57 protein-coding genes and 2 pseudogenes (1 of these 59 cut by a window edge) are annotated in these 55,870 nt (G+C 69.3%); 19 read left to right on the top strand and 40 right to left on the bottom strand.

Annotated elements, in window-relative coordinates; translation table 11 throughout:
* The first annotated feature begins 214 nt into the window (after positions 1-214).
* Positions 215-637, top strand: coding sequence for an aspartate 1-decarboxylase (gene panD, locus KIP79_RS08885; RefSeq protein ID WP_214104267.1), 423 nt, complete (start codon positions 215-217; stop codon positions 635-637).
* 164 nt (positions 638-801) lie between these two features.
* Here the strand turns inward: panD and KIP79_RS08880 are convergent, their stop codons facing one another.
* Positions 802-1,263, bottom strand: a complete 462-nt coding sequence (locus KIP79_RS08880; protein WP_214104210.1) for a hypothetical protein — start codon at positions 1,261-1,263, stop codon at positions 802-804.
* A 5-nt stretch (positions 1,264-1,268) separates the two neighbouring features.
* Positions 1,269-1,724, bottom strand: coding sequence for a hypothetical protein (locus tag KIP79_RS08875; protein WP_214104209.1), 456 nt, complete (start codon positions 1,722-1,724; stop codon positions 1,269-1,271).
* A 93-nt stretch (positions 1,725-1,817) separates the two neighbouring features.
* Between KIP79_RS08875 and KIP79_RS08870 the strand changes: the two genes are divergently transcribed.
* The gene (locus tag KIP79_RS08870) at positions 1,818-3,458 is read left to right on the top strand and encodes a glycoside hydrolase family 43 protein (RefSeq protein ID WP_214104208.1); all 1,641 of its coding nucleotides are present in this window, start codon (positions 1,818-1,820) and stop codon (positions 3,456-3,458) included.
* Between the two features lie 312 nt (positions 3,459-3,770).
* Here KIP79_RS08870 and KIP79_RS08865 read toward each other — a convergent pair whose 3' ends face one another.
* From KIP79_RS08865 to KIP79_RS08855, 3 genes are all read right to left on the bottom strand, one after another.
* Complete coding sequence (locus tag KIP79_RS08865) at positions 3,771-4,352, bottom strand: dihydrofolate reductase family protein (protein ID WP_214104207.1); 582 nt, start codon at positions 4,350-4,352, stop codon at positions 3,771-3,773.
* Between the two features lie 67 nt (positions 4,353-4,419).
* Positions 4,420-4,959, bottom strand: a complete 540-nt coding sequence (locus KIP79_RS08860; protein ID WP_214104206.1) for an AraC family transcriptional regulator — start codon at positions 4,957-4,959, stop codon at positions 4,420-4,422.
* 21 nt (positions 4,960-4,980) lie between these two features.
* A complete protein-coding gene (locus KIP79_RS08855; protein WP_214104205.1) occupies positions 4,981-5,259 on the bottom strand; it encodes a hypothetical protein in 279 nt (92 codons plus the stop codon).
* A 276-nt stretch (positions 5,260-5,535) separates the two neighbouring features.
* Between KIP79_RS08855 and KIP79_RS08850 the strand changes: the two genes are divergently transcribed.
* A complete protein-coding gene (locus tag KIP79_RS08850; RefSeq protein ID WP_214104204.1) occupies positions 5,536-5,715 on the top strand; it encodes a hypothetical protein in 180 nt (59 codons plus the stop codon).
* 5 nt (positions 5,716-5,720) lie between these two features.
* Positions 5,721-6,728 carry an RNA polymerase subunit sigma-70 gene (locus KIP79_RS08845; protein WP_214104203.1) on the top strand — a complete coding sequence of 336 codons (1,008 nt, stop codon included), beginning with the start codon at positions 5,721-5,723 and terminating at the stop codon, positions 6,726-6,728.
* A gap of 325 nt (positions 6,729-7,053) precedes the next feature.
* Here KIP79_RS08845 and KIP79_RS08840 read toward each other — a convergent pair whose 3' ends face one another.
* From KIP79_RS08840 to KIP79_RS08830, 3 genes are read right to left on the bottom strand one after another with little or no spacing between them, the layout of a single operon-like run.
* Complete coding sequence (locus KIP79_RS08840) at positions 7,054-7,638, bottom strand: dihydrofolate reductase family protein (protein WP_214104202.1); 585 nt, start codon at positions 7,636-7,638, stop codon at positions 7,054-7,056.
* 56 nt (positions 7,639-7,694) lie between these two features.
* Positions 7,695-7,877 (bottom strand): hypothetical protein, encoded by a 183-nt coding sequence (locus KIP79_RS08835; protein WP_214104201.1) that lies wholly within the window; start codon positions 7,875-7,877, stop codon positions 7,695-7,697.
* A 30-nt stretch (positions 7,878-7,907) separates the two neighbouring features.
* Entirely contained in the window at positions 7,908-8,855 is a 948-nt protein-coding gene (locus tag KIP79_RS08830; RefSeq protein ID WP_214104200.1) for an SDR family NAD(P)-dependent oxidoreductase, read from the bottom strand.
* 101 nt (positions 8,856-8,956) lie between these two features.
* Here KIP79_RS08830 and KIP79_RS08825 point away from each other — a divergent pair, with 101 nt between their 5' ends.
* The 3 genes from KIP79_RS08825 to KIP79_RS08815 all read left to right on the top strand — a co-directional run bounded on the left by KIP79_RS08825 (position 8,957) and on the right by KIP79_RS08815 (position 10,602).
* A complete protein-coding gene (locus tag KIP79_RS08825) occupies positions 8,957-9,622 on the top strand; it encodes a TetR/AcrR family transcriptional regulator (protein ID WP_214104199.1) in 666 nt (221 codons plus the stop codon).
* 332 nt (positions 9,623-9,954) lie between these two features.
* The gene (locus tag KIP79_RS08820; RefSeq protein ID WP_214104198.1) at positions 9,955-10,374 is read left to right on the top strand and encodes a hypothetical protein; all 420 of its coding nucleotides are present in this window, start codon (positions 9,955-9,957) and stop codon (positions 10,372-10,374) included.
* 3 nt (positions 10,375-10,377) lie between these two features.
* Complete coding sequence (locus KIP79_RS08815; RefSeq protein ID WP_214104197.1) at positions 10,378-10,602, top strand: helix-turn-helix transcriptional regulator; 225 nt, start codon at positions 10,378-10,380, stop codon at positions 10,600-10,602.
* Positions 10,603-10,871: 269 nt separating this feature from the next.
* Here the strand turns inward: KIP79_RS08815 and KIP79_RS08810 are convergent, their stop codons facing one another.
* Positions 10,872-11,612, bottom strand: a complete 741-nt coding sequence (locus KIP79_RS08810) for a VOC family protein (protein ID WP_214104196.1) — start codon at positions 11,610-11,612, stop codon at positions 10,872-10,874.
* A 286-nt stretch (positions 11,613-11,898) separates the two neighbouring features.
* On the opposite strand from KIP79_RS08810, the gene KIP79_RS08805 reads away from it, so the two are divergent.
* The 6 genes from KIP79_RS08805 (at position 11,899) to KIP79_RS08780 (ending at position 18,611) form a co-directional block, all read left to right on the top strand.
* Positions 11,899-13,881: a hypothetical protein gene (locus KIP79_RS08805; protein ID WP_214104195.1), complete on the top strand. Its 1,983-nt coding sequence runs from the start codon at positions 11,899-11,901 to the stop codon at positions 13,879-13,881.
* 207 nt (positions 13,882-14,088) lie between these two features.
* Positions 14,089-14,574 carry a GntR family transcriptional regulator gene (locus KIP79_RS08800; RefSeq protein WP_250212882.1) on the top strand — a complete coding sequence of 162 codons (486 nt, stop codon included), beginning with the start codon at positions 14,089-14,091 and terminating at the stop codon, positions 14,572-14,574.
* Positions 14,575-14,604: 30 nt separating this feature from the next.
* On the top strand, positions 14,605-15,399 hold the full coding sequence (locus KIP79_RS49295) for an IclR family transcriptional regulator (RefSeq protein WP_214104194.1): 795 nt from the start codon (positions 14,605-14,607) through the stop codon (positions 15,397-15,399).
* Between the two features lie 275 nt (positions 15,400-15,674).
* On the top strand, positions 15,675-16,613 hold the full coding sequence (locus KIP79_RS08790; protein ID WP_214104193.1) for a zinc-binding dehydrogenase: 939 nt from the start codon (positions 15,675-15,677) through the stop codon (positions 16,611-16,613).
* 175 nt (positions 16,614-16,788) lie between these two features.
* Positions 16,789-17,700 carry a hypothetical protein gene (locus KIP79_RS08785; protein WP_214104192.1) on the top strand — a complete coding sequence of 304 codons (912 nt, stop codon included), beginning with the start codon at positions 16,789-16,791 and terminating at the stop codon, positions 17,698-17,700.
* A 5-nt stretch (positions 17,701-17,705) separates the two neighbouring features.
* A complete protein-coding gene (locus KIP79_RS08780) occupies positions 17,706-18,611 on the top strand; it encodes an MBL fold metallo-hydrolase (protein WP_214104191.1) in 906 nt (301 codons plus the stop codon).
* A 46-nt stretch (positions 18,612-18,657) separates the two neighbouring features.
* On the opposite strand, the gene KIP79_RS08775 is transcribed toward KIP79_RS08780, so the two are convergent.
* Entirely contained in the window at positions 18,658-19,896 is a 1,239-nt protein-coding gene (locus KIP79_RS08775) for a glycosyltransferase (protein WP_214104190.1), read from the bottom strand.
* 215 nt (positions 19,897-20,111) lie between these two features.
* On the opposite strand from KIP79_RS08775, the gene KIP79_RS08770 reads away from it, so the two are divergent.
* Together KIP79_RS08770 and KIP79_RS08765 are read left to right on the top strand one after the other, a co-directional pair.
* The gene (locus KIP79_RS08770) at positions 20,112-20,849 is read left to right on the top strand and encodes a VOC family protein (protein ID WP_250212881.1); all 738 of its coding nucleotides are present in this window, start codon (positions 20,112-20,114) and stop codon (positions 20,847-20,849) included.
* Between the two features lie 16 nt (positions 20,850-20,865).
* Complete coding sequence (locus KIP79_RS08765) at positions 20,866-21,093, top strand: DUF1062 domain-containing protein (RefSeq protein WP_372453542.1); 228 nt, start codon at positions 20,866-20,868, stop codon at positions 21,091-21,093.
* 235 nt (positions 21,094-21,328) lie between these two features.
* Here KIP79_RS08765 and KIP79_RS08760 read toward each other — a convergent pair whose 3' ends face one another.
* Positions 21,329-22,366, bottom strand: a complete 1,038-nt coding sequence (locus tag KIP79_RS08760; protein ID WP_214104189.1) for a DNRLRE domain-containing protein — start codon at positions 22,364-22,366, stop codon at positions 21,329-21,331.
* A gap of 360 nt (positions 22,367-22,726) precedes the next feature.
* Here KIP79_RS08760 and KIP79_RS08755 point away from each other — a divergent pair, with 360 nt between their 5' ends.
* Positions 22,727-23,488, top strand: coding sequence for a sulfite exporter TauE/SafE family protein (locus tag KIP79_RS08755; RefSeq protein WP_214104188.1), 762 nt, complete (start codon positions 22,727-22,729; stop codon positions 23,486-23,488).
* Positions 23,489-23,554: 66 nt separating this feature from the next.
* Here KIP79_RS08755 and KIP79_RS08750 read toward each other — a convergent pair whose 3' ends face one another.
* From KIP79_RS08750 to KIP79_RS46620, 7 genes and pseudogenes are all read right to left on the bottom strand, one after another.
* Positions 23,555-24,499, bottom strand: a complete 945-nt coding sequence (locus tag KIP79_RS08750; RefSeq protein ID WP_214104187.1) for an acyltransferase domain-containing protein — start codon at positions 24,497-24,499, stop codon at positions 23,555-23,557.
* 620 nt (positions 24,500-25,119) lie between these two features.
* Positions 25,120-25,263 (bottom strand): hypothetical protein, encoded by a 144-nt coding sequence (locus KIP79_RS08745; RefSeq protein ID WP_214104186.1) that lies wholly within the window; start codon positions 25,261-25,263, stop codon positions 25,120-25,122.
* 97 nt (positions 25,264-25,360) lie between these two features.
* Positions 25,361-25,489, bottom strand: a pseudogene (locus tag KIP79_RS50015) (IS5/IS1182 family transposase); the annotation flags it as partial.
* Between the two features lie 56 nt (positions 25,490-25,545).
* Positions 25,546-25,851 carry a transcriptional regulator gene (locus KIP79_RS08740; RefSeq protein ID WP_214104185.1) on the bottom strand — a complete coding sequence of 102 codons (306 nt, stop codon included), beginning with the start codon at positions 25,849-25,851 and terminating at the stop codon, positions 25,546-25,548.
* A complete protein-coding gene (locus tag KIP79_RS08735; protein ID WP_214104184.1) occupies positions 25,848-26,495 on the bottom strand; it encodes a hypothetical protein in 648 nt (215 codons plus the stop codon). The genes KIP79_RS08740 and KIP79_RS08735 overlap by 4 nt, the downstream gene beginning before the upstream one ends.
* Before the next feature lie 153 nt (positions 26,496-26,648).
* Positions 26,649-27,713 (bottom strand): protein kinase family protein, encoded by a 1,065-nt coding sequence (locus KIP79_RS08730; protein ID WP_214104183.1) that lies wholly within the window; start codon positions 27,711-27,713, stop codon positions 26,649-26,651.
* 97 nt (positions 27,714-27,810) lie between these two features.
* A pseudogene (locus KIP79_RS46620) lies at positions 27,811-27,995 on the bottom strand (S1 RNA-binding domain-containing protein); the annotation flags it as partial.
* Between the two features lie 215 nt (positions 27,996-28,210).
* Between KIP79_RS46620 and KIP79_RS08725 the strand changes: the two are divergent.
* Entirely contained in the window at positions 28,211-28,636 is a 426-nt protein-coding gene (locus KIP79_RS08725) for a VOC family protein (RefSeq protein ID WP_214104265.1), read from the top strand.
* A 250-nt stretch (positions 28,637-28,886) separates the two neighbouring features.
* Here the strand turns inward: KIP79_RS08725 and KIP79_RS08720 are convergent, their stop codons facing one another.
* The 20 genes from KIP79_RS08720 to KIP79_RS49290 form a co-directional block, all read right to left on the bottom strand.
* Positions 28,887-29,363, bottom strand: a complete 477-nt coding sequence (locus KIP79_RS08720; RefSeq protein WP_214104182.1) for a MarR family winged helix-turn-helix transcriptional regulator — start codon at positions 29,361-29,363, stop codon at positions 28,887-28,889.
* Positions 29,364-29,410: 47 nt separating this feature from the next.
* Positions 29,411-30,271: an ABC transporter substrate-binding protein gene (locus KIP79_RS08715; protein ID WP_214104181.1), complete on the bottom strand. Its 861-nt coding sequence runs from the start codon at positions 30,269-30,271 to the stop codon at positions 29,411-29,413.
* Positions 30,268-31,281 carry an ABC transporter substrate-binding protein gene (locus KIP79_RS08710; RefSeq protein ID WP_214104180.1) on the bottom strand — a complete coding sequence of 338 codons (1,014 nt, stop codon included), beginning with the start codon at positions 31,279-31,281 and terminating at the stop codon, positions 30,268-30,270. Before KIP79_RS08710 ends, KIP79_RS08715 begins: the two co-directional genes overlap by 4 nt.
* On the bottom strand, positions 31,281-32,072 hold the full coding sequence (locus KIP79_RS08705) for an amino acid ABC transporter ATP-binding protein (protein ID WP_308169624.1): 792 nt from the start codon (positions 32,070-32,072) through the stop codon (positions 31,281-31,283). Before KIP79_RS08705 ends, KIP79_RS08710 begins: the two co-directional genes overlap by 1 nt.
* Positions 32,069-32,968 (bottom strand): amino acid ABC transporter permease, encoded by a 900-nt coding sequence (locus KIP79_RS08700; RefSeq protein ID WP_214104179.1) that lies wholly within the window; start codon positions 32,966-32,968, stop codon positions 32,069-32,071. Before KIP79_RS08700 ends, KIP79_RS08705 begins: the two co-directional genes overlap by 4 nt.
* Positions 32,965-33,366, bottom strand: a complete 402-nt coding sequence (locus KIP79_RS08695; RefSeq protein ID WP_214104178.1) for a PaaI family thioesterase — start codon at positions 33,364-33,366, stop codon at positions 32,965-32,967. Before KIP79_RS08695 ends, KIP79_RS08700 begins: the two co-directional genes overlap by 4 nt.
* Positions 33,363-34,436, bottom strand: coding sequence for an aminotransferase class V-fold PLP-dependent enzyme (locus KIP79_RS08690; RefSeq protein ID WP_214104177.1), 1,074 nt, complete (start codon positions 34,434-34,436; stop codon positions 33,363-33,365). Before KIP79_RS08690 ends, KIP79_RS08695 begins: the two co-directional genes overlap by 4 nt.
* Positions 34,429-35,169, bottom strand: a complete 741-nt coding sequence (locus KIP79_RS08685; protein WP_214104176.1) for an enoyl-CoA hydratase/isomerase family protein — start codon at positions 35,167-35,169, stop codon at positions 34,429-34,431. Before KIP79_RS08685 ends, KIP79_RS08690 begins: the two co-directional genes overlap by 8 nt.
* Entirely contained in the window at positions 35,166-36,320 is a 1,155-nt protein-coding gene (locus KIP79_RS08680) for a CaiB/BaiF CoA transferase family protein (protein WP_214104175.1), read from the bottom strand. The genes KIP79_RS08685 and KIP79_RS08680 overlap by 4 nt, the downstream gene beginning before the upstream one ends.
* Positions 36,317-37,312, bottom strand: coding sequence for a transporter substrate-binding domain-containing protein (locus tag KIP79_RS08675; RefSeq protein ID WP_214104174.1), 996 nt, complete (start codon positions 37,310-37,312; stop codon positions 36,317-36,319). The genes KIP79_RS08680 and KIP79_RS08675 overlap by 4 nt, the downstream gene beginning before the upstream one ends.
* A gap of 225 nt (positions 37,313-37,537) precedes the next feature.
* Positions 37,538-40,672, bottom strand: coding sequence for an FG-GAP-like repeat-containing protein (locus KIP79_RS08670; protein WP_214104173.1), 3,135 nt, complete (start codon positions 40,670-40,672; stop codon positions 37,538-37,540).
* Positions 40,673-40,929: 257 nt separating this feature from the next.
* Positions 40,930-41,430, bottom strand: a complete 501-nt coding sequence (locus tag KIP79_RS08665) for a ricin-type beta-trefoil lectin domain protein (RefSeq protein WP_214104172.1) — start codon at positions 41,428-41,430, stop codon at positions 40,930-40,932.
* A 611-nt stretch (positions 41,431-42,041) separates the two neighbouring features.
* Positions 42,042-43,127, bottom strand: coding sequence for a glycoside hydrolase family 43 protein (locus tag KIP79_RS08660; protein WP_214104171.1), 1,086 nt, complete (start codon positions 43,125-43,127; stop codon positions 42,042-42,044).
* 114 nt (positions 43,128-43,241) lie between these two features.
* Positions 43,242-43,751 carry a MaoC family dehydratase gene (locus tag KIP79_RS08655; RefSeq protein ID WP_214104170.1) on the bottom strand — a complete coding sequence of 170 codons (510 nt, stop codon included), beginning with the start codon at positions 43,749-43,751 and terminating at the stop codon, positions 43,242-43,244.
* A 1-nt stretch (position 43,752) separates the two neighbouring features.
* Complete coding sequence (locus KIP79_RS08650) at positions 43,753-44,739, bottom strand: HpcH/HpaI aldolase/citrate lyase family protein (RefSeq protein ID WP_372453538.1); 987 nt, start codon at positions 44,737-44,739, stop codon at positions 43,753-43,755.
* A 25-nt stretch (positions 44,740-44,764) separates the two neighbouring features.
* Positions 44,765-45,985 carry an acetyl-CoA C-acetyltransferase gene (locus tag KIP79_RS08645; RefSeq protein WP_214104169.1) on the bottom strand — a complete coding sequence of 407 codons (1,221 nt, stop codon included), beginning with the start codon at positions 45,983-45,985 and terminating at the stop codon, positions 44,765-44,767.
* Positions 45,982-47,643 carry an AMP-binding protein gene (locus KIP79_RS08640; RefSeq protein ID WP_214104168.1) on the bottom strand — a complete coding sequence of 554 codons (1,662 nt, stop codon included), beginning with the start codon at positions 47,641-47,643 and terminating at the stop codon, positions 45,982-45,984. The genes KIP79_RS08645 and KIP79_RS08640 overlap by 4 nt, the downstream gene beginning before the upstream one ends.
* Positions 47,640-48,461 (bottom strand): alpha/beta fold hydrolase, encoded by an 822-nt coding sequence (locus tag KIP79_RS08635; protein WP_214104167.1) that lies wholly within the window; start codon positions 48,459-48,461, stop codon positions 47,640-47,642. The genes KIP79_RS08640 and KIP79_RS08635 overlap by 4 nt, the downstream gene beginning before the upstream one ends.
* Positions 48,443-49,306 carry a hotdog family protein gene (locus KIP79_RS08630; protein WP_214104166.1) on the bottom strand — a complete coding sequence of 288 codons (864 nt, stop codon included), beginning with the start codon at positions 49,304-49,306 and terminating at the stop codon, positions 48,443-48,445. The genes KIP79_RS08635 and KIP79_RS08630 overlap by 19 nt, the downstream gene beginning before the upstream one ends.
* A complete protein-coding gene (locus KIP79_RS49290) occupies positions 49,303-50,487 on the bottom strand; it encodes an acyl-CoA dehydrogenase family protein (protein ID WP_214104165.1) in 1,185 nt (394 codons plus the stop codon). Before KIP79_RS49290 ends, KIP79_RS08630 begins: the two co-directional genes overlap by 4 nt.
* 117 nt (positions 50,488-50,604) lie before the next feature.
* Between KIP79_RS49290 and KIP79_RS08620 the strand changes: the two genes are divergently transcribed.
* Together KIP79_RS08620 and KIP79_RS08615 are read left to right on the top strand one after the other, a co-directional pair.
* Entirely contained in the window at positions 50,605-51,225 is a 621-nt protein-coding gene (locus KIP79_RS08620; RefSeq protein WP_214104164.1) for a TetR/AcrR family transcriptional regulator, read from the top strand.
* A 199-nt stretch (positions 51,226-51,424) separates the two neighbouring features.
* Positions 51,425-52,720, top strand: a complete 1,296-nt coding sequence (locus tag KIP79_RS08615; protein WP_214104163.1) for an MFS transporter — start codon at positions 51,425-51,427, stop codon at positions 52,718-52,720.
* A gap of 168 nt (positions 52,721-52,888) precedes the next feature.
* On the opposite strand, the gene KIP79_RS08610 is transcribed toward KIP79_RS08615, so the two are convergent.
* Both KIP79_RS08610 and KIP79_RS08605 read right to left on the bottom strand, forming a co-directional pair.
* On the bottom strand, positions 52,889-54,967 hold the full coding sequence (locus KIP79_RS08610) for a hypothetical protein (protein WP_214104162.1): 2,079 nt from the start codon (positions 54,965-54,967) through the stop codon (positions 52,889-52,891).
* A gap of 266 nt (positions 54,968-55,233) precedes the next feature.
* Positions 55,234-55,870 carry the 3' portion of a LacI family DNA-binding transcriptional regulator gene (locus KIP79_RS08605; protein WP_214104161.1) on the bottom strand. The gene runs 404 nt beyond the window's last position, so 637 of the gene's 1,041 nt are visible here — the last part of the coding sequence; its start codon lies beyond the right edge, outside the window — the gene reads right to left on this strand; the stop codon is at positions 55,234-55,236.

Here is a 55,870-nt window from a genome sequence, read left to right as displayed (position 1 = left end):
CCCGCCCCCGCACCGTCCCGGCCCTCGTCGGCACACACCACACCCACGACACCGTCCTGCGAGCACAACGCCTGCCATAGTCCCGGTACGCAGGTCAGCGGCGCCCCGCGTTACCTTAGTGATCCCCGGATGGCGGTGGCCCCTCGGTGGTGACATACCATCAAGGCGCCTTGGGGGCCCACTACGAGGGACCGCGCAGACCCTGTGGGGGATGATGTTCCGTACGCTGATGAAGTCGAAGATCCACCGCGCCACCGTCACGCAGGCGGACCTGCACTACGTCGGGTCGGTGACGATCAGCGCGGACCTGATGGCCGCGGCCAACCTGGTTGAGGGCGAGAAGGTCGACATCGTCGACATCGACAACGGCAACCGCCTGTCCACGTACGTGATCGAGGGCCCGGCGGGCTCCGGAGTGATCGGGATCAACGGGGCCGCGGCCCGGCTCATCGACGTGGGCGACCTCGTGATCATCATCGCGTACGCGCTGGTGGCCGAGGCGGAGATCGATGCGCTGAAGCCGAGCGTCGTCTTCGTCGACCAGCACAACCGGCCGGTCCACCTCGGCAGCGACCCGGCGGCCGTGCCGGACGGCACGGGCCTGGTCCGGGGCGACCTGGCTCCCGGGATGCGCTGAACCGCCGCCTGTTGATGATGGTTCCGGGGGTAGCGCAGAGCGAAAAGGGTGGGCACGTACAGCGGGCCATCGACGCCGAGCTGGTTGATCCAGACGACTGGCGCCATCGTTGTCTGTCGGCGTGGACCTGCTTCGCCGGGCGCCGACAGTCGCGTCAGTTACACCTAGGGCGTCCTGTCGGGCAAGGCCGCATACCATGTGCCGTCATGTTCCGGTCCGGGCAGCCAGGCCGGAGGATCGGCCAAGCCGAGCGCCTCTTCAGCCCACGCCAGCATGTACGCGTCCGTGGCCGCGGGCGGCCGGGGCGCCCGCACGACCCCGCCTAGCAGGATCCAGTCGCGGTCGGGGAAGAGCGCGTACTGCTGGATGAGCAGGTCACTGGTGGTGTGCCAGCCGTCCTCTTCGATTTCCTTCCAGGGCAGCAGCCGCGTCCGCAGCAGGCTGGTGGCCCAGGCCTTCGCATGGTGAGAGCTCAGCGTGCCTGGAGCACGGCCGAGGAGAATGCCCGCGATCATGGTTTCTCGGCCATACCGTACGGCCGGGCGACCCGTACCCGGCGGAACGGTCTGCCCGCTGACAGGCGAGAACCCGGAGATCTGCGTGTCGGCATGTCGAATGTCAGCCACGGGAGTCAAACCCTGCGCGCCAACTGCCGAGATGATGGAGACTTGGGTGTCGGTCGTGCGGGGATCATCACCTGAGACCACGCCCCCAGGATAACGCCGCACCGTTTCTCGGGGTTGAGGAACTGGCAGGCAGCGCCACCCAGGACGCGCTCGCCGGGGCCGTCCCCGACGCCGACTCCGCCCACCAGGTCCTGCACGATCCGGGCCTGCATGATCGGGCCGCGGTGCGTCGCGGCGAGTACGGCGAGGCCTTGCCCGACGAAACCTCGCGCACCACCAGCTGCGGCGCGCCGGGGAAGGCCACGGTGGGCGGCGACGAAGGTGCGGGTGGCGGAGTCGACGGCGCGGCGTTCACCAGCTGTAGTGGCGACGGAGGCGTCGGCGACGGCTGTGACCGCGTTGCCGGTGCTGTGGCTGTCGTGGGTGTCGTTCATGGTGTGCTGGTCCTTGCCGTGCAGCACCGCGCGGCATTCGGCGCGGGCCCGGCCGACTGCCGCTGAACTCCTCTGGTGCCCCTTCCCGATGGGCGGGGGCGGGTGGTCGGAAAGGACCGCATGACACAACCGTCGGCACCGGCCATACGCAACCCGGTACTGCCTGGATCGCACCCCGACCCGTCGGCCGTGGTCGTTGACGGCTGGGTCTACGTGGCGACCTCGACCTTCGAGTGGAGTCCGGGCGTCCGCATCCACCGCTCCCGCGACCTCGTGCGCTGGGACCCGCTCGGCGGCGCGCTCGGCGCGGACCGGCTGCTGCGACTGGAGGGCACACCGGACTCCGGCGGCGTCTGGGCTCCCAGCCTGACCTGGGCGGACGGCCTGTTCCACCTCGTCTACAGCAACGTGTCCACCTACGCGGGCGGCTTCACCGACTGCCCCAACCTGCTGACCACCGCGGCCGCCCCCATCGGTCCCTGGTCGGACCCCGTCCCCCTGCATTCGCGCGGGTTCGACCCGTCGCTCTTCCACGACGGGCCGGACAGCTGGCTGCTCAACCTCGTCCACGACTGGCGCCCCGGCCATGGCGGCAGCGCCGGCCTGGAAGCCGTCCGCTACGACCGTACCGCCCGCCGCCTGACCGGCGACCCGGTCCGCATCCAGCTCCCACCCAGGGCAGGCTGGATCGAGGGACCGAACCTGCTGCGCCGCGGCCCCTGGTACTACCTGACCACCGCCGACGGCGGCACCGGATGGGAACACCGGGTCACCGTCGCCCGCTCCCGCCACCTGACCGGCCCGTACGTCACCGACCCCGCCGGGCCGCTGCTCACCTCGCTCCACGACCCCGACCTTCCGCTCCAGAAAGCCGGGCACGGCAGCCTGTTCACCATGCCGGACGGCCGTACCTGGATCGCCTATCTCGCCGCCCGCCCCGTCGGCCGGCGCGGCCCGTGCATCCTCGGCCGCGAGACCGCCATCGCCCCGGTGGAATGGACCGACGACGGCTGGCCCCGCGTTCCCGGCGGGCGTCCGGCCATCACCGTGCCCGTCGGCCACGACCAGGTCCGCTCCACAGCGGAGGACACCGCCCTCACCCCCGCCCTGCCGCCCGCCGAGGACGACGACTTCGACGCCCCGAACCTCGGCCCACAGTGGTCCACGCTCCGGCGCCACGCCGCCCCCGACTGGCTCTCGCTGACCGAACGCCCCTCCCACCTGCGCATCCGGGGCGGCCGCTCACCCCAGAGCCTCATCGGCCCCAGCCTCGTCGCCCGCCGCGTCCCCGCCCCGTGGTCCACCTTCGAAGCCGACATCGAGTTCCGCCCCCTCGGCTTCCAGCACCTGGCCGGCGTGACCCTCTACTACAACACCCGCAACTGGCACTTCCTCCACATCACCGCAGACGACACCGGGCAGGCCGTGCTCCACCGCGCCACCTGCGACCGCGGCGTCACCACCGTCGATGAGGACGGCGGCCTGCCCCTGCCCGATACCGACACCGCCCCGATCAGCCTCGCCCTGGATCTCCAAGGCCCGCTGCTGCGCACCCGCGTCCGGCTGGAGGGCACCTGGCAGGAGTTCGGACAGCCCTTGGACGCCACCGTGGTCTCCGACGAGCACGCCGAAGACATCGACGCAGGTGGCCTACGCACCCTGGGCTTCACCGGAGCCTTCTTCGGCCTATGGGTCTGGGACCTGACCGGCAGCGCCCTCCCCGCAGACTTCCACCGCGCCCGAACCCTCGTCACGGTATGACATAGGAGATCCCTATCCGTCGGGGTGTTCCTGGCCGAGGACCCGCTGGCAGTCCCACCCGGCGCGGTGGCCTTGGTTGCGGAGCAGTTGGACCTGGATCCGGCCATGCTCAGGCCAAGTCCGTTCGGGGGTCGGCCAAGATACGACGGAAACCGGCAACCAGTGATCTTGAGTTGAACTGGCCGCAGGTGAGCTGCTGGGGCGGATCGGCGTCGGCTGCCCGACCAGGGACAGCGATGCGCAAACGCAGCCGGAGGCCCGATCTTGTGTCACCGTTCGCAGTGGACTTCTTCGCGTACCCGCTCAGATCGGTCAACGGCGCACCTGATAGCGCAGGTGAAGGACCCGGTTGCCCTGAATCATCACGTCAGGATCCTCCAGCAGGTGCTGCGCGTGGACCGACCCGAAGTAGCGCTTGCCGGACCCGAACACGACGGGTACGACGTCCATGCGCACCTCGTCGACCAGGCCCGCGGCAAGCACCTGGCCACCGACGTCGCCGGCGGCGACCTCGACCATGCGGTCACCCGCGAGCTCCTGCGCCTTGGCCACGGCTGCCTCGACACCGTCGACGAAGTGGAACGGCGCCTCGGGGTCCCAGCCCTCGGGCTCCGGCCGGTGCGTCACGACGACCACGTGGTCGATCCCGCTGGGAGGCTTCCCGTCCCAGCCGTCCGTCAGGTCGAAGACGTGGCGGCCGACGATCGTGACTCCGATCTGGTCCCAGTACGCCCGGGTGTAGTCGTAGGACGTCTGCGACACCTTCAGCGCGCCGCTCTCGTCCAACGGGACGTCACCGCTGGACAACCAGTCGAACAGCGGTCCGGGCTGGTCATTCTCGTCCGCGACGAAGCCGTCCACCGACACCGAGCTGTACATGACCACCTTGCCCACGGAGCTCTCCTCTGCTTTGGGGTGCCCCCAAAATTAGCGTGTCGTGAGCTGGCACTCTTGTAAGAAATCAATCGGCCGGCAGCGGCCAGCCGTCCAGCGCGTGGCCGGGATGTTCGCGCAGGAACCGCCGCCGGACTTCGACGTACCGGGTCGGCGTGAGCCCGGTGAACGCCCGGAACTCGTGGCCGAAGTGGGCCTGGTCGAAGTAGCCTGCGCCACCGGCGAGGTCGCCCCAGTCGATCGGTCCGGCGGGGTTGATCGCGAATACGGTGGCGGTGAAGCGGTAGGTGCGGGCCAGTCGCTTCGGCGTGACGCCGATGAGCTCCTTGAACCGCTGCGCCAGATGAGTGCTGCTGACACCGGCTGCCACGCTCAGGTCGCCGATCGCCACCGCCCCGCTGGTCGCCGCGATGACGCTGCTCGTATGGCGGACCAGCCCCAGACCGGCGGTCTCGCACAGCCGTCGCATCAGCTCCTCCTCGAGCAGCGTCAGCATCTCGTACGGCCCGGCCGCCGTGGCCAGCCGGTCCCGCAGCTCGGCAATGGCGGGCCGGCCCCAAACCTGCTCCACCGTCACTGGCCGGTCACACAGCTCGGCCGCGGGCATCGGCAGGAACGGCGCCAGCCCTCACGGCTTGAAGTGCACGCCGACTGACCGGGTCCCCGGCGGATAGCCGAACTCGAAGGCGCGGGTGGGCATGGTGACCACGCAGCCATCGGCGTACTCGGCCGTCTCGATGTCGGTGCCGGCGCGGATGCGGAACGGCGCCCCGAGGTTGACGATGAGCAACGCCGCCGGCATCGGCGGCAGCATCAGCCGGGCGTACGGCGGCGCACCCTCCAGGTAGTAAAGGTCGTCGATCAGCCCGTCCAGCGGCGGCCGCGGCACTCTGGACACGTACTCCACGCCCACAGTATCGCCGACGCCCCGCCGGCGAAGACGGTGCGCTGGGCGCGGCCGACCTGCTTCGCGGGGGCGGAGAGGGTGGCCGTTCACGAAAGTCCGGATCTGGTGACTGGTAAAGTGAGGGTTGGCCACCGTGCTGGCCCGACTCCGAGTCGATCGTGTCCACGTCACGACGACGGTGAGGACAAGCGGCTCCGACGCAGCACGACCCGAGAGCCCGCTGGACACAGATCATTGTCGGCGGAGTGACGTGGGGACTTCGCTGGAAGGATTCGTATGTCCAGCCAGAATCGCAAGCGTCGGGGCGAGATCCGCATGTTGATGGCCGAGACCGGCCTCATCTACACCCAGGCGGTCCGCGAGTTGGACCGCCTCGGTGTCAGCGGCTTCACCGCTCAGAAATCCTCCGCCACGTCGTCAGTTCTGGTAGCCCCTCGCCACCCGCGGAAGGATTGACGACCATGACCGACGCCAGACTGCCAGGCGACGACGAGGCCGCGTTCATCGCGGCGGCCCGCTCAACTGACGCAGCACAGTTCGCGCTCATCACGGAGCGCTACCGGCGTGAGCTGCAGGTGCACTGCTACCGGATGCTCGCGAACTACGAGGACGCCCAGGACATGACGCAGGAGACGTTCCTGCGGGTGTGGAGCAAGCGGGAGTCGTTCAAGGGCCACGCTGCGCTGCGGACCTGGCTTTACCGGATTGCGACGAACGCCTGCCTCGACTTCCTGGAGAAGCGCAACGACCGCACACCCGTGCCTGCCGAGCTGCCGGGCGCGGGCTCGGAAGTGCACTACCTGCAGCCCTACCCGGACCGGATGCTCCCGGAGGACCCGCAGGAATCGGTGGTGGCGCGGGAGACGATCGAGCTGGCGTTCATCGTCGCCGTCCAGCACCTGCCGCCGCGGCAGCGGGCGGTGTTCATCCTGCGCGACGTCCTCGGCTGGCCGGCGTCGAAGGCCGCCGACGCCCTCGAGCTGACCGTCGCGTCGGTGACCAGCGCACTGCAGCGGGCGCGCGTGACGATGCGCGAGCAGCTGCCCGACCGCCGCCTCGACTGGCGGAGCCCTGCCGCGCACGAGCTGTCGGATGACGAGCGCGGCGTGGTGAAGTCGTATATCGACGCCCATGAGCGCAACGACCTCGACGGGCTGATGGCCCTGCTGCGCGACGACCTGCGCTTCGCGATGCTGCCCGATCCGGGCACCTTGATCGTCACGGCCAAGGACGCGGTGGACGGCTGGGTCTCCAATGGGCTCTTCCAGCGCGGCTACGACGACTGGCGCTGCATCGCCACGACGGTCAACCGCATGCCTGCCGCCGCGCTGTACCTCCGCACCCCCGACGACCCGGAATACCGTCTGTTCACCATCGCGGTCCTGCACATCGTCGACGGGAAGATCGCCGAGCTCACCGGATTCGACGCCACCGACAAACCATGGCTGAGCCTGCCCGCGACGCTGTGATCAGGCAAGTCCCCATCGTCGACGAGTCCAGCGCACGGGCCGGCGTCACCGAAGTCACATCGGAATGAGCACCCCGACCAGCTGAACACCAACGCGGCAACGCGAGCACCACCGCCCCGCCGGCAACGCCGGCGGGGCATCCCTATGCCCGAAGAACATCGTCACGATCAACGACGCCGTCGTCCTCATCTTCAGCGAGCCGGTCAACAGCTCACACGGAAAGCAAGGAAGGGCCCGGGGAAGGTTCCCTCATCGCCGAGGGTCACGGTGAGCACGCCAGGAAGGAACTCGGCCTGGCCTTACGAGCCGAGCATTCGACCCGTGCTCATCGCCTCGTCTCGTATCGGGTCAGCACCACGCCGCCGGGAAATGTCCGCGTCTCGACCAGCTTCAGGTTCACCCAGCTGTCCAGCGCGGTGAAGAACGGCGTGCCGCCGCCCACCAGGACCGGATAGGTGACGATCGCGTACTCGTCGATCAGCCCGGCCCGCATGGCCGCCCCGGCGAGCGTCGCGCCGACGATGTCCATCGGGCCGCCGTCCTCGGCCCTGAGCCGGGTGATCTCGGCGACCGCGTCGCCGGTGACCAGGCGGGTGTTCCAGTCGACCTTGTCGATCGTCGAGGAGAACACCACCTTCGGCATGTCCCGCCAGCGGCGCGCGAACTCGATCTCCGCCGGTGTGGCGCCGGGCCGCTGGTCGGCGGTCGGCCAGTGGGAGCTCATCGTCTCCCACAGCTTGCGCCCGTACAGCGCCAGGCCCGTCGCGTCCACCCGGTCGGACCACCACTGGAACAGCTCGGCGCTTGACGAGGAGTCCGGTCCCTCTCCCCCGCTCCAGCCGAGGTCGTCGCCGGGCGCGGCGATGTAGCCGTCCAGGGTCACGTTCATGGCGAAGATCAGTTTCCGCATCGTGCCAGCCTCTCGTGAGTCGATCTCACACGTACAGACGGGGGCGGCGCGGAAACCTAATCGGTGCGCGATCTGCGTCCGCAGGTAGTCCTCGCGTTCCGGACGTCGACCAGCGCCACCGAGGGGCGCGCCTTGTGGTCGGTGAGAAACACCGGGCCGGTCTTGCGCCCGGCCGGCAGCCGGGCGGTGCCGGTCTGCCACACGATCACATCGCGGGCGCCGCCCTTTCGGGTCACCACCGCCCGCCGGTTCGCGGTATCCAGGGCCGGCTACATCGTGATGGCCGATCCGGAGGGAAACGAGTTCTGCTTGGACTGAACGATGGGGAACTTCACCCCGGTGAGGTCTTCGGAGACGGCCCACAGCCGTTGCTGGACGCCCATCTCGTACGACTCCGGGCTGGAGGTGACCAGCCGGGGGTGGCCCATGACCTCGTTGCGTCCGCCGGGACCGTAGTACTGGCCGCCGAGCGCGGCGGGATCGGTCGCGGCGCGCAGGGTAGGCAGCGCGCCCATCGCCGGCGTCTGGGTGATCAGCGGCGCGAGCCAGGTGAGCGGAAGCCGGAGGGCCGCGGGGGTGTTGCGGGCGAGCTCCGTGCTGGACAGGCCGGGGTGCGCGGCCACCGCTACGGTGGTGCCGTGCGTGGCGAGCCGACGCTGCAGCTCGTACGTGAACATCAGGTTGGCCAGCTTGGACTGACCATAGGCGGCGGCCCGGCTGTACGACCGCTCCCACTGCAGGTCGTCGAAGTGGATCGCAGCCCGGATGCGGTGGCCGGTGCTGCTGACCGTCACCACGCGCGAGCCGGGCACCGGCAGCATCAGATCCAGCAGCAGCCCGGTGAGCGCGAAGTGGCCGAGGTGGTTGGTGCCGAACTGCATCTCGAAGCCGTCCCGGGTGGTCTGCTTCGGGGTGTACATCACGCCGGCGTTGTTGATCAGCAGGTCGATCCTGTCGAGCCGGGACCGCAGCGCCGCCGCTGCGGTCCGGACGGAGTCGAGCGAGGTCAGGTCCAGCGCCTGCACGGTCACGTCGCCGGTCATGCGGGCCCCGGCCTGCTCGCCCTTCTCGACGTTGCGCACGGCGAGCACCACGGACGCCCCGCGCTCGGCGAGCGCCTTGGCTGTCTCGTACCCCAGTCCGGTGTTGGCCCCGGTCACCACGGCCACCCTCCCGCGCTGGTCCGGAATGTTCGCCGTCGTCCACTTCTCGCTCATGCCAGACTCCCAAAGTACCGAAGGTATCTTGTGCCGACAACGTTAAGGTACCTTCGGTACGTTGTCAAAGTACCGCAGGTACCTAAGTTAGGCTGGCGATCGTGACTTTCCAGCGGGCGCGGACCAAAGAGCAGCGGGAGATCCGCCGACGGGCGATCCTCGACATGGCGTCGGCGATGCTCGACGAGATGCCTGTGGCCGCGGTCACCCTGAACGAGCTCAGCCGCCGGGTAGGCCTGGCGAAGCCGAACGTGCTGCGCTACTTCGAGTCTCGCGAGGCGGTGCTGCTGGAACTGCTGGACCGCTTCCTGCAGGAGTGGCTGACGGAACTGGCAGGCGAGTTGGCCGCCGGCATCGACGAAAATCTATCCATGGCCGAGCGAGCCGCAGCGGTGGCCGAGATCCTCAGTCGCTCACTGTCCGGCCGAGTGGTGCTGTGCGAACTCTTCGGCGCACAGGGCAGCGTCCTGGAACACAACGTCTCCGTCGAGGTCGTGGCAGGCTACAAGCGCGCCTCCCTGGACCGCCTGACAACCATGAGCGCCCTGATCCGGAAGTACCTGCCGGAGTTGGGCGAGAACGCAACACTGTTCAGCCTGCAAACCATGGTCATGGCCGGCGCGCTGTCGGCGTACAGCACACCTCCACCCAGCCTGCAGGCGGCCTACCAGGCTGAGCCCGACCTGGCCCGCTTCCATTTGGAGCTGAACGACTACTTGAAGCTGGCCCTGACCGCAACCCTCCTGGGCGTGCTACCCCGCCGCTGACCTGCGTTGCACTGGAGACCCAGCGTTGCGGTGCGTGATCTTGGGCTGGTCTGCCACGATGATGCCCTGTGCGGCCGACCCTTTGTATCGGCGCAGGTCAGGCAAATCCGTTGGAAATTTCCCCGGGACTACAGCGAGGCCGTCCAGCGCCTGCCGACATCGGAACGGTGGTTGGCGGTAACTCCGCTCGCGCCGGCTCGCTAACGCCACTGACCGTTCCGTTGTCGATCAAGGCCCCACTCGCGCCGCGGGGCGGCGTAAAGATTTGTTGACATCACGTCTGCGCTGCTTTACTTTTGACTATGTCAAGTTTGTTGTACATGGGAGCGCGCATGTCCTCCGAAGAGAAGCGCACGTGGATCTACGTCGTGGTCGCGGTCGGCGTAGCCGTGGTCTACTTCGCGACCGTCCTGTCAAAGGTGCCGGGAACGGACGTGGCGACGATCGCCTACGTGTGGCCGATGCTCACCGCGATCGGTGTCGGGATCGCCGCGAACATCGTCCTGAACATCGTGGCCGCGATCCTCTCACCGAGGGAGGCCGACAAGACCGACGAGCGCGACAAGCAGATCAACCGGCTGGGCGAGTACGTCGGGTTCTACGTGATGAGCGTCGCCGCGATCGTCCCGCTCGGCCTGGCGATGGCGAACATCGAGCAGTTCTGGATCGCCAATACGCTCTACCTGGCGTTCGTCCTGGCCGCCCTCGCCTCCTCAATCGTGAAGATCGTCGCGTACCGGCGGGGCTTCTAGCCCATGGCCAAGCCCACCAGGGTCACCAACGCGATCCGAGCCCTGCGGTTCGCCCACGGAGAGATGACGCAGGCCGAGCTGGCCGACCGTGTCGGTGTAACCCGCCAGACCATCATCGCCATCGAGCAGGGCCGCTACTCGCCGTCACTGGAGATGGCCTTCCAGATCGCCCAAGTGTTCCGGGTGCCGCTCGACGACGTCTTCCAGTACCCCGACACCGAGGACTAACCGCCACATCAATACCACCAGGGTGCGGGGACACCGCCCCGCGGCCTTCCTCCTTCACGCCCAAAGCAAGGGAGAATCATGTACTCCCCTCAACGCCTCGCCGGGATCGTTGCCCTCTGCGCCAAGGTCGACAGGCCTGTGGCGCGCTCCAGGAAGCACCGCGTGACGACGCCCACATCGCTGCGGCGACGTGACCGTCGTACGGGTTCACGCAGCGTCACACATCGACCCTCCCTCGGCGCCGCCCAGGCTGTCGTTAAGGCTTCGCGTCAGGACAGGGCGAGGACGCAGAACTCGTGGCCCTCGGGGTCGGCCAGGCACGTCCACGGGACGTCGCCCTGGCCGAGGTCGAGGTCGGTGGCACCGAGGGTTCGCAGCCGGGCCACCTCCGCTGCTTTGTCGTCACCGGGGTACGGCAGCAGGTCAAGATGGACGCGGTCTGGCACGGTCTTCACGCCGGGCGTGCGGAGAAACTCGAGATACGGGCCGACACCCTTGGCGGAACGCAACACCGCATAATCGTCAGTTACCTCGTGCAGGGTCCAGTCCATCGCCTCGCCCCAGAACCGGGCCATGGCCCGCGGATCGGCGCAGTCGACCACCACCGCCGCGATCGGACCGGTGTCCCGGTAGACCTCCCGAGGCTCCAGCACACAGAACTCGTTGCCCTCCGGGTCGGCCAGGACCGTCCACGGCACCTCGCCCTGACCCACGTCGGAAGGCGTCGCACCCAGAGCCTTCAGACGCGCGACCAACTCCGCCTGATGAGCCGCGGAGGCGGTGGCGAGATCGAGGTGCACACGGTTCTTTGTTGTTGTCTTGGGTCCCGGGACGGGAACGACGTCGACGCCGACGGCGACCGGGTCCGGCCAAACGAGGCCGCCGACGGGTCCCACGTAGGTGGTGACGCCGGGGCTGTAAGCACTCCAGCCGAGCGCCTCCGCCCAGAACCGGCCGACCGCCGAGGCATCAAGAGCCTTGATGTTCACCTGAACAGGTCGCAGTGCCATGCCGGCGATCCTATGCGCCCGCTCTGCAACGACATCCGTGTCCTGACGGCCGGCGTGGATCGCAGGGAGCATTCTGAGAACGATGTTTTGCGAGAGGTTCTGAGAACGAAGATCGAGGATAAACCGGACATGCGCCGGACGGTGATCGGCTCTCGCAGAACTGGTCATTTCTGCGAATCGCGCACTTTGCGATCCAAGGGATGGGCCGGGCATGAAGGTTGCTAATACAGGTGGTGATCTTGGAGGCTCTCCTTAACGCCGCGTACGACTCTTCCAGGAGTGCCCTGTGATCATCGAGGATCTGTCCGAGCCGGAACTCGCCCTCTGGGAGGCGTTTCCCGCAGCGCGTCCTGTGGATCTTCCCGGCGCCCCCGTTCGGGCTGCGATCATCGCCAGGATGTTGCTCGGCGCCCGGGAACGCCTTGCAGGGCAGACGCCCGGCATGCACCTGTCCGGCGCCCGGATCGTGGGCCGATTGGACCTGTCGTACGCCGAGGTACAACACCCTCTGATCTTGACCAAGTGCGAGTTCGAGGAAACGCCGGTCTTCACCGGGGCCCGCACCGGCCTGGTGGACCTCGCGGCCTCCCGGGCACCCGGACTGCAGGCCGTAGACGCTGTGATCGGCGGGGCACTGCGCCTGGAAGGCTGCGAGATGGCCGGCCCGATCCAGCTCGCCGGGGCCCACGTGTCCGGGACACTGAATCTCAGCGGCGCAGCGATCCACGCACTTCAGGCCGTCCATGCCGACGGCCTGATTGTCGACCGTGATCTTCTGTGCGCGAACGCCGTCATCGACGGTGAGTTACGCGTTGTTGGCGCCAGGATCGGCGGGACGATGACCCTCGATGGCGCACGGGTCGGGCGGTCAGGCGGCTTCAGCCTCACCGCCGAGGGGGTCGTCATCGACGGCGGGTTGTCGTGTGCCCGCGGTTTCCGCTCGCGGGGGGAGCTGAGCGTGCAGGACGCCCGGATAGGGCGCCGGTGCGTCTTCAGCGGAGCCCGGCTGTCCAACCCGGACGGCATCGCCCTGAACGCGGAGAGACTCAGTGTCGAGGGCGGGCTGCGCATCGATGACGGCTTCTCGACCGAAGGTGAAGTCCTTCTGCGCGGAGCCCGCGTGGCTGGTTCGCTCCGTTTCGCGCAGGCGAGCCTCGCCAATCCGGGAAGACGCGCGCTGAACGCGCCGCTGATGGAGATCGGCAGCGGACTGCGGCTCACACCAGGTTTTGTGGCGAGCGGAGAGGTCTTTCTGGACTCCACCCAGGTCCGCGGATCGGTCAACCTCGACGGCGGGACGTTGGCCAACCCGGGTGCGACGGCGCTTTCCCTGCGTCGGCTGGGGGTCACCGGCAGGCTCAGCTGCAGCGAAGGCTTCCGTGCCGACGGGGAGATCGTGCTCATCAACGCCCGAATCGAGGGCAGCTTGCACTTTCACGGTGCCGCCCTCAGTAATCCCGGCGGGCGGGTTCTGTCCCTGTGGGAGGTGATCGCGGGCGGGGGCATCGACTGCTGCGAAGGCTTCACGGCCACGGGAGACGTCTCGATCAGGAACTCCCGGATCGCCGCCACACTGTGCCTTGCGGAGACCACCATCGACGGTGACCTTCACCTTCGTGGTGTAGAAGCGGCTTCGCTGAAGATCGGGCCCCAGACGGAACTGCTGCGGGCCGTCGACCTTCGCCACAGTCGGGTCGGCGTGCTCGATGACGTTCCCAGCCGGTGGCCTGCTCACGTCCTGATGAACGGCTTCACCTATGACGGCCTGGAGGCTCCCCTGCCTGTCCAGGAGCGACTTGACTGGCTGGCCAGGGAGGCCTACCAACCTCAACCCTATGAGCAGTTGGCCGCCGTCTACCGCCGGCAGGGCCACGATGAGGCTGCTCGGGACGTGCTGCTGGCCAAACAGCGTCGCCGCCGGTCGGGGCGGCGGCTCGGGGTGCGGCTGTGGGGATATGCGCAGGACTGGACCGTCGGGTACGGCTACCGACCCTTCCGCGCTGCGCTCTGGCTCGCAGCCCTTCTCCTTATCGGCACGGTCGTTTTCACCGCCCACCAGCCACCGGCCTTCAAGCCAGGCGAGGCTCCCCCCTTCAACGCCTTCCTCTACACCCTGGACCTGCTCCTCCCGATCATCAGCTTCGGACAGGAGAGCGCCTTCGGCCCGCGCGGCGCACAACAGTGGCTCGCCGCGGCGATGATCACTGCAGGGTGGATCCTCGCAACGACCATCCTGGCAGGCCTCACTCGCGCACTCTCCCGCCAATAACGCGACCAGAAGCGGCCACCTTGACGCCCTCTCAGCAGCCACTGACAGGGGGCCATAAGATCCCACCCCGCGTCCACGGCCCCGGATCGGGGGCGAAGTCCTGGTGGGCGACGAACGTAACGGGCGCGCAGCAGCCACCAGCTCGATCCTCCCGGTTTGGGCCGTGCGACGCGTTCTCACCGGCACCCCAAGACGGCACCGACGCTATTGCAGATAAATCAGCCACTATCTGCGATAGCTCTCAAGATCGTCGCTACCGCTAATTTCGGCACCGCCCGGATCGCCGCGGAGCTGCGGCTGCGTCCCGGCGACACCGCCCTGCGGCTGGAGCGGGTCCGCGAGTTCGCGGGACGTCCCGCCGTACACCAGGTGTCCTGGGTCCGCCGGCCGGTGGCCGACCAGATCCGCGACCGCGACTTCACCGCCGTCTCCCTCTACACGGCCCTGGCCGACGCGGGAGTGACGGTCGCCCGGGCGTCCGAGGTGGTCCGGCCCGGTTTGCTCGACCCCGCCGCCGCCCGCCACCTCCACGAGCCGCCGGGCAGCCCGGTGCTGGTCAGCACCCGGATCACCTACACGCCCGACGCCACGCCCGTGGTGTCCGACCATGCCACCATCCTCGGCAGCATGATGGAGATCCGCACCGAACGCGCCGCCACCGGCCTCTCGCTCACCTGGGGTGCCACCAGCTGAGAACCTCTCAGTGCTGCGTACGATGCGAGGGTGAGTCCCGCTCATCGGAACGATGGTGAGGTCAGCGCGATCGGGCGTGCGGCCGTTCTGCTGAAGGAGTTCCGGAAGGGGGACTCCGCGCTGGGCATCGCGGAGCTCACCCGGCGGACGGGGTTGCCCAAGTCCACGGTGCACCGGGCGGTGCATGAGCTGGTGCGGGTGGGCTTGCTGGAGCAGGCGGGCGGTGCCTTTCGGATCGGGCTGTTGCTGTTCGAGCTCGGGCAGACGGCGCCCCGGGCGAACGGCCTGGTGGAGGCGGCGCGGCCGCACATGGTGAACCTGCACGACGCGACCGGGCACAACGTGGCGCTGGCGGTGCTGGAGGAGGTCGAGGTCGTCTACGTGGAGATATTCCGGGGAGACCGCGGACGCCGACTGCCGCAGCGCGTCGGGGGCCGGTGGCCCGCTCATGCCAGTTGCTCGGGCAAGGTCATGCTCGCCTTCTCCCCGGCGGACCAGGTGCGGGGAGTTCTCGGCGGGGTGTTGCCCCGGCTGACCGCTCGCACCATAACCGATCCGTCGGCGCTGCTCGCCGAGTTGGCGCAGATCCGCCGTTCCGGGGTGGCGTTCGACCGGCAGGAGTCCATCGCGGGGGTGGTGGGGGCGGCCGCGCCGGTGCGGGACGGTGACGGCGCGGTGCTCGGCGCGCTGGCGATCTCGGGTCCGGTCGGCCGGATCAGTCTGTCGCGGGTGGACACGGCGGTGCGTGCGGGCGCCCTGGGGATCTCCCACGACCTGGCCCGCGATGCGTCGGTGGTGCGCCCGGTGCTGGGCCTCGGCCGATGAACGGCCTATACGAACCCGGCGCCGCCGCTGTCGTGACGATGATTCCGACCTGGCGTCCCGATGATCGGGACGGCTCCATTGCCGCTTCGTGATCGGCCGATGAGGATGCGACAACCGCGCAGCTGGAGGTCGTGATGAAGAAGCTGGTCATCGGGGTGCAATGGCCGCGATCCGGGACCGCTGCGGCATCCTGCTCGCCCCTACCCTGGCCAACGCCCCCGAGCACACGCTCCCGGCGGCGGGCTGAAAACAACAGGCAATCTCCAAAGGAGCAGATGATGATACGTGCGGTGGTCTCCGACCCTGCCATCCCCGGCGGAATGCGGATCGAGGAGGTGCCGCCCCCGCGACCGGGCGCGGGTGACGCCGTGGTGGCGGTGTCGGCGTTCTCCCTCAACGCCGGCGAGGTGCGCGAATCGCTCGCCCCGGCCCGCCGCTGGCGTCCGGGGTGGGACCTGGCCGGAGTCGTCGCGAGCGCGGCCGCCGATGGATCCGGACCCGCCGTCGGCACCCGGGTGGTGGGTTTCGCCGGTCTCGGCGGCGGTGGCTGGGCGCAGCGGGTCGCGGTGCGCACGGCCGATCTCGCCGTCGTGCCGGACGAGGTCTCCCTGGTGGAGGCGGCCTGTCTGCCGGTGGCCGGTCTGACGGCGCTGTTCGCACTGGAGCGCGGCGGGTTGCTGCTCGGGCGATCGGTGCTGGTCACCGGCGCGTCCGGGGGAGTGGGGCGGCTCGCCTGCCAGCTGGCGGCCGCCGCCGGCGCGACCGTGTATGCCTCGGTGCGCGGCCAGGAACAGGCCGCGGCCCTGGACGCGGTGCACGAGGTGGTGCTCGCCGATCATCCGCTGCCGCGGAGATTCGATCTGATCCTGGAGTCCGTGGGCGGGGACTCACTGGCCCGGTCGCTGGCCGGGCTGGAGGTCGACGGAACGTGCGTGCTCTACGGCAACGCGGCGGAGCGCGCGACGACGTTCCAGCCCTGGGATTTCTACCAGCGCGGCGCGGCCACGCTCTACGGGTTCTTCCTCGGTACCGAGTTACGTGACCGGTCCGCCGGCGGGGGACTGGACCGGCTGCTCGGGCTGGTACGAGACGGGCGGCTGACAATGCCCGTCGAGACCGAGGCGTCCTGGCGGGAACTGCCCGGGATCGCCCGCCGGTACCACGATCGTGAGCTCAGCGGAAAGGTCGTTCTGACCGTGGACCAAGACGGCTGAGATGAACGGCTCCGGCCGACCGGAGGTACGTACGGATACGGAGACGGGGTAACCGGCCGCGGATCCGTACGTACCCGGATGACCTTCGAAGACCGCGTGGTTAGCGTGAATCCCGACCTGAAACGCCCCGGGCCGGTACGCCGGACGGGTGCGGCACCGAGATCGAGAGGACGCTATGACGGTTTCGTCGGAGACGGCGGATGAGGGCGACGGCCGGGTCGTGGTGTTCGACCTGGGTGCTCGCCGGGTGCTGGTGATGGATTCGGTCTCGTTCGCCTCCGCCGAGGACGCGGGGCAGACCATCGTCACCGGATCGCACGGCGGGATGAGCGCCGGCGAATACGTCCGCCGGCGAGGCGTCGCCTGCGTCGTCTGCAACGACGCGGGCTTCGGCAAGAACCGGTCCGGCGTCGCCGGCCTGCGCGACCTCGACCGCAACGGCATCGTCGGCATCGCCGTGGGGCACCAGACCGCCCGGATCGGGGACGGACTGGACGCCTGGGAGGCCGGAGTCGTCAGTTACGTCAACGACACGGCCAGGCGGGCAGGGTTCACCGTGGGGAAACGACTTCAGGACCAGCTCAGGGACTTCCTGACGGGTGATCGTGGACGTCCGCTCGGCGACAGGACCGGACTCCGCGGGAACGTGAGCCGGGACGGGGAAAGGCCGAGCGAGCAGGTGTTCAGGGAAGTTGTGTTCGAGCATCTCGGCCGGAACGTCGTCGTCATGGACAGCATCTCCTTCGCCACCGCCGCCGACCGGGATCACATCGTGGTCGCCGGGTCGAACGGCGGGCGCACGGCGGGCGAGGTGGGCCTGCGCCACGGATGCCACTGCGTCGTCCTCAACGACGCCGGAATCGGCAAGGACGGCTCCGGCATCGCCGGCATCAGGGCCCTGGACGCCGGCGCGGTCGCGGGCATCGCCGTCAGCCACGACTCCGCCGAGATCAGCAACGGCATGGACACCTGGGAGAACGGCATCATCTCCTATGTGAACGAGACCGCCGCGGCAGCCGAGTTCGCCGCCGGGCAACGGGTGCGGGACGCGATCGTCCGCCACCTCGCGTCCGGTACGGCGAGGTGAGGCGGATGCGGACGATCGAACTGGGCGCGATCACCGTGCACCGCGCCACCGAACTGGAGCGGTGGGCGTTCGCCCCGCGTGACCTGTTCCCCGACATCACCCCGGAGCAGGTCGCCGACGCGGGCCGGCGCTTCGGAGACAACTGCGTCGAGCCGGGCACCGGCCGGCTGATCCTCAGCATCCACAGCTACGTCGTTCGCGCGCCCGGCCTGACGCTGCTGGTCGACCCCGGGAACGGCAACGACAAGGAACGACCTGCCCTGCTCGCGCACCACCGTTTCCACACCGACCACCTGGATCGGCTCGGGGTCGACCCCGGTGAGGTCGACATCGTCGTCAGCACCCACCTGCACCCTGATCACTGCGGCTGGAACGCCCGCCTGGCCGACGGGCAGTGGTCGCCGACCTTCCCGCGCGCCCGCTACCTGTTCGACCGAACCGAGTTCGAGACACTCGCCAAGCTGTGGGAGTCGGCTCCGGCGGACCCGGTGGCCGCCGACCTGGCCAGGATGTTCGAGGACAGCGTGCTCCCGGTCACCCGCTCGGGCCAGGCCGAACTGGTCGAGCCGCCGTACGTCGTCTACCAGCGAGGCCAGGAGCGGGTCACCCTACGCCAGGCGCCGGGACACACCGACGGCCATCTGGTGGTCGAGGTCACATCCGGCGACCGAAGCGCGGTCATCGTTGGTGACGTGGTCCACCACCCGCTGCAGTTCGTACACCCCGAACTGGCCCAACTGGGCGACCAGGACCCGGAGCGGGCGCGCTCCCTCCGGGGGCGGCTGTGGTCGGAGTTCGCGGACCGGGACGTGATCGTGCTGCCGGCCCACTTCCCGGAGCCCACGGCCGGCCGGATCGTCTCCGGACCGGACGGATTCCGCTACGCGTGGCTCAACGGTGCTACCGGATGAGGGCATGGAGACCGGCCGGGGTGCCTACGTCTGTTACCTCCGGGGATCAGCCCGCGGACCCGCTCCGGCCGACCATGTCGAGCAGCAGCTTCGCGGCCAGCTCCGCCCCGTCGGTGCGGACCGTCTCGGCCACGGCGGCCGCGCGGGCACCGATCTCGGGGGCCAGGGCGATCTTGAGTGCGGCCGACAGGGACTCGGCGGTCGGCGTCGGACCGTCGTGTCCGGTGCCGATGCCCAGCTCGCTTACCCTGCCCGCCCAGTACGGCTGGTCCGCGACCTGGGGCACGATCACCTGCGGCGCCCCGGCACGGGCCGCCGTCGTCGTGGTGCCCGCGCCGCCGTGGTGCACGACGGCGGCCACCCGGCGGAACAGCGCCTGCTGGTTGACCTCGCCGACGACGAAGCAGTCGTCCCGGTCGTCGATCAGGGCCAGGTCGGCCCAGCCGCTCCCGAGCACGACGCGGCGCCCCTGTCTCCGGGCCGCTTCGATGACGGCCCGGGAGACCTCCTGCGCGTTCGCGTCCCGTACCCGCATGCTGCCGAAGCCCACGTACACCGGCTCCGCACCGGCGGCCAGGAACGCCTCCAGGCCGGCCGGGAGCGGGCGCTGGTCCGGCCGGATCCATGCGCCGGTCTGTGCCACGTCGAGCTCGGGCGTCTGCTGCCACGGGCCCAGGACCGGGTCGGCCGCCAGGAACGGGTGGTCGGTGAAGACATGGTCGCGGATGCCGTCGACCGACTGCAGGCCGATCGAGGTCCGGTGGGTGTTGATCGTCTCGCCGAGCAGCGCGTTCATGTGCTCGGCGTGGAGGTCCCACAGCTCCCGGTTGCCGGTCACCTCAGCGGGGATCACCTGGCCCGGCCGGGGGAGAGGCGGGTGATGCGGCGACGGCAGGTAGCACGGGGAGAAGGACGTGAACACATAGGGCACGCCCAGCTTCTCGGTAGCCGCCCGCGCACCGGCCGCGGCCGGGAACGAGCCGGTGGCCACCACCGCGGCGCAGCCCTCGGCCACCCCGGCGACCGCCTCGTAGGCCATGGCGGTCAGTTCGGCGGCGATGCCGGACAGGCCCGCCTGCGCCTTGCCGGGGACCGCCCCCGTCGCCAGCGCGCGGATCGGCCAGCCGACGGGACTCAGCGGCACCTCGACACTGTCCAACAGCTCCGCGAAGTCCGGCGGCGCGCACATCCGCACCTCGGCGCCGAGAGCCTTTAGCCGCAGCGCCAGCCCCGTCATCGGCTCGACGTCCCCGCGCGACCCGTAGGTCGCCAATACAACACGCATTCCGGAGCCCCCACTTTCCGTACGTTCCGGTGTCGAAGGGGTGATTGTGCGGTATGACCGGGGCCTTGTGGCAAGGCCCCCCATGCGCTATACGCTGGTAGTGGCAAGGGTTCCCCTTTTATTGCTTCGCCGCCCACCCAGCCGCTTTGGGGCTGGTCGCACGGACCCGAGCGGAGGGCCGTGAATGTGATCCGCGCGGACATAGGATCGGCGGCATGGCAACGAGGCTTGTGCAGATCCACATGAAAGCCGGGGATGACTCCGCAGTCGGCCGGTTCTGGGCGCAGGCGCTCGGCTGGGGTACCTCCAGCGAGGGGCCCGGCGTGACCAACCTCGAACCCGAAGGCTTCGTCTATCCCGACCCCGCCGCCGTCTGCATCGACGTCGTCCGCGACCCGAAACCCAAAACGGTGAAGAACCGCGTGCACGTCGACCTCGCCACCACCTCCGCCGCTCATCAGGTGGAGTTGGTCGCGCGCCTCCGGGGTCTCGGTGCGACGCCCGCCGACGTGGGTCAGGGCGACGTGCCGTGGACGGTCCTCGCCGACCCGGAGGGCAACGAGTTCTGCGTACTGGAGCCTCGATCGACCTACCGGGACACCGGTCCGACCGCCGCGGTGGTCGTCGACTGCGCCGACCCGCGGGCCATGGCCCGGTTCTGGGACGAGGCGATGGACTGGACCCTGCACGAGGTGACCGACGACCACGCGGCGCTGCGCTCCGCAAAGGGCGTCGGCCCGTATCTCGAGTTCCTCCGCACGCCCGACGTGAAGACCGTGAGAAACCGCGTCCATCTCGACCTCCGGCCGTACCCCGGTGACGATCAAGCGGCGGAGGTGGCCCGGCTGCGAGCTCTCGGCGCTACCGACATCGACGTCGGCCAGGGCGACGTCCCGTGGTCGTGCCTGGCTGACCCGGAGGGCAACGAGTTCTGCGTCCTCACCCCACTCTGACGCGGAGCCTTGCCTAGTGACGGGTCCCGACCGCGCTGGCTGTGGTCGGGGCCGTCGCGCGTCGGCATGGCTCGACGAGGCGTGGCCGGTCCAGGTGGAGGTCGTCTTCGAGGATCCGGTACCGGTGCGCCCGGAGCGGCTCATCGCGCAGGGGCTCGGCCTCAGCAGGAACGAGGTGCTGCGCCGGATCAAGTGCGACATTCCACTGCGCTGTCGACGAGCGCCGGGTTCACCTTCACCGTGATGGCCAAGGACTAGCGGGGATGTAGCTGCGGCGCGCGATCCCCTCAAGCATCCGTGCGAAACACGCCTCGTCCAGCGGCGACTCCGGCGGCATGGAGTCGCCGCTGGACGGCCACGGTCCGCGCCCGTGCCGTTCCCACCGAACCGAATGCCCGACGAGACCACCAGCGCGGCTCTGGAAGTGGCTCCTGGACGACATGCGTTACGCCGACGGGAGCGTCCTGCCCACGATGCGGTCAGGTGGCGGGCACGTCCACGGTGGCGTACTGCCACGGCCGCCAGTCGGAGTGTGTTCCGGCTTCGGGGTTCGCCGCGCGGCACCGCCAGCGGATGTCCCAGCCGTTCTGCAGAACGCCGGGGGGAACCGTGACGTTGCGGGCAGCGGACGCGCTCCAGACCTGGCCGGCGCCCTGGCCCGTGGCGGCGGGGTCGTGCTCGATCTCGACCTCGCCGATCGCGCCTCCGGCCGGGTCGGTCGCGATCATGCCGACGCTCGGGGTCAGTGAGAGTATCAGGACGCCGCCGCTCATCGGCAGGTCAACCGGACTAAGGGAACACCTGATGACCCTGGGCGCAGAGACCACGGAGACGGTGACCGTGAGAACGGGCGGGTCGTGCCGCGGATCCTGGTCCGGGTTCTCCGAGGCCCAGAACCACCGATAGTTGTCGACGCTGGTGTCCTCGGTCGGGGACTGGAGCACCAGACCATGGTTCTCCGCCCCGTCCACCCAGTCCTGGACGATACCCGTCACCTGCCATTCAACGCGGCCGGGCCACGTCTCGCACTCCGGGGTGACCCCCTTGGTGGCGATCTGGGCATCCTCGGTCGTCGAGTCGGGCTTGTTGCCCCAGTGCAGGAAATCCTGGATCCAGGCGCTGGTGACGCGGCGAACCTGGATGCCCTCTCCGACCTCTGGGCCGCAACTCGGCGCAGCGGTGTTGGAGAGTGACAAGGTGGCGGAAGTAACGGTGCCGAGTGGCAGCACGCCTGTGTCGAACCTCAGTAACGCGCGGGTCGGGTGGCCGTAGTAGGTGCCCGCGAACAGATGAGCGTTGTAGTTTCCGGCCGGCGAGTTCTCGTCGTTCCAATCGGACACGTCGACGTCCTCGACCGGGGACAACACAAAGGTACGTTCGATCGTCGTGACGTCGGTCGTGGAGTTGGCCTCGGCCGGGAGGGCGGTGAGCCCGGCTGAGGACACTATCGAGGTCATCGCTGCGACGACGAGCAGGGGGTGCACCCTTCTCAGGCGGAGGGACGGCCACACGATCATCAAAGCTCCTTGGGCATGCCAGTGATCAAGGACATCGCGCAAGGACGCTAACAAAAAGGAGCATTTACTAAAAGATTGACATTATCCGACAGCGGTCCCGAACGTGATCGTCAACGCGATCCACCACGCCACCGGCCCTGTCATACTCGCGAACCGTGATCACGGCGGGGGTGTGGCGTTAATGAATGGGTGGGCAAGGTCGACTTGGACTGGACCGAGCGGTGCCGGGGCGGAGGCTTTCGGCCTTCGCCCTGACGGGATGAACTTCCATCGGCCTGCCCACCTTTCGGCCGGGCCGGGCCTTTCCGTGAACCTCGTCACGGCTGTCAAGCCCGTAGCCGCAGCACGGAGGGTCCGGTCATGACCGGCCTTGGCGACGTCGCATTGCTGGTCGGCGCAGGATTACTCGCCGGGGTGGTCGGCACTGCGGGCGGGATCACCTCTTTGATTTCCTATCCTGCCCTTCTCGCGGTGGGGCTTCCCGCTCTGTCGGCGAACGTGGCCAACATCGTCGCGCTCACCGCCTGCTGGCCTGGCTCGGCCCTCGCCTCTCAGCCCGAACTGGTCGGCCATAGACCGTGGCTGGGCCGGTGGGTGCCGCCGTCGGCCTTGGGCGGGGCGGCGGGCTCGTTGCTGCTCCTGTCCACACCGCCGGGCGTCTTCGCCCGCGTCGTGCCGTTCCTGGTGGCCGCCGGTTCGCTGGCTCTGCTCGCCCAGCCCTGGCTTGCCGCCCGCCACCGGCGCGGCCGTCCTTCAGGAGCGGGTGGTGTGGTCTTTCCGCTGGGACTGATCACGATGTCGGTGTACAACGGCTACTTCGGCGCCGGGTCCGGTGTGATGATCCTCGCGCTCCTCCTGATCACCTCAGAGCCCCGTCTGGCCACCGCCAATGCCCTGAAGAACATGGTCCTCGGCGCCGGGACGCTCCTCTCCGCCGCTACCTTCGCCGTTTTCGGCCCTGTCGACTGGACGGCCGTCGCACCGCTGGGACTGGGCATGTTCTTCGGCTCCACGCTCGGCCCCCGCGTCGCACGGCGCCTACCGGCCCCTCTGCTGCGCTGGCTGGTGGCCTTGATCGGCATTGGCCTGGCAGTCCAGCTATGGATCAACCCAAACGGCTGATCACCTCCACGAGGGCTTGCGGGCCGACGGGAAGAACGCTGCCGGCCTCGAAGCCTTAACTGAGGCCTAGATCGGGAAGCGGCCGCGGCGCCAGTACCAGTGGCGGCCGGCCTTCAGGTGGTCGACGATCGCGCGCTGGAGCACGGTGCGGCGCGGCAGCTGGTCGAGCGGCGTGGTCAGGGTGCGGAACACGAACCGCAGCACCTCGACGTCGGCGTCCAGCCCTTCCGGCTCCTCGTAGGGCTCCAGCTCGAACCTCCGCTGGAACCGGACGATGTTGGAGTCCCCGGGCAGGTACTCCAGCAGCTGCGGGTCCAGCAGCCACGAGCCGCAGGAGAACGCGGTGTAGCGCTCGTCGGGAAAGTGGCGTGGGAAGAACGCACGGGCCTCCTCGAGCGACGCGTCGACCGCCTCGGGGGTCATCGGCCCCGACTCGGGGATGTGCACGTCGATGGAGGTGCCGCCGCGCTGGTGGTGCAGCCGGCCCAGCTCGTAGACGCCGCCGCGCGCGTGCAGCGTCAGCCAGCTCTGCATGACCGGCCAGCCCTCGCGGTGCATCCGCCGGTCGATCGCCAGGTTGCGGCCCAGGTCCGCGAGGGTCGCCCACGACACGGCATCGGCGATGCCGTGCTCGCGGTGGTACCCCGTGACGACGTCGAGCAGGGCCAGGTACGCGTACACGTAGAGATGCCGCCAGGCGGGTCCCCGTTCGCGCGGCAGCTCCGGACCGGGCGACAGCCAGCCGTGGCCCCCGAGATCGGCCCGGACCAGGGCGATCGAGCGGTCGAGCAGCCAGCGCAGCTCCGGAGTCCACAGCGGAGAGCCTGGGTCGGGCCAGCCCGCCATGATTTCGGCGGCATCGTCCGCCCGCACCCCGAGCCGGTCGAGGATCGCGGGCGCGTCGGCCTTGGCGGGCAGCGGAGCCGACGGCCGGTCCCCGGCGAGCCGGTGCACACGGTCGACGTCCTCGACAGGCACCCCGAGCCGGGCGGCGATGTCGTCCAGATCCACGCGGACGATCCTACTTATGAGAACTGCACAAAACTTGTCAGTCCCGATTTGCCGTGAGGGATCAGTTCGCCGGTAACAAGCAATCGCGGCGCCGCGGTGGAGGGTCTGGGGCGGCGAGGCTTCTTCGGTACGCAGAACGGCCTGCTGCCATCGACAGCACCACCAAGGCGGCTACGCCAAGCACATCGCGCGCGGCTACCTGGAGAAGGGTCTCATCCTGACCTATTGATCAGGGCAATCGGAGGGTAGCCCACCGGCGGCCCAGTCGGACGCGGCGCATATTCGGACTGTCCGTGCGCCGCCCATCGAGAGGCCACCGCCGTGAGGCTCCTGCGTGCCTGGCTGACGCTCGTCGTCGCAACGGCAAGGACGTCGGACCTGCTGCGGTGCCGGAAGGCCGCCGCATCTCCGACCTGGAACGGTGGCGGATCAGCCCGCCGGTCCCGTCGGGCTGGCCGGGGGCGGGGCGGAACCGCCCGGATCACGATCGGTTCGGGTGGGCGGGCATAACCTGGGCATCGTCTCCACCGGCGATCACCCTGGAAGGGAGCGTCGTGACCGGCGTTTCTCGTGCCCGGTCACGGCGCGCCGTTTCCCGCCGACGGACCAAACTCCGGAGATCAGCCTCCGTGGTTGTAGGGGGACTTCTTCGCCAGGGTTCCGTCGGCCGGCGCGGGCGCGAACAACGCCACGGTAGTCACCGTGGCAGCGATCAGCGCGGCGATGGCGACCAGGATTCTGCGGGGCTTATTGGTGGCTCGCACGTCAAACCTCTCCATTTCATGATGGAAGAACTGACAGAGGTACAGCCTACGAAATCACGTATATTTCCGCGCTCTCCTTCAGCTCAGGGCCAACCTCTCCCGCCGACCCACGCTGGCGCCGGTTTGCTCGCTGGTCACGGGGCTCGGGAGTGATGTGCCGGATCTTGCTCCACCGCAGGTAGGTGCGGTTGGCGGCCACGCTGTCGGGCCGTGTCCGGGGGTTTCCGTCGCGTCTGCCCACTGCGGTGGATGGTGGGCTGAACTCGTCGTGCGGGAGTCGTCCTAGTCGCCCCGATGGCGGCGAATCAGCTGCTCAAGCGCGTCCATCTCGGCCGCCAGCGCGGTACGCCCCGGCTTGGTGATCACGATCCACGTCTTCGGTCGGGTGCCGTCGTACCCCTTCTCCAGGGTGACCAGCCCGGCCTCCGCCAGCACGGCGAGATGCCGGTTGAGGTTCCCCCTGGTCAGTTCGAGCGCTTCACACAGGTAGGTGAACTCGACCCGGGACGCCTCGCTTGCGATGGTGAGAATGCCGAGCCGATGGCGCTGGTGGACGGTGTCGTTCAGCTGTCCCGTTGGGTGGGTCATACGGTCCTACGGGTCGTCAGTCCGCCGATGAGGAGAATCAGGGCGGGGAGCAGGACGGGGCTGCCCTGGATGAGACTGTAGGGCATGTCCTCGGCGGAGACGCCGAACAGGTGGAACAGGCGGTAGTACTGGTTCTCCATGTTGTAGACGACGGCGGGGATCGCCGCCGCCGTGTACAGCCCGGTGATGATCCACAACCGGCGGCTGCGTTCTGCGCGGGCCAGCGCGATCAGGCCGAGGGCTATGGCCAGCAGGCCGAAGGTGCCGCGCACGAAGAACGGCCACAGGAAGAAGAACACTGGGACCACGAGAATCCACACGAGCGGGGCCGCTCCCGCGCCGGTCCAGACGAGAAAGGATTTCCTGGCCGACGTCTGGATTCCGGAGCGGTCGCCGTGGCGACGGTACCACCAGATGGTCAGCACCGCACCGATGATCAGTCCGGCCAGCCAGACCAGGTCGATCCATCCGCCCGGGAGGAACAGGGCGTAGTTGAGGACGTAGAGCGGAGCGGTGGCCAGGGTGAAGGTCCCGAAGTACAAGAGCGGGAAGCGGAAGGCGTGTCGGTCCGCGCGGGCGCGGTTTCGCAGGGCGTGCACGTCACCGAGTAACTGGCTGGCCTCACCGGCCGGGTCGTTGGGCATGTCCGAACCTCCTTCGACGTTTGCGATACAAACATGTTTGCATCGCAAACACGATGAGGCAAGAACTCGGCGCCGAAGTGGTCGGAAGCTTGCCGGATGCGCTTTGATCGTTTCCCTGTTCCGGAGAATTGGTCAGATGTCGAACCGGGTCGTTCAGTGCGGAGAGGCGTGTCGGAAGGCTTCGGCGAGCTCGAGTTCGTCGGCCGGATAGGGCGTCTGCCTGCTATGGGTGATCAGACGGCTGTGGAAGCTGTCCAGGATGAGTGTTGGCCCGGCGTGCCGGTCGATGATCGTGGTGAGAGCGGGCGGGAGGCGTTCGTGCCCGATGGCGTGTGCGGTCCAGTCGCGGAGGAAGCTCTCGTTTACGGTGTCGCCGCGCGCGCCGTCGGTCAGGTTGCGGAGCAGGTGGTGGAGCAGGCGGCTTGCGGTGTAGTAGCGATCGTAGGTGAGATGGCTGGACAGGAATCGGGCCTCGGCGGCTGACAGGTCGAACCGGGAGCTGAGGGCGAGCCCGAAGTCGGCGAAGTAGAGCAGCCGCCCGTCGGTCAGGATGTTGTCGAAGTGGGCGTCGAAGTGCACAAACCTGTGGGAGTTCATGAAGGCGGTCCCGCGGGCGAGGGCCTGTTCGGCCCACACGGCGGCATCGTGGTGGTCGGTCAGCCAGGCGGCCAGCGTGTGCGGGAGGTGTTCCAGGAACAGCACCAGACTGAGGGAGCAGCGGCCGATGGCTTCCAGCCGTTCTCGCACGGCTGGTGAACCTTCCCAGTGTGCGACCGCTCCGTCGATGCCGCCGAACTCGTCGGCGAATCCTTCGGGAGGGGAGTCGGGCAGGATGCGCCAGTGGTACATCAGCGGAAAGCCCGCGTACTGGTTGGCCAGGACCCAGTTGGTGGTCATGGTGTGTGCGGCCAGCTCGCGCCAGGCCCCGAACCCGGCCGAGCCGATGCCGTACTGGTAGAAGGTGGGCAGTCTGAACAGGTTCGCCGTCGATCGGATGTTCTGCGGCCGTGTTTCCAGGTCGGTCAGGGGGACACGCTTGACGAACACCTGCCTCCCGCCGACCTCCAGCTCCGCCGACCTGCCGCCGATGCCAGATCTATGTGGGGTGGCCGCAGCCATGGCGTCGCCGAGGTGGCGGTCGCTCAGCAGCGACAGGTCCGTGGAAATGGCCTGGTAGGCCGTCAGGCGCGCCGCCTGCAGCCCGTCCCGGTGATGCATCAACGGCTCCTGGTGCCCCTGGGCGGGACGTCGATGATCCCGCAATCGGGAGTGAATCTACCCGGCGTCCGGGGCGCGCCCGTGGGTAGCGATCACAGAGGATGATGCGGCGAGGGTGAAGATCGATTTCGAGGATCTTCACACGGACCTCGTCGCCGACCTGGACGACTTGTTCAGGAGCCTCGATGTGCCGGTCGGCCAACTCGGTGTTGTGCACCAGGCCCTTGAAGCAACGACTACGCGCATAAACGCACCGAAGGGGACCAGCCTGCTTTCCCAGCCGAGCGACATCGGAACGAAAAGTCACGCCACAAGCGGCGCAGCGGGCCCCGGCTTAGCGGGACTTTTCGTTCCCATGGCGGTGACGCGCCGGAAGCAGGAGCCAGAACTCAGCACGCGTCCCAGTGTCGAGAACGTGGGGATGGCTCCGTCCTGGGTACACCAGTGGCCCACGACGGGCCGTGCGACAAAGGAGAACCACCATGACGCTCCGGCGGATGGACAACGTCGGCATTGTCGTCGACGACCTTGAGGCTGTCATTGCGTTCTTTGTAGAACTCGGCATGGAGCTGGAGGGCAAAGCGCAGATCGAGGGCCTCTGGGCGGACCGCACCGTCGGACTCGACGGCGTCCGCTGCGACATCGCGATGATGCGGGTCCCGGACGGCCACGGCCGGCTGGAACTGGCGAAATACCACACCCCCGCGGCGATCGGCGCCAGCCCGCATAACCCGCCGCACAACACGCTGGGCATGCATCGCGTCATGTTCGCCGTCGAGGACATCGAGGACGTCGTTGCCCGCCTGCGCACTCACGGCGCCGAACTCGTCGGTGAGCTGGCCCAGTACGAGGACAGCTACCGGCTCTGCTACGTCCGTGGCCCCGAGGGGTTCATCATCGCGCTGGCCGAGCAGCTCAGCTGATCCCGTCACCGGCCCGCGTCCGCGGTGCCCCGCCCGGCATGATCGGGCCTCGTGGAGGAGAAGGCGAGCCCGGCGGCGAAGGTGACGACAGCGTGGGTGCGGTTCGTGACGCCCGTCGTGGTCGAGATCGAATGAGGTCCTGCGGGTGGTGACCCTTCCCGGAGAGATCCGGGAAGACCAGTGGACGGCCGCGCAGATCATCCGGGAGCCGAGGCGGCCCGGCGGCAACTCGCCCTCTACCGCGTCCTGGTCAGGTCCCCGGCAGACCCGCGTTGATCCGCTGGACGCAGGCCCGGACGGCGGCCAGCAGGGTCTGCCGGTCCGCCGCGGGGACGCCCTCCAGCATGCGGTCCTCGATCTCGTCGGCGATCAGGTCGCACTGGGCGGTGACCTCGTGCCCCTTGGGGGTGAGCCGGGTCTCCAGTACGCGCTGGTTCTCCCCTGAAGGGGTCCTGGAGATCAGGTCCGCCGCGATGAGCGAGGCCAGGACCTGGCTCATCGCCTGCGGGGTGACGTACGCGCGCCGGGCGAGCTGGGCGTTGCTGAGCCCGCTGCGCGCCCGGAGGATGGTCAGGGTGGCGTACTGGGTCGGGGAGAGACCGAGCGGCCGCAGGCCCTGTTCCAGTTCCCGCTGGATGCCGCGGTCGAGGCGGCCGATCGCGTAGAGCAGCCGCAGTTGCTGGGGGGAGACGACGTCGTCCTGCCCTCTTCTGATGGGCTTCGACACCAGGGCAGGGTATACCGGCGGGACGTGGCGGCGTCCCGCCGGTCCCGTCACGCGGCCACCGCGGCCACCACGGTGATCGGCCTCTGGATGACGCCGAACCGGTGGAACAGGTCGGCCGCGTGCTGCTGCTCGGCCAGGAATGCCGGGTCCACGGCGTGCACTCCCCAGTGCCTGGTGGCCAGCGCGGCCCGCCAGGTGGCGGGGGCGCCGCCCCGGCTGCTCCGGGAGAGCAGTTCGGCCACCTCGTCCAGATGGCCGGCCGCCCACTCCTCGGTGGCGGCGAGCGCGGCCACGAAGGCGCGGGCCTCCTCCGGGTGCTCCCGCACCCACGCGCCGCGCCCGAAGAAGACCGAGCGGTTGCGCACCAGTTCCTCGGTGGGCGCGACCACCCGGACGTCGGCGATGGCCCGCAGCCCGCTGTAGGCCGGGTCCACCACCAGCCAGCTGTCGGTGCCCGCGGCCAGGAAGTCCTCGCCCTTGGCGGTGGCCGCGACGTCGACCACGGTCACGTCCTCCCAGGCCAGCCCGGCTCGGTCGACCGCGACGGCCAGGGCGTGGGTCTGCCAGGAGCCGACCGTGAAGGCGATGCTCCGCCCGCGCAGGTCGGCCAGGGTGCGGATCGGCGAGTCCGCGGGGACCACGATGCCGCCCGGGTCGGGGTGCGGCCGGGAGGTGGCCAGGTAGACGACGTCCAGTTCCTGGGCCTGGGCCACGATCGGCGGGGTGGAGCCGGTGGCGCCCACGTCGATGGCGCCCTCGACGAGCAGGCCGGTGGTGCGGCGGCCGTCGTCGTAGCGGACGAAAGCGACGTCCCGGGCGACCTGCCGGAGTGGTTCCTGCAGGGCCTCGACGTGGCTGAGGATCCAGGTCGCCAGGTTGTTGGGGTGGGTGCCGATGGTGATGCTCATGCGATGTCCTCCGTGTCCGTGGTGAGGTAGGCGTCTGAGGCGGCCAGCGGACCTGGGTCGATCCACTCGCCGATGGCGAAGTCGTGGGGGAGCACGCCGTGGTGGAGCAGGAATCGCTTCTGGTCCTCCAGGTAGGCGATCCACTCCGGGCGGAGCTCGGGTTCCAGCCGGTGGTGCAGCGTGTCGCCGTACCCGCGGGCCACCCCCGCGCGGGTCGAACCGGTCTCGGCGGCGACGATCCCGGCGGTCTCCTCCGGATGCCCGGCCGCCCAGCGGGCCGCGTCGCGGAGCGCGGCGATGTACCGGGCGACCAGGTCGGGGCGCCGGTCGGCGAGGTCGGCGCTGACCGTCAGCGTCCTGGGCGTGCCGTTGTTGATCTGGAGACGCGGGTCGGCCGTGCGGTTGAGGTCGTGGACGCAGACCAGGTCGTCGTAGGCCATCACGTCGGCCCCCGGCGCCCCCTTCACGTACGCGGCGTCGCCGAGGCCCGCGCGCAGGGCCGCCACGGTGGCGCCGTAGAAGCCGTCCGCGCCGACGTCCTCGGTCTGCGGCAGCGGGGCGGGCGCGTCCACCAGGACGGCGTCCGCCAGGGCGAGTCCGGCGGAGCGGAGGGTGGCGTCGAATCCGCGCAGCGCCATGGCGCGGAAGAAGTCCACCCGTTCGCCGCCGTGGGTGGGCAGGATCAGCCGCCGCCCGGCCAGGTCGCCCGGCCCGGTGATCCCGCTGTCCCTGCGGGTGACGACCGCCTGGAGTTCGGGGACCCAGGTCAGGCCGACCAGCCGGGTCCGCTCGCCCCTGGACCGCGCCCACAGGGCGGGCACGTTGCCGCCCTCCCGGAACAGCGCGGGCAGGCGATGGTCGAAATGGGCCTCGGTGACTCCGCTGGCGCGGAGCGGGGCCACGGTCAGCCCGGCCAGCCTCGCCGCCAGCCGTCCGGTGTCGAGGGCGACTCCGGACGCCGTCGGCACCGGGCACCGGGTGTACCAGATCGTGGTCACCTCGTCGGTCATCAGGGCTCCCTTGTCGTGGTCTGGGCCAGCCGCCCCAGGAAGGCGCGGGTCCGTGGGTGGCCGGGGGTGGTCAGTACGTCCTCCGGCGGGCCGAGTTCGAGGATGCGACCCTCGTCGACGAAGGCCACCCGGTCGGCGACGTCCCTGGCGAAGGCCAGCTCGTGGGTGACGACGAGCATCGTCATGCCCTGCCCGGCGAGGGTCTGGATGGTCTGCAGGACCTCGCCGACCAGTTCGGGGTCGAGGGCGCTGGTTGGCTCGTCGAAGAGCATGACCTTCGGCCGCATCGCCAGCGCGCGGGCGATGGCCACCCGCTGCTGCTGGCCGCCGGAGAGCCGGCGCGGGTAGCTGTGCTCCCGGCCCGCCAGGCCGACCTGGGCGAGCAACTCCGACGCCCGCGCCCGCGCCTCGGCCCTGGACAGGCCGCGCACCGAGATCGGCGCCTCGACGACGTTCTCCAGCGCGGTGAGGTTCGGGAACAGGTTGAAGCTCTGGAAGACCATGCCGATGTCGGCCCGCTGGCGGCGGATCCGGCCCTCGGGGAGGGCCCGCAGCCGGCCCCTGCCGTCCGGCCGGTAGCCGATCAGCTCGCCGTCCACCTCGACGAAGCCCGCGTCGGGGGTCTCCAGGTGGTTGACGCAGCGGAGCAGGGTGCTCTTGCCCGAGCCGGACGCGCCGACCAGGCAGACCACCTCGCCGCGGGCGACCTCCAGGTCGACGCCGCGGAGCACGGGCGTCCCCGCGTAGCTCTTGCGCAGGCCGACCAGGCGGACCATGGGCTGCCCGCTCATCGGCCCCACCCCAGGGCGCGGCGGGCCCGCTGCCACGGCGAGGGCGGCAGCGCGCGCCGCGACCCCCGGGCGAAGTACCGCTCGACGTGGTACTGCGCCACCGACAGCACCGAGGTGACGATGAGGTACCACGCGGTGGCCACGGCGAGCAGCGGGACGATGGCGTAGGTCCGGTTGTAGATGTACTGCACGGAGTAGAGGAGGTCGTTCACCGCGATCACACTCACGATCGACGTGCCCTTGAGGGTCCCGATGAGCAGGTTGCCGGTGGCGGGGACGATGCTCCGCATGGCCTGCGGCAGCACCACCTTGCGGAAGATCCGCGACCGGCGGAGCCCGAGCGCGGTGCCCGCTTCGAGCTGGCCGGGGTCGACGGCGAGGATCCCGCCCCGGATGATCTCCCCGGCGTGCGCCGCCTCGTGCAGGGTGAGCCCGAGTACGGCGGCGGTGGTGGCGCTGATCAGCTCGTTGGAGCTGCCGGAGAGCAGCGTCGGCCCGCCGGGGATGCCGAGGGAGAGGGTGGGATACAGGTAGCCGATGTTGAACCAGAACAGCAGCTGCACCAGGACGGGCACCGACCGGAAGAACCAGACGTACGCCCAGCTGATCGCCTGGAGCACGGGGTTGGCCGACAGCCGCATGGCGGCCACCGCGATCCCGGCGAGGAATCCCAGCGTGGTGACCACCAGGGTGAGCCAGACGGTCAGCCAGAGGCCCTCCAGCACCTGGATGGCCAGGAAGTACTCCGCGACCACCGGCCACTCCATGGCCGGGTTGCGGGCCAGCGACACGGCGCAGGCCCCGACGGCGAGCAGGGCGAGCGCCCCGGCCGCCCACCGCAGGGGGTGCCGCCTGCCGACCAGGACCGGCGTCTCCGCCGTTTCGGGGCCTGTCACGATTCCTCCGTACGCGGGCCGACGATGAGGCAGGTCACCCGGGCGGTGCAGACGCGCGCGCCGTGGTCGTCGGTGATGACGACGTCGTAACCGGCCAGCGTCCGCCCCAGGTGGATGGCCTCGGCGACGGCCGTGACGTTCCCCTCGCGCACCGAACGGTGGTGGGTGGCGTTCAGCTCCACCCCGACCGCAGTGGCACCGAACTGGGCCGCGTACAGGTTGGCGGCCTGCGAGGCGACGCTCTCGGCCAGCATGCAGGAGGCGCCTCCGGCCAGCAGGCCCATGGGCTGGCGGTTGCCGCGCACCGGCATCCTGGCGGTGACCCTGGCCGGGGCCGCGGTGAGCACCTCGATGCCGAGCCGGTCCCTGAGCAGGGTCTCGTCGGGGGAGAGGCTCATCGGCCGGTCACCTCCGCAACGGCCCGCGCCGCGAGGACGAGCTCGTCCTCGGTGGTGAAAGGACCGCAGGACAGCCGTACGGCGTCGCTCTCGGGAATGCCCCGGACGGCGATCCGCCTGGCCCCCAGCTCAGCGGCGACGCCGAGCGGATCGGCCCCGGGGACGCGGAAGGCGACCAGGCCCGCGTGCCGCGCCGGGGTCAGCACCCGGACGCCGGGGATGTCGGCGAGCAGCCGCCGGGCCAGCCCGGCCCCCCGCGCCACCGCGTCGAGCAGGTCCTGATGACCGTGCTCCCGCCGCCACCGTACGGCTTCGCGCAGACCCGCCCAGAGCAGCCCCGGACTGGTGCCGGACGCGGGCAGGCCCGCCCCGCGGACCACGAGCGCCCCGGTGCCCTCCGGGGCGAGCAGCCACTTCTGCCCGGGAAAGGCGTAGAAGTCGGCGCCCAGCGCGGCCACGTCCACGTCGATGGCGCCGACCGCCTGCGCCCCGTCCACCAGGACGAGCGCGCCGTGCCGCCGGGCCTCCGCCGTGATCCGCTCGACCGGGAGGACCGCCCCGGTGGCGTAGCCGACGTGCGAGACGACGGCCAGCCGGGCCCGGCCGATCCGGGCGAGCACGCTCGCTGCGATCTCCTCGGCCGACTGCTCGGGCTCGCCCGCCACGTCGACGTGGAGGTTGTGGCGGCGGGCGGCGGCGCGTACCGCCTCCAGTACGTCCGGGTGTTCCAGGCAGGTGGTCAGGACGTGGTCGCCGGGGGACCACGGCTGTGCGGCAAGGACTCGCTGGATCCCGTCGGTGGTGCCGGTGGTGAGGACGATCTCGGCGGCGTCCGCGTGTACCAGGCCGGCCAGGAGCGCACGGGCCTCCCGGAGCCCTTCGGCGATCCGGGCGAACCGCCGTCCCGAGGCGCGTCCGCGCGCCAGGTCGGCGTCGAGCGCGGCGGTCATCGCGTCCCGCACCCGGCGGGGCAGCGGGCCGGCGGTCCCGGTGTTCAGGTAGACCAGCCCGGCCAGCGCGGGCAGGTCGGCCCGGACGGCGGCCACGTCCAGTCCTGCGTGTTCACCCATCGGAGCCCTCCCAGCGGCGGTTGGCGGCGTGCAGCGCGCCGGAGGCGGTCGCGACCGCGTCCGCGAAGGTCGCCGCCCCCTGGGTCCGCAACCGGCGGAGCCAGGTGTGGGTGGCGGTCAGCGCGTCCGGTTGCCGGGTGGCGATCTGTCTGGCCATGGCGACGGCCGTGGCGCGCTCCTCGCCGAGGGGGGCCAGCCGGGCGGCGAGTCCCGCCGCGACGGCCTCCTCGCCGGACAGCCAGCGCCCGGTGAGCAGCAGGTCGGCGGCGAGCTGCGGCCCGACGCGGGAGTGGACCAGCCAGGCGCCGAGGATGCCGGGCAGTCCGGCGCCCAGTTCGGGCATCCCCAGGCGGGCCCTGGGCCCGACGACCAGCAGGTCGCAGTGGAGCGCGAGCTGGAGCGAGGCCCCGGCGGCGATGCCGTGCACCGCGGCCAGGGCCGGCAGCGGGTAGTCGCTGAGCGTGCGCTGCAGCCCGACCATGAGGTCCTGCTGCTCATCGCGTTCCCCGGGGGTCAGCTCGGCCAGTTCCCGTACGTCGATGCCGGCCCCGAAGGCCCGCTCGCCCGCCCCGGCCAGGACGACCGCGCGGGTGGCGGCGTCCGTGGCGAGCCGGTCGAGGGCCTCGGTGAGTTCGCGGGCCAGGTCGCGTGAGATGGCGTTGAGCCGTTCCGGCCGCGCCATCTCCAGGACGGCCACGCCGCCGTCCAGAGTCGTCACGTTGAGCGCCGTCATGCCGGCTCCCCTGCGGGGAGGCGGCCGAGAACGGCCGCGGTGTGCTCGCCGACGCGGGGCACCCTGCGGTCGAGCGCCGTGTCGTCCCAGCCGGTGAAGCGGAGCGGCGATCTGACCACGCGGATCGGGCTGCCGTCGACGTCCCTGGCGGCCAGGATCGCCCCTGGCCCCGCGGCCTCGCCGTACGTGCGGATCCGGCCCGCGGTGAGTCCGGCGGCGGCGAACCGTTCCAGCCAGTGGTCGGCGGGGTGGTGGCGCAGGACGTCCTCGATGGCCGCGGTCAGCGCCTCCCGGTTGGCGACCCTGGCCCCCACGGTGGCGTACCGGGGGTCGTCACGCCACTGCGGGCGGCCGAGCAGGTCGCACAGCCGCGCCCAGTGCTGCGGCAGATGGGCGGACAGGACCAGCAGGCCGTCGGCGGCCCGGAACACGTCGGCGGGCGCGGCGTACGGGGCCCGGTTGCCGGCCCGCTCAGGTTCCTCGCCCGACTCCAGGTACTCGGCGAGCGGCTGGGCCTGCAGGTGCAGCCCGACGTCACGCATGGACACCGCCACCTCCTCGGGCGGGGTGCCGCGTTCCCTGCCGAGCAGGGCGCTGACCACGCCGAGCGCGAGGACATAGGCGGAGGCCGCGTCCACGATGGGCACGCCGACCTTGGTCGGCGGCCCGCCGGGCTGTCCGGTGACCGACATCAGGCCGGATTCGGCCTGCAGGACGATGTCGACCCCGCCGCGGTCCCGGTCGGGACCGTCCTCGCCGAAGGCGGACAGCCGCCCCACCACCAGGCGGGGGTTGCGGGCGCGCAGGTCCCGTACGCCAAGGCCGAGGCGGTCCATCACCCCGGGCCGGAACGAGGAGATCACCGCGTCCGCCCCGGCGCACAGGCGCAGCGCGGCGGCGTGGTCCCCCGGGTCCTTCAGGTCCAGCGCGACCGACCGCTTGTGCACGTTGTACGCGGCGAAGGACGGCGCGGTCCTGCCGTGGCCCACACCGCGCGAGCGCGCGTTCCGCATCGGGTCGCCGGCCGCGTCCTCCACCTTGATCACCTCGGCCCCGAGCGCGCCGAGCAGGTCGCCCGCGCCCGGACCGGCGATCAACCGGGTGAAGTCGACGATCACGAGGCCGGACAGGGGCCCAGGGGCGGCGCTCAACTCGCGAACCCCGTTCCGAGGTCGCCGATGTTCACGCCCGGGTCGAGCTTGTTGTCGGCGACCCCCCAGCGCTCGAACGCCTTGTCGTAGTAGCCGTCCTGCTTGAGCTTCTGGAGCGCGCCGAGGACCGCGTCGCGGAGGCCGTCCTGGCCCTTGGGCACCGTCCAGCCGAGGACGAGGGTGCCGGCCTCGGGCAGTTGGACGGCGTCCACCGGCTTGCCCTGGGACTGGTCCCAGACCACGTTGAAGTCGCTGCCCACGTAGGTGTCGATCCGGCCGGAGACCAGGGCGAGCTGCATCGACGGGATGTCCTCGAAGCCGGACAGGACCGGCTCGGCCGCCCCGGCCTTCCCGCACACCTCCTGGAGCACGGACAGGACCGAGAAGGAGCCCTTGACCTCGCCGAAGTTCTTGCCGCAGACATCGGCGGCCGACTGGATCCCCGCCGGGTTGCCCTTCTTGATCATGAGGACGTTCCGGGAGATCAGGGTGTCGACGAAGTCGTACTTCTCCTGGCGGGCCTTGGTGTCGCCGTTGGTGGAGGTGGTCAGGTCGATCCGCTTGGCGTCGAGGGCGAGCAGCTGGGCCGCCGTGCTGGGGAAGTTCTCGGACTCGAAGGTCACGCCGAGCAGTTGTTCGACGGCGGTCACCAGGTCGGCGTTGAGGCCCTTCACCTCGTCGGAGCTCTGGCCGGGGAAGTTGATCGGGGGCAGGCCGACGCTGGTGGCGGTCCGCACCACGCCGGAGTCGAGGATGCTCTTGGGGAGTTTGGCGCGCAGCTCGGGGTCGGCCTGGTAGGCGGGGGTGAGCTGGGCCTGGCCGGACAGGTCGGTGGCCTGGCTGCTCTGGGGGGCGGCGCTGGTGGCGGTGGGGGTGCTCGTCGTCGCGGTCTCGGCCGATCCGCAGGCGGCGAGGGTGGCGAGGGTGAGCAGCGCGAGCCCGGTGGCCAGGCGGCGGCGCGTATGTGGCGGGGTCGAGGTGGCTGGATGCACGGCGATCTTCCTTCAAAGCGGGTTAACCAGTCGGTAATAGGGGAAATACCGACGAGTCGCCAATATAAAGTGCCTTGATACTCAAAGGCCAAGCCGTCTCACCATGTGGATACAGGCCACCCCCGGCGGCAACACCGTCAGCGTGTACGCGGGGGTCGGCCGAGCACAGCCGAACGCCGCGGACCGGCCGGAGCCTTGAAGGCCGCCGGCCGGTCCGCGTCCGGGTCAGCCCTTGCGGACCTGCCCGTTGCCGTGCCAGGCCGTCACTGCACCGGCGGAGGTGGAGACCAGATAGTCGAAGCGGCGGTCACCGTTGACGTCCTCCAGGAAGACCTGATCACGGGTCACCCCGACGCCGGTCGCGATCTCACCTTGAATGAGCCAGTCCGGACCCCCGCTACCCCGGTTGTTCAGCCAGGCCCAGATCCGCCCTCGACCGTTGACCGACAGGTAGTCGTCGCGGCCGTCACCGTCGATGTCGGCAAAGGTGATCATCGAATCATGAAGGCCGATGCCTGAGGAGATCTCGCCCCATTCGGTCCATATCTTGGAGGGGAAGGCGTTGCCCCAGGCGCGTACCTGTCCCTGCGGGCCGACCATCAGGTAGTCGTCGCGGCCGTCGCCGTCGATGTCGGCGAACCGTAACCCTTCCCGTGTCCCGCCTGGTACCCCGGCGGCGACCTCGCCCCATGGGGTCCAAATCTTGGAGGGGAAGGCGTTTCCCCAGGCGCGTACCCGTCCCTCCGGGCTGACGAGGAGGTAGTCGTCGCGGCCGTCCCCGTTGAGGTCGGCGAACCGCAACTCCTCCCGCGTCCCGCCCGGTACCCCGGCGGCGACCTCGCCCCATTCGATCCAAATCACGGAGGGGAGTTTGTTGCCCCAGGCGCGTACTCGTCCCTGTGGGTCGACCATCAGGTAGTCGGCCTTGCCGTCTCCGTTGAGGTCGGCGAACCGCAACCCCTCCAGCGTCCCGCCCGGTACCCCGGCGGCGATCATGCCTTGCGGATCCCAGCGCTCGGGCCCGGCGAACCGCTCGCCCAGCCACGCCCAGACCTGTCCGGCGGCGTTGATCGTCAGATAGTCGGCGTTGCCGTCGCCGTCGACGTCCGCGAACTCGACGTTCTCCCTGGACACCCCGGCACCGGAGGCGATCTCACCCTGGACCAGCCACGACCCGCCACCGGACTGGCCGATGGTGTTGAGCCAGGCCCGCACCTTCCCCTGCGCGTTCACGACCAGGTAGTCGTCGCGGCTGTCACCGTCGATGTCGGTGAACCGCACCTCCTGCTGGGTCGCTCCGACACCCCAGGCGACGACGCCCAATTCCGTCCATATCTTGGAGGGGAGTTTGTTCCCCCAGGCGCGTACCTGTCCCTGCGGGTCGACCATCAGGTAGTCGTCGGCGCCGTCGCCGTCGATGTCGGCGAACCGCAATCCCTCTCGCGTCCCGCCCGGTACGCCGGCGGCGACCTCACCCCATGGGGTCCAAATCTTGGAGGGGAAGGCGTTGCCCCAGGCGCGTACCCGTCCCTCCGGGCTGACGAGGAGGTAGTCGTCGCGGCCGTCCCCGTTGAGGTCGGCGAACCGCAACTCCTCCCGCGTCCCGCCCGGCACACCGGCGGCGACCTCACCCCATGGGGTCCAGATCACGGAGGGGAGGGCGTTGCCCCAGGCGCGTACCCGTCCCCGCGGGTCGACCAGCAGGTAGTCGTCGCGGCCGTCGCCGTCGATGTCGGCGAACCGCAACTCCTCCCGCGTCCCGCCCGGTACGCCGGCGGCGATCATGCCCCCAAATCGCTCAAATCGGTTCCAGCCGTCCATGCCGGCGACCGAAGGGTCTTCGGGGGTCGTGCCGCACGCTCCGGGGACGCCGTTCTTGGCGGTCAGGAAGCCGCCCCACCGCAGGGCGGTGCTGATCGTCTTGTCGAAGGCCGCGGCCATCTTCCGGTAGCCGTTGGCGTTCGGATGCAGGGAGTCGGTCATGTCTCCCGGTGTGACCGCGCCCATGTCGACCAAGTACACGGCCCGGCCCGCGGCCTGGAAGCCGGCGACGATCCCCGGGATCGCCGCGTTGTACTGCTGGATGCGATTCATGATCGCCGGTGTCGTCGACGGAATGAGGGTGGAGACCAGGACCGTGGTCTCCGGGCCGGCGGCGAGGATCTGGCGGATGAGGCCGCGCAGCCGTTCGGGGGCGCCCGCCACATCGATGTTGCGGGCCATGTCGTTGGTGCCGATGTGCAGCGTGACGACGTTCGGCCGATATTCACGCATCGTGCAGGACGCGATTGCGCTGATCTGACTGATCGTCCAGCCCTGATGCCCCTCGTTGTCCCGGTCCGCCAGTTGGCCGGTCTTCTGGGAGCCGACGTAGTCGAGACGGTCGACGTCACCGGCGAGGAGAAGACCCCACAACTGAGCCCGGTAGCTGGAGCTGTCCGGCGTCCCGTCTCCGTAGGTGATCGAGTCACCCAGCGGCAGGACCCGCAGATTCACGGAGTTGGTCGCGGCGCCTTCCTCCAGCGCGTCCGCCAGGCTCTCGGCGAAGGGGCCGGCGTTCATGTCGATCGCCTCGCCGACCTGTTCGAGGCGGGATCCGGCCCCTCTCGCCCAGCCCGTGAGGCTCCGGCCGGTATCCTTCACCCATCGGCCCACGTTCCGCATAATGCCCGGGAGCTTGGTGCGGGCCCAGGTGTTGAGCCCCCCTTCCCAGGCGACTCCTATCAGGGCCGCCACCACCGCGAGCCCCACCGCCCTACCCCAGCGTCTCCCGTCCTGCTGGGCGCCGTCGGCGAAGATGTTCACCATCTGATAGATGAAGGTGCCAAGGGCGCTGCCCACGGCCACGCAGAATGCCGCGGCGAAGACGCTGCCCGTCCCGCCGGTACCGAGACCGAAAAAGCCCTCGCACTGAATGCGGACCGCCAGTCCCGCGAGGCCACTGGCGGCGGCCAACAGGACATCCTGCCACCAGCTCAAACTGTTGGCCTGCACCTCGTCGGCCTCGATCGTGAGTGACAGGATGGAACCCGTCACGGCGAGAGTGCCGTCGAAGTCCTGCTCCACCGTGAACGTCCCGTCCTGGAGACGGAACGGGTAGTGCGCGGCCTCCTGCTGGAACGTGTCGCTAAGCTGCGGATTCCGGTTGTTGAGATCCGCCACCTCGGCGCGCACCCTGGCGAGGTCGACGCCGTCGGGCAGCGGGATGGAGATCGTGTAGCTGGTGGGCGGCGGGTCGTCGGCGGCCTCGGCCGTCCGCGCCAGGCTCACCACCATCGACATCATGACCAGGATCGCCACCGCGATCCTGCCCCACCCGCGTCGTCCTTGCGCGCCGCCGCCATCTAATCTGACAGCCATTCTTCCTCCACTCATGAGGAAATCGGGGGTCTCGCATCAACCGCAAAGGAGCACCGTGTGGTTTCCTGACAGCCCAGGCCGGGCCGACGGCCTGCTCCTTGTTTCGGCGGGTACGCCCGGTCACAGCCAGGCGGATCATGACCGCGGCCCCGCCGGGGGCAGATGCAACCTCTGTCCACCCCCGGCGAGGCCGGAGTCAACACACCTTCACGCTCGCGCGACTCACCATGAGTTACGCGGGGATCTCGGACGGGTGTTTACCAGTCGAACTGCCAGTGCTCGTTCTGGTAGTTGCCGGTGATCTGCGAGTAGACAGCGCCGGATACATCGGTGAACAGAGTCCACTTCCTGCTGGGGTTGCCGTGCCACTGGTAGAAGACGACGTCCCTCCAGCCCGTGCCCTGCGCATACCACTCGGGGTCGAGAGCGGAATTGGCGTCGCTGCACTCGGAGGTCGTCTTGATCCTGGAGCCCGAGTAAACGAACGCGAGGCACATCTTTGTCGCCTTGTTCTTGAGGGCGACGATGTCATATGCGGGGCCGCCGGGGCCGCTGCGCAGTTGAAGGAGCGGCTCCCAGATCTGGTGGTCGTTGGTGCCGCGGGCGCTGCACGGCAGCGTGTACACCTGCCCGGCGAAATTGCTGTCCAGGCACTGCTTGGTCAACCTGCTCCGCAGGATGCTCTCGCCAACGTACCCCGCGGCCTGGGCGGGCGCGGGCAGCGTCACACCCACGGCCAGCGCAACGGCGGCGGTCATCGCGGCCGCGATCAGCCTCCGGACACGGTGATGAGCCGGCCGGCTCCTCACCCAGTTGATACCGCTACCAGACATTTTCCCTCGCCCTCGGTTCAGGAAGCACACCCCCTGCGGGTGTCGCGGATTCCCTGAACACGCATACAAGTCGGGCTGGAGTGCCGCGTGGTGTACGGCAGATGAACGATTCATCGGCACGAGATGACGATAAAGACGATTGATGCCGGGATTCTGCAACGAGTCGCTACTCGACTGCTTTTAGTGATCATGTTTCCGATAGGTTAAACGGCGTTGCCAAAATGTAACAGGAATCCGCCCCTGTCAACATGAGAATGACTCGCCGACAACATAAAAAAGCCGCACCGGGCTGGTGGCAAACTCCGCGCACCAAATCGGCGGCAACCATCAACCGATGTCACCGCGACACCGATTTCCATCACATTGGTCGGAGTCCACGCCTCGGCGACCACCTGTGACCATGCTGATCGACCGGCGTCTCGCGCGGACATTCCGTTCATATTCAGGGAGGATGACCGGCGGGCAGGCGCTCGCGTCGGTGAACGAACACGGTCGTCCCAGCACGCCGGTCGCGATGCTCCTGAAGCCCAGGTGCGTCATTCGAAGAACTTGAGGCTGTACCCGACGTCGGTGTTGGCGCCGGGCACGTTGGCCCGCTGGTAGGTGGTCTTGCTCCACCAGACGGCCGTGCCGGTGTACCAGTACCGGTTGGACCACGAGTACGGCGTGCCCTTGGCAACAGCGTGGTACATGGTCGGGAACCGGTTGCCGGACGGCGGGCTGGTGGCGATGTCCCCGCGCTCCAGCACGAACGTGTGGTGGCCGGGGCCGTCCACGTGCAGCGTCGGGGTCCAGCCCTGCATCATGTACGCCGCGTACGAGCCGAACAGGCAACCGTTGCTCTTGTACCAGTCCCACACGTACGTCGGGTCACCACCGGAGCGCAGTCGCAGATCGGCGATGCAGTACTTGCTGCTCCAACTGCCGTTCGCGGAGTACACGATGTGCAACTGCCCGTTCGGGTCGAGGATCGGCTCGGGGGCCTCGTTGATGAACGGGTTGCCGACGACCCGCTCCCACGGCTCGCGCGGCTGGGAGATGACGTAACGGCCGCCGGTGGTCGTGGTCGGGCTGCTCATCCGGGCGATGTAGAGGTTCTGCTCGACGTTGCTGTCGCCCGCCCAGCCGGACCACACGAACCAGCGCTGGCCGTTGAAGGTGAACGGCACGCCGTCGATGGCCCACTTGTCGCCGGGCAGGGCGACCTTCGTCGCGGCGGAATAGCCGGAGTCGGCGGTGGCGGAACTGATGTGGTACATCCGGTGGGCGGCGCCGCTGCCCGCCGCGAAGTAGATGTGGTAGCGGCCGTTGTGGTGCACGATCTCGGGCGCCCACACCTCACCGAGGTTGCCGGTGTCATTCCACACCTGGTGCCGGGGCGCGGCGGCGATGCCCTCCAGAGTGGTCGCCGTCCGTACCGCGATGCCGCCGTTCACGGACTTGGCCGCGACGTAGAGGTTGCCGACCCTGATGACGCTGGGGTCGGCGCCACCCAGGGTGGTGCGGCCGCGAGCCACGGCCTGCTGGGCGGCCGATGCGGCGGTGCCGGGGGAGGCGGCGACGCCGCCGATGGCGGTCATCGCGAGGGCGATGACCGCCAGTCGAAGCGCATGTCTGTTCATGAGGCTCCTTCTACCTGCGGACCCGCCAGAAACTTTAAATAAAGTTTACTAACAGATTCGACACTCGTCCAAGGTTTCGTCAGAACGACGCGCCGGCAGGGAGGGGACCTCGATTCAACGAACTGCCGTAGGGTCCGGGCGACCGGCGTGCCGGCCGCCGATCTTCGCGAGGTGGGACTCCTTTCCGACCAGCACTTTGCGGCGGAACGTGCACACGATGGTGCCGTCCTGCTTGTAGCCCGTGGTCTCCACGTGGACGATGCCGCGATCGTCCTTGGATTTGCTCTCCCACTTGCCCAGGACGCTCGTCTCGCCGTACAGGGTGTCGCCGTGGAAGGTGGGGGCGACGTGCCGCAGCGACTCGATCTCCAGGTTGGCGATGGCCAGGCCCGAGATGTCGGCGACGCTCATGCCGAGCAGCAGGGAGTAGACGTAGTTCCCGACGACCACGTTCCTGCCGAACTCCGTGGTGGTCTCGGCATAGTGCCGATCGAGGTGGAGCGGGTGATGATTCATGGTCAAGAGGCAGAACAGGTGATCGTCGTACTCCGTCACGGTCTTGCCGGGCCAGTGCCGGTAGGTGGCGCCGATCTCGAACTCTTCGTAGCTGCGTCCGTATTTCACGTCAGTTCTCCTGCGACTGCCGGGACAGGGGAGCACGCCAGACGTCCTGGCGGGTCATACCGGCGGCGCGCCCCTTGCCGGCGATCACGTGCGCCATCTTCCGGGAGGCTTCGTCGATCATCTCGTCTCCGAGCATGACCGCGCCCTTCGCGCCGCCCGTCTCCGAGGTGTAGTACGCGTAGGCGTCCAGAATGTTCTCCGCGTGGTCGTAGTCCGACTGCGCGGGTGCGAAGATCTGGTTGGCCGCCTCGATCTGATCCGGGTGCAGCACCCACTTGCCGTCGAAGCCCAGCGCCGCCGATCGTCCGGCTACGCGCCTGTATCCTTCGAGGTCGCGCACCTGCACGTACGGACCGTCGATGGCCTGCTTGTCGTGGGCTCGGGCGGCGGTCAGGATGCGCATCAGCGTGTAGTGGTAGGCGTCGCCGACGTCGTACCCCGGCGGCTGCTCACCTACGACCAGGCTCCTCATGTTGATCGATGCCATGAAGTCGGCCGGGCCGAAGATGATCGTCTCGACGCGAGGCGACGAGGCGGCGATCGCGTCGACGTTGATCAGGCCGCGGGGGTTCTCGATCTGCGCCTCGATGCCGATGCGGCCGACCTCGTACCCCATGGTGGTCTCGATCTGGGTCAGCAGCAGGTCCAGCGCCACCACCTGATCGGCGCTCTGGACCTTGGGCAGCATGACGCAGTCGAGTTCCTGACCGGCGCCCTCGACCACCTCGATCACATCGCGGTAGGTCCAGCGCGTCGTCCAGTCGTTGACCCGCACCGCGCGGATCTTCGTGCCCCAGTCCCCGGTGTTGAGCGCGTGGACGATGTTCTTGCGGGCGCTCTCCTTCGCCAGTGGGGAGACCGCGTCTTCGAGGTCGAGGAACACCTGGTCGGCGGGGAGCCCTTGCGCCTTCTCCAAGAAACGGGTGTTCGACCCCGGCACGGCCAGGCAGGAGCGGCGCGGCCGGTGCGCCTTCGATCGCATGTTCATGTCCTTTCGCCGGAAACGGCTGTCCTCAGTGGCCGACGCGTTCGAATATCGTGGCGAGCCCCTGCCCGCCGCCCATGCACATCGTTTCGAGCCCGTATCGGCTTGTTCGCCTTTTCATCTCGTGGGCCAGCGTGGCCAGAATCCGGCCGCCGGTGGCGCCGGCCGGATGGCCGAGGGATATGCCGGAGCCGTTGACGTTGAGCCGCTCGCGGTCTGAGCCGGTGAGCCGCCACTCGCGTAGGCAGGCGATGACCTGGGCGGCGAACGCCTCGTTGATCTCGATGAGATCGATGTCCGCCAGGGTGAGTCCCGCCCTGGCGAGCGCGGTGGCCACCGCCGGTACGGGACCGATTCCCATGATCCGCGGCGGCACTCCGGCGACGGCGGAGGAGACGATGCGCAGGTACGGGCGCAGGCCGAGTTCCGCGGCCTTCGCGGCGGTGGTGACCACCGACAACGCCGCCCCGTCGCTCTGCCCGCAGGCGTTGCCGGCGGTGACGGTCGCGTCGGGGTCGACGGAACGCCGTACCGGCGTCAGGCGGGCCAGATCGTCCATGGTGAGAGCCGGCCTCGGATGTTCGTCGAGCGAGATGACCTGCTGCGGGCTGCGCCGCGTGGCCGGCACGGTGACCGGCACGATCTCGTCGGCGAACTTGCCGTCCTCGCGGGCGGTCACCGCCTTCTGATGCGAGTCGAGGGCGAACTCGTCCTGTTCGGTGCGGGAGATGCCGTACTGCTCCCGCAGATTCTCCGCGGTTTCCAGCATGCCGCCGGGTACCGGGAAATCGGTCCCGCCGGCCGTGGTGCGCCCGCGTGTGATCCTGTTGACGAGCTGGACCGAATCGCCCCGGACTCCCTGCTTGAGGCCAAGCGCGTAGAACTCCGCCTGGCTCATCGCCTCCACGCCGCCGGCGACGATGACCTCGGCCCACCCCTGCGCGACGGTCGAGGCCGCGTACAGCACCGCCTGCAGGCCGGATCCGCAGCGGCGGTCGAGTTGCACGCCGCCGACCTCGACGCCCAAGCCCGCGTTCAGGGCCGCGACCCGGCCGATCGCCGGGGCCTCGCTGGTCGGATAGCAGTACCCCAGCACCACGTCGTCGACGTCGCCGGCGCGCAGCCCGGTCCGTTCCATGAGACCGCGCAGGGCCTGGGTGGCGAGGTCGGCGGCGGTGAGGTCGCGGAACATCCCGCCGTCGACTCCGACGGGTGTCCGGACCGGATCGCAGATCACGATGTCTTTCACGGGTGGTTCTCCAGTTTCTTCGCCGCGAGCTCCAGCGCCAGTTCGCGAAGTGCCGCGGCGCGGATCTTCATCCCATTGGTGCCGGCGGTCATCGGCATCTCGCGCATGACGTGCACCGTCTCCGGAACCTTGAACCTGGCGAGCGTCACCGCGCACCAGCGCACGAGATCATCGGGATCGGGCTCCGCGTCCTCGACGGGCACCACGAAGCCGATCGCCCTGGTCTCCTCGCCGACCGTGATCCCCACGACCTTGGCCATGGCGACCTCGGGATGCTCGGCGAGGCGGTTCTCGATCTCGGCCGGCTCGACCAGGAAGCCCTTGAGCCGCAGCGAGTCACCCATGCGGCACAGGTACACGAACCCGCCGTCCGCGCGAACGGTCCCGAGGTCGCCGGTCCGGAACCAGCCGTCGTCCAGACGCGACCGCCGCGCGATCGCGCCGTCGATGTCACCGAGGTAGGCGTCCACCACGCAGTAGCCGCGGAACTGCAGCTCGCCCGGGGTACCCGGCTCGACCGGCCGCTCGGTCGCGATGTCGATCGCGCGGACCTCGATGTCCGGCGAGACCACGCGTCCGCCTCCGCTCCATCGGGGCGGCTCCGCATCGCCGCCGTGCCAGAGGGCGGTGAGCGCGAACAGCTCGCTCGACCCGTAGATCCCGGCCGCGGTCGCGCCGATCTCCTGCTCGATCCACTGGGACACCTTGCGCGAGTTGCCGTAGAAGTCGCCGATGAGCATCAGGCGGAACGCGCCCAGCTCGACCGGGTGCCGCTCCCAGGCAGCCATGAGCCGGCCGCCGACGTCGTCGGCGCTCGCCAGGTGGCTCACCTCGAACCGGGCCATGTCGCTCAGGACCGCGTCTTCGCCGAACGCCGGCTCAAGCAGGACCTTTCCGCCGGCGGCGATGGCCGCCAGCGCGGGCACGTAGCCGAAGACCCCGGAAAGAGGGAGGCAGACCAGGCTGACCGACGAGGCGTCCCATGCCCCGGCGGCGGCGACGTTGCGGGCGTGCCGGGCGACGGCGCTGCCACGGTGCGCGGCCAGCTTGGGCCTACCGGTCGACCCCGAAGTGGTGAACGCGACGGCCAGCTCGTCGGGCGCGCCGCGCAGGGCCGTCAGGTCGAGGCCGGCGTCGCGCCCCTGCCCCGGTGCCGCCGGTGTCCGTGGCGTCCAGGAGCCCGCGCCGACGTCGTACGCGGCCAGCGTCGCCGCGTCCGGCGGCGGCGCGGCCGGGCCGGTGATCACCGCGGTCGACGGCGCGGGCGCGGACGTCACATTCATCGCCTCGCGCAGCAGTCCGGCGAGGTCCAGACGCAGGAATCCGTGTGCGACGGCGAGGACCACGGGACGGGCGTGGTCGAGGATGTGCACGACGTCGCTCAGGCCGTACCGGGTGTTGACGCCGACCACATGGGCGCCCAGCGCGGCGGTCGCGAACTGCCACACCAGGTAGTCGGACCAGTTGGGCAGCCACAGCGCCACGCAGGCACCGCGTCCGACGCCGTGCTCGCGCAGTTCCCGGCTCAGCGACACGACGCGCCGCCACAACTGCCCACGGGTCGTCCACACCGGCTCGTCCGCGGCGTCGATCACGAGCGGAGCCTGCGGGTCCGCGGCGACGACCGCCGCGAGCAGATCGGTCAGGGTCTCGTTCATGCCGCGGTCCTCCGGCGATCCCCGAGGTCCTTGAGCCACCCGTGGAGGGTCTCGCCGAACCCGTCGAGTTCTTCCATCGGATAGTGGCCGATGCCGTCGAGAAGCGTGTAGCGCGCGTCGGGGATCAACCGGGCCGTCGCCTGGACGTCCGCGGGATCCACCCACAGATCGTCGCCGCCGACGACGAGATGGACAGGGCAGGCCACGGAGGGCAGTCCGTGGCTGATGTCGTGGGTGACCCAGCCGATCAGGTCGCTGTTGGAGATCTCCGGGTCCTCCCGGCGATGCATACGCGCGATGAGCTCCGCCTTCGCCGCCGGCACGCGGTCGCCGACGACGGCCAGCGTGCCGTGGTAGGTGCGGTCGGAACGCGCCGGCGCCGCCGAGTCGATGAGCTCCCGCTCGAGGCGGCGCAACGACAACAGCGGCCGCGAGTCCCGGGCCCCGTGGGCGGCCATCGCCACGACGCCGGCGAGCCGATCGCCTCGGCGTACGGCGAGGTCGAGGCCGATCCTGCCGCCGATCGAGCATCCGACGACGTAGGGGTTCTCCAGGCCGAGCTGGTCGATGAGCCGCTCGCACCAGACGGCGTACCGGCCGATGTCGCGTACCGGTCCGTTCGGGGCCGGCTCCGATCGGCCGTGCCCCGGCAGGTCGGGGACGACGACGCGGTATCCGTGCGCGGCGAGTTCCGACTGCGTATGGCGCCATTGGACGCCGTTCTGGCCCGCCGTGTGCAGGCAGAGCACGGGCCGGCCTTCTCCCTCCTGCAGGATGAAGGAGGTCGTGTCGTCCACGGTCAGGTAGTCGGCGCGCATCGCATGCTCTCTTCCTCGCCCGCGAGGACCCGGGCCTGCCCCACCAGCGCGATCAACGCCTTGGTGAGGCGCAGGTATTCGTAAGCGTCACCGTGCACCCGGAACTCGTCTTTCATGGCCCTTTTGGTGAAGTCGTTGACCGGGCCGGTCAGCAGTTCGGTCCAGGTCAGGTCGTCGGCGGCGAGGACGAACCTCGGCCCGTTCGGCGTACGCGGGCCCGTGTCGTGCACCCGTCCCTGGTAGACCCGGAAGTGGATCTCCTGGGCGCCGGACCGCAGCCCGATGGTGCCGTCCCACGTGCTGGTGGCGGTGCGGAAGTCCGGGTCCTGATTGAGCCGTTCGGCAAGCGCGGCCGCCCATGCCTCGGTGACGAAGGCGCGCCCGGTCCGGAGGTCCTGATCGTCGGCCGCCATCCGGGCGGTGACCAGCATGCTGCTCGTCCCGGCCTGGACGACCACACCATTCTGGTCGCGCACCACGATGTGCCGGCCGACGACTCCGTTCGTACGGCCGGAGGTCCGGCGACAGCGCGTGATCGTCATCTCGTAGGTCACCGTGTCGCCCACGTGGACGGGGGCGCGGTACTCCCACTGGACGTCGAAAGCCGCCTCGACGTGCGTCGACAGCCCCAGCTCATGATGCCAGCCGAAGAACGCCGACAACACGAGCGCACCGAGCACGATGCCGTCTGTGTGCAGCGGATGCGTGTCCCCGGTGACCTCGGCGAACGCCGCGACCACGCCGCGGCTGAAGGTGCGCGCGGGTCCGGTGTAGCGCTGCCCGACCCGGAAGTCCTCGAAGTACGGCGCCGGTCGCGTCCGCGGCGTGCCTTCCGCGCGGGTCACCGCTGTCCGCCCAGGATGTCGTCGGAGATCACGCGGAGTTGGATCTCGGAGGTTCCCTCGAAAATCCTGGTGAGCCTGGCGTCGCGCCAGTGCCGTTCGACGGCGAAATCGGTGGTGTAGCCGGCCCCGCCGTGGATCTGCAGGGCCTCGCTCGTGACCCGCTCGGCCATCTCGCTGGCGACGTACTTGGCCATCGCGGCCTCCTTGCCGCACCGCCGCCCGCTGTCGATCTCCGTCGCGACGTGGTACAGCAACTGCCGCGCCGCCTCGATGTCGGCGGCCATCTTCGCGATCTTGAAGCGGATGTCCTGGAACTGGGAGAGGGGACCGCCGCACTGGCGTCGCGTGTGCGCGTACTCGACGGCGTCCTCCAGGGCCGCGCGGGCGAGGCCGATGGCGCGCGCCGCGGTGTGCGCCCGGCCGACCTCCAGGCCGCTCAGCGCGAGGTAGAAGCCGCGGCCCTCCTGACCGATCATCGCCGAGGCCGGCAGGCGGAGCCCGTCGAAGGACAGGTCCCAGGTGCTCCACCCGAAGTAACCGATCTTGCGCACCTTGGTTCCCGACATGCCGGCCGGGAAGGAGCCCCGGGGTTTGTCCACGAGGAACGCGCTGATGCCGTGGTGCGGTCTGCCGGGATCGCGAGGAGCGGTACGGGCGAACAGGACGATGTAGTCGGCCTGATCGGCGTAGGTGCACCACATCTTCGTACCGTGCACCACCCAGTCGTCACCGTCCCGCTCGGCCCGGCACGAGAGGTTCGCGACGTCCGACCCGGCCTCGGCCTCCGACAGCGCGAAGGCGCCCAGATACTCTCCGGCGGCCATGCGGGGGAGGAGCACGCGCCTCTGTTCCTCGGTGAACTCGCCGCCCATGCCGTTCCCTCGCGCCAGCAGGCTCCCGACGCTGAGCCACGCCCGCGACAACTCCTCGGCGACCAGGCAGTACTCGAAGACGCCGAGCCCGAGCCCGCCGTACTCCTCCGGGATCATCAGCCCGAAGAAGCCCATGTCCGCCATCCGGTTCCGCAGCTCGTCGGGAATGGTGCCCTTTATCGGGTCGAGCTCGTTGGCGACAGGAAGGACTTCTTTCATCGCGAACTCGCGAGCCAGTTGCTGGATCTGGAGTCGCTCTTCTGTGAGGTGGTACGGCGTTCCTGGACGGGGTGCTGGCCGATGCGTCACTGGACCTCCATCCGGTACGAACGATCGTTCTTGTACGGTAGGCCCTCCCGTCACGAGTGGTCAAGCGGAGCGGTGAGCCGGCACGGGGAGTCCGGGTGGCGGCTAACCTATAGTCCTATGAACGAACGTTCTGAACGGCGCTCGGCCAAGCAACCTTCCCCTGGTCTCAACCACCAGCCCATCATGAACGGCGCGCTCGCGGCGTTCGCCGAACACGGGTTCAACGGTGCCTCGATGCGGGACATCGCCAAGCGCGCCGACACCAGCCTGTCGAACGTCTACAACTACTTCCCGTCCAAGGAAGACCTGCTGGTCGCCGTCCTGAAGGACACCAACGGCGAACTGCTCCGCAGGACGAACCGCACCGTCGCCGCGGCGAAGCCGAACCCGACCGATCGGTTGCGGGCCGCGGTCCGCGCCTACGTCGGCTTCGTGGTGGACGCCCAACCTGCGTCGATCGTCGCGCTGAGCGAGCTTCGCTACCTCGGCGGTGAACGACGGAAGGCCGTGGTCGCGGCGCGCGACGAGACGGAGGCGCTGTTCCTCCGGCTCGTCGAGGAAGGCGTGGAGTCGGGCGAGTTCACCACCACGCGACCGCATGACGCCACCCGCGCCGTCCTGCTGCTGTGCGCGACCGTGGCCAACTGGTTCCGGCCGGACGGCGAACTGTCCCGCGAGGCCGTTGCCGAGCTGCAGGCCGACTTCGCGCTCGCCCTGGTGGGTGCGCGGAACAACTGATCGTACCGGCAGTCCGCCGGGATTGGGGCTTGCGCGGCCGGGCGGTCACACATATTTTACGTTGGCACGAACGATCGTTCAGATCGTGTTACCGGCGTCGTGTGTGCCCATCCGTCGAGGGCCGGTCGCCGCCTGCTCGGACTGGAGTGAGATGTCCGCACCATCCCCAACGCTGCCCCAGCACCTCTCACGACCCGCCATGCGCAAGACCGCGGCCGCCGCGGTCTTCGCGACCGCGCTCGAGTGGTATGACTTCTCGATCTACGCGACCGCCGCGGCCCTCGTGTTCGGCCGCCAGTTCTTCCCCGGGTTCTCCGGCGCGGCGGGCACGCTCGCCGCGTTCGGCACCTTCGCCGTCGGTTTCGTGGCCCGGCCGGTGGGCGGCATCATCGCCGGGCACTACGGCGACAAGCACGGCCGCAAGCGCGCGCTCGTGGGGGCGCTCGTCGTGATGGGCGCCGCCACGTTCCTGATCGGCCTGCTGCCCACCTACGCCGCGATCGGTATCACCGCCCCGATTCTGCTGATCATCCTGCGGCTGTTCCAGGGCCTCGGCGTCGGGGCCCAGTGGGGTGGCGCGGCCCTGCTGCTGACAGAGCACGCCCCCGTGAAACAGCGAGGCTTCTACGGAAGCCTGATCCAGACCGGAGGAATCATCGGCGTCGCGGCCGGTACTGGCGCCTTTCTGCTCGCGTCGGCCGCCATGACGGAGACACAGTTCCAGACGTGGGGCTGGCGTATCCCCTTCCTGGTGGGAATCCTCCTCATCGGCGTGGGAAGCTACGTCCAGCTGAAGATCGAGGACACTCCGGTCTTCACGGCGTTGCGACAGAAGTCCGCTGCGGCGAAGGCCGCCGCGGGCATCAGCAGGACGCCTCTGGTGGAGGCGGTGCGCCATAGCTGGAAGTCGATCCTGCGCGCGGCTGGCTCGTTCTTCGTCGTCAACGTGACGTACTACATCCTGGTCAGCGGCATGCTCGACTACGGGGTCACGCACCTGGGGCTCTCCCACAGCACCGTACTGGCGCTCGTGCTGCTGGCGGGGGTCACCCAGATCATCACGCTGCCGTTGTTCGGCGCGGTGAGCGACCGCCGGGGCCGTCGGAAGCTGTACCTCGTCGGCACGGTTCTGATGGCTCTGTACGCGTTCCCGATGTTCTGGCTCATCGACACCGGTTCACCGGTCCTCATGTTCCTCGCCCTGACCGTCGCCTTCACCATTCACGCGACGATGTTCGGGCCGCAGCCGGCGCTTTTCGCGGAGATGTTCCCGGCCAACATCAGGATGTCGGCCGCGTCACTGGGTTACCAGATCGGCAGCGTGTTCGCGGGTGGGCTCGCGCCCTTCATCATGGTGAATCTCCTCGCGACGACGGGCGCCTCCTGGTCTGTGGCGCTGTACATCATCGCCTGCGCCGCAGTCACCTACGTCTCGGTGATCGGCATCAAGGAGCACTTCCAGCGGAACCTCTACGAAACCGACGAACGCCGATGACGTCGCCCCGGAGCTTCCAACTCGGGCCGAACTGGCTGCTGCCCAAGAACGGCCGTGACTTCACGCCCCTGGAGCGCCGCCTCAACCGGATCCCGGTGTTTCGGTACCTGCCGGATTGTCGGCTGGTGAGGCCCCGGGCGGGGCCTCACCAGGTGGTGCGGGCGCGGGTCAGGATGCCCAGCACTGCCAGCTGTAGGGGTTGCTGAAGGTGCTGTACCGGGAGAACGCGGCGGCGACGGTGCGGTATCCCCAGGCGCAGGCGTCGTCCATGTCCATGCCGATGTGGGCGCCGCTGCTGGTGACGCATTTCCAGCTGTAGGCGTCGGTGCCGTCGAGGCTGACGCCGCCGATGTGGCCGATGGACTTGCAGTAGCCACCGAGGTCGAGGCCGCCGAGCTGCCGGTAGGCCGGGGCGGTGGCCAGGGTGACGGTGACGCTGGTGGTGCCGGGGGCCAGGGTCACGGTTCCGCTGGTGTTGTCGATGGTTCCCGCCGTGGCCGAGGCGATGTTGCCGATGAACGCCGGCAGGGAGAACTGCGTACCGCCGGACGGGGTGCTGCCCGATAGCGTCAAGGAAATGGTGCTGCCGGTGCTGGTGATGGTGGCGCCCATGCGGTTGCCGCCGGCGATGGCGACGTTGGTGGCCTTCACGGTGGCGCCGCCGCGCAGGAACTCGCTGGGAACGCCTCGCCCGACGATGACCTGCCCGTTGCTCTTCTCCGCGACCAGGGAGTTGAGCAGGACTTTGGAGGCGTTGGTCTGCCCCCACATGTGTGGGCTGGAGCCGGTGCCGGAAGTGGCGTGGTTGCCAGGGCTCCAGTTGGTGGTGCCGGCGGTGGGGATGCCTTCCCACCAGGAGAACGGGCCACTTTGCGTGTTGCTGACCATGAATTGGTAGCCGTAGATGCCTTCGGTGCGGTGCCTGGCGCTGGCCAGGCCTGCTTCGCCGTAGCCGGCGTTGTAGGCGGTGCTGTAGCCGGGGTATCCGCCGTAGGTGTGCGGGTCCAGTCCAGACAGGTGGGCGAAACCGTAGTCGTAGGTGGCGTCGACCAGGGTTGCCATCGGCCCGGTTTGCGCGGCACCGAACAGCAGGCCGTTCCAGTTCCACCGCCCGAACAGGAACATCGAGGCCCAGTTGGCGTCGTTGGTGACGTTGCCGCAGCGGTTGGCCGAGTTGGGCTGGTCCATCGCGCAGGGCAGGTAGGTGAGGTTGTTGTCGGTGATGGTCTTCTGCAGCTGGGTGTTGACCGCGGCGAACAGGCTGTCGTACTGGGCCGTGGCCCAGGTCGTTTCGGTGGTGTTGCCCAAGGCCTGGGCGATGTACTTGTAGGCGAGCAGGCCGAACAGTGCGGACTGGTTGTCGACGGTCCATGCTCCCCAGCTGTCGACGCCTTCGGAGCGTTTCATGGTATTGCCGGGGCCGGTGCGCGCGCCGGGGATCTGGTGGACCATGTTGGAGATGGTGGTGAAGTTGGCTGACACGTAGGCGGTGTCGCCGGTCTTCTGCAGGTACGCCGCCCAGGGCCAGGCGAACTTGTAGACCGCGTCGGGGTACTGGTCGTGAAACAGCAGCGGCAGATAGGTTTTCGCGACCGCCAGGTCGCCCTGCTCGATCAGGCTGACGACCATGCCGATGAGGTCGTGGTCGAACATGCGGTCGTAGCCGTTCTCGCCGACGTTGAGCCGGTTGCCGTCCTTGACGATGTTGGTGTAGATGAACCCGGCCTTGAACGCGTTGACCAGCCGCTTATCGGGCAGGTCGATTTGGGCGATGCCGGCCAGGCGGCCGTCCCAGTAGGACTTCATGTGCGCGTAGTGGCTGTCGTAACCGCCGGCACCGGCCAGGGTCGCGTCGCTGGGCCACGGGTAGGTGTTGCCGAACCGGTCTGAGGCGACGACGTAGTCGTGTGTGGCTGTCTGTCCTGCCGCGACGGTGGTGGACACGGAGTTCAGCTTGATCAGTTGCGGGGATGGGGCAGGGTCGAGGGTGTGCGGGACGCTGTCGTGGTTGAACACGCGGACGCGGGAGTAGACGGCGACGAAGTCGTTGCCGCCCAGCGTGAGTTTGTCACCGAAGCTGGTGATCGTAACGGTGGAGTTGTCCCGCTCGAACTGGGTGACCAGCGCCGGATAGAAACCTTCGGCGTTGAACCACTGCACCTTGGCGGGATTGTTGTAGATGCCGAAGCTGACGGTGAAGCCCCGGCCGGCGGCCTGCACGTCGAAGCTTCCGTCGCGATGGGCCATCGCGGCCCACCAGTCGCCTTCCCAGCCAATGACGGCACTGTCAACCTGAGTGGGGTTTGCCTGGGCAGGCGTGGGATGGCTGAACTGGCTGTGCACAGTGGCTCCCACCAGCGCAAAAGCGGCCAGCGCCGCTAAAACCAGGCGGCTGCGGGATCGTTTGCTGGGATGCACGGGCGTTCCTCTCCAACGAATTTGCACGAGCAAATCGGGTGGGGGAGAGATTTCCAGAAGGTTGCCGGAACGTCAAGAGTCCAGGTAAGTCACAGCTAGCGGGGCGCGGGGGCGGCACTGGACGCCCGGATGACCAGCTGCGGCTGCAGTAGCTGGCCCCCTTCGTGCTCCCCGAGCAGCGCGGACATCAGCGCCCGGCCCACGGTTTCGATCGGCTGGCGGATGCTGCTGAGCTCCAGCGCTGCCGCGGTGGGGGTGTCGTCGAAGCCGGTGATCGCCACGTCGCGGCCGACGTCCAGGCCCCAGCGCTGGCAGGCGCGCATGACGCCGACGGCGAGGGTGTCGGTGGCTGCCACGAAAGCTGTCGGCGGCTGCGCCCTGCTGAGCAGCCCGAATGCCTGTTCGGCGGCGGCCGTGGCCGAGTCGTCGCAGCGGGCGTCCAGCCCGGCGCAGTCGGCCTGCAGACCGTGGCGTGCTACGGCGTCACGCCAGCCCCGCGCACGCCGGTCACCTATGGTGGTGCCGTCGGGCCAGCCGACAAACGCGATGCGCCGGTGCCCTCGGTGCACCAGATGGTCCACAGCCGACGCGATGCCTGCCAGGTTGTCCACATCGATCCATGTGTACGTTTCGCCGCCGAGATCCGTGCGCCCGAACGCCACGAACGGCACACCCAGGTCAAGCAGCGCGGCCGGGCGCAGGTCATCGGCGGCAATGTCGTAGAGCACGAAC

The sequence above is a fragment of the Acrocarpospora catenulata genome (genome assembly GCF_018476525.1).
In the GTDB taxonomy this organism is placed as follows: domain Bacteria; phylum Actinomycetota; class Actinomycetes; order Streptosporangiales; family Streptosporangiaceae; genus Acrocarpospora; species Acrocarpospora catenulata.
The sequence above is the reverse complement of the archived record's forward strand: the minus strand, read 5'-3'. Positions and strand labels throughout refer to the sequence as shown.

Coding starts and splice junctions, on each gene's coding strand:
- panD (WP_214104267.1), top strand. CDS start 215: ATGTTCCGTACGCTGATGAAGTCGAAGATCCACCGCGCCACCGTCACG.
- KIP79_RS08870 (WP_214104208.1), top strand. CDS start 1,818: ATGACACAACCGTCGGCACCGGCCATACGCAACCCGGTACTGCCTGGA.
- KIP79_RS08860 (WP_214104206.1), bottom strand. CDS start 4,959: ATGCCCGCGGCCGAGCTGTGTGACCGGCCAGTGACGGTGGAGCAGGTT.
- KIP79_RS08850 (WP_214104204.1), top strand. CDS start 5,536: ATGTCCAGCCAGAATCGCAAGCGTCGGGGCGAGATCCGCATGTTGATG.
- KIP79_RS08845 (WP_214104203.1), top strand. CDS start 5,721: ATGACCGACGCCAGACTGCCAGGCGACGACGAGGCCGCGTTCATCGCG.
- KIP79_RS08840 (WP_214104202.1), bottom strand. CDS start 7,638: ATGCGGAAACTGATCTTCGCCATGAACGTGACCCTGGACGGCTACATC.
- KIP79_RS08830 (WP_214104200.1), bottom strand. CDS start 8,855: ATGAGCGAGAAGTGGACGACGGCGAACATTCCGGACCAGCGCGGGAGG.
- KIP79_RS08820 (WP_214104198.1), top strand. CDS start 9,955: ATGTCCTCCGAAGAGAAGCGCACGTGGATCTACGTCGTGGTCGCGGTC.
- KIP79_RS08815 (WP_214104197.1), top strand. CDS start 10,378: ATGGCCAAGCCCACCAGGGTCACCAACGCGATCCGAGCCCTGCGGTTC.
- KIP79_RS08810 (WP_214104196.1), bottom strand. CDS start 11,612: ATGGCACTGCGACCTGTTCAGGTGAACATCAAGGCTCTTGATGCCTCG.
- KIP79_RS08790 (WP_214104193.1), top strand. CDS start 15,675: ATGATGATACGTGCGGTGGTCTCCGACCCTGCCATCCCCGGCGGAATG.
- KIP79_RS08785 (WP_214104192.1), top strand. CDS start 16,789: ATGACGGTTTCGTCGGAGACGGCGGATGAGGGCGACGGCCGGGTCGTG.
- KIP79_RS08780 (WP_214104191.1), top strand. CDS start 17,706: ATGCGGACGATCGAACTGGGCGCGATCACCGTGCACCGCGCCACCGAA.
- KIP79_RS08775 (WP_214104190.1), bottom strand. CDS start 19,896: ATGCGTGTTGTATTGGCGACCTACGGGTCGCGCGGGGACGTCGAGCCG.
- KIP79_RS08770 (WP_250212881.1), top strand. CDS start 20,112: ATGGCAACGAGGCTTGTGCAGATCCACATGAAAGCCGGGGATGACTCC.
- KIP79_RS08760 (WP_214104189.1), bottom strand. CDS start 22,366: ATGATCGTGTGGCCGTCCCTCCGCCTGAGAAGGGTGCACCCCCTGCTC.
- KIP79_RS08755 (WP_214104188.1), top strand. CDS start 22,727: ATGACCGGCCTTGGCGACGTCGCATTGCTGGTCGGCGCAGGATTACTC.
- KIP79_RS08740 (WP_214104185.1), bottom strand. CDS start 25,851: ATGACCCACCCAACGGGACAGCTGAACGACACCGTCCACCAGCGCCAT.
- KIP79_RS08735 (WP_214104184.1), bottom strand. CDS start 26,495: ATGCCCAACGACCCGGCCGGTGAGGCCAGCCAGTTACTCGGTGACGTG.
- KIP79_RS08730 (WP_214104183.1), bottom strand. CDS start 27,713: ATGCATCACCGGGACGGGCTGCAGGCGGCGCGCCTGACGGCCTACCAG.
- KIP79_RS08725 (WP_214104265.1), top strand. CDS start 28,211: ATGGACAACGTCGGCATTGTCGTCGACGACCTTGAGGCTGTCATTGCG.
- KIP79_RS08715 (WP_214104181.1), bottom strand. CDS start 30,271: ATGAGCATCACCATCGGCACCCACCCCAACAACCTGGCGACCTGGATC.
- KIP79_RS08710 (WP_214104180.1), bottom strand. CDS start 31,281: ATGACCGACGAGGTGACCACGATCTGGTACACCCGGTGCCCGGTGCCG.
- KIP79_RS08705 (WP_308169624.1), bottom strand. CDS start 32,072: ATGAGCGGGCAGCCCATGGTCCGCCTGGTCGGCCTGCGCAAGAGCTAC.
- KIP79_RS08695 (WP_214104178.1), bottom strand. CDS start 33,366: ATGAGCCTCTCCCCCGACGAGACCCTGCTCAGGGACCGGCTCGGCATC.
- KIP79_RS08690 (WP_214104177.1), bottom strand. CDS start 34,436: ATGGGTGAACACGCAGGACTGGACGTGGCCGCCGTCCGGGCCGACCTG.
- KIP79_RS08685 (WP_214104176.1), bottom strand. CDS start 35,169: ATGACGGCGCTCAACGTGACGACTCTGGACGGCGGCGTGGCCGTCCTG.
- KIP79_RS08670 (WP_214104173.1), bottom strand. CDS start 40,672: ATGGCTGTCAGATTAGATGGCGGCGGCGCGCAAGGACGACGCGGGTGG.
- KIP79_RS08665 (WP_214104172.1), bottom strand. CDS start 41,430: ATGACCGCCGCCGTTGCGCTGGCCGTGGGTGTGACGCTGCCCGCGCCC.
- KIP79_RS08660 (WP_214104171.1), bottom strand. CDS start 43,127: ATGAACAGACATGCGCTTCGACTGGCGGTCATCGCCCTCGCGATGACC.
- KIP79_RS08650 (WP_372453538.1), bottom strand. CDS start 44,739: ATGAACATGCGATCGAAGGCGCACCGGCCGCGCCGCTCCTGCCTGGCC.
- KIP79_RS08640 (WP_214104168.1), bottom strand. CDS start 47,643: ATGAACGAGACCCTGACCGATCTGCTCGCGGCGGTCGTCGCCGCGGAC.
- KIP79_RS08635 (WP_214104167.1), bottom strand. CDS start 48,461: ATGCGCGCCGACTACCTGACCGTGGACGACACGACCTCCTTCATCCTG.
- KIP79_RS08620 (WP_214104164.1), top strand. CDS start 50,605: ATGAACGAACGTTCTGAACGGCGCTCGGCCAAGCAACCTTCCCCTGGT.
- KIP79_RS08615 (WP_214104163.1), top strand. CDS start 51,425: ATGCGCAAGACCGCGGCCGCCGCGGTCTTCGCGACCGCGCTCGAGTGG.
- KIP79_RS08610 (WP_214104162.1), bottom strand. CDS start 54,967: ATGGCCCATCGCGACGGAAGCTTCGACGTGCAGGCCGCCGGCCGGGGC.